At 70.3% G+C, this 57,671-nt stretch carries 49 protein-coding genes (1 of these 49 running past the window's edge); 31 read left to right on the top strand and 18 right to left on the bottom strand.

The window, feature by feature from the left end:
- The 3 genes from ACWC1K_RS32445 to ACWC1K_RS32435 all read right to left on the bottom strand — a co-directional run.
- Positions 1-1,442, bottom strand: the 5' portion of a protein-coding gene (locus tag ACWC1K_RS32445; RefSeq protein ID WP_450836507.1) for a glutamate synthase subunit beta. It extends 46 nt beyond the left edge of the window; only the first 1,442 of its 1,488 coding nucleotides appear in the window; it begins with the start codon at positions 1,440-1,442; its stop codon lies beyond the left edge, outside the window.
- 124 nt (positions 1,443-1,566) lie between these two features.
- Positions 1,567-2,046 (bottom strand): anthrone oxygenase family protein, encoded by a 480-nt coding sequence (locus ACWC1K_RS32440; protein ID WP_450836506.1) that lies wholly within the window; start codon positions 2,044-2,046, stop codon positions 1,567-1,569.
- A gap of 175 nt (positions 2,047-2,221) precedes the next feature.
- A complete protein-coding gene (locus tag ACWC1K_RS32435; RefSeq protein ID WP_450836505.1) occupies positions 2,222-2,917 on the bottom strand; it encodes a DUF2293 domain-containing protein in 696 nt (231 codons plus the stop codon).
- Between the two features lie 102 nt (positions 2,918-3,019).
- Between ACWC1K_RS32435 and ACWC1K_RS32430 the strand changes: the two genes are divergently transcribed.
- The 3 genes from ACWC1K_RS32430 (at position 3,020) to ACWC1K_RS32420 (ending at position 4,694) form a co-directional block, all read left to right on the top strand.
- A complete protein-coding gene (locus tag ACWC1K_RS32430; RefSeq protein WP_450836504.1) occupies positions 3,020-3,661 on the top strand; it encodes a uridine kinase in 642 nt (213 codons plus the stop codon).
- 47 nt (positions 3,662-3,708) lie between these two features.
- Positions 3,709-4,122 (top strand): PPOX class F420-dependent oxidoreductase, encoded by a 414-nt coding sequence (locus ACWC1K_RS32425; RefSeq protein WP_450836503.1) that lies wholly within the window; start codon positions 3,709-3,711, stop codon positions 4,120-4,122.
- 143 nt (positions 4,123-4,265) lie between these two features.
- Positions 4,266-4,694: a CBS domain-containing protein gene (locus tag ACWC1K_RS32420; RefSeq protein WP_450836502.1), complete on the top strand. Its 429-nt coding sequence runs from the start codon at positions 4,266-4,268 to the stop codon at positions 4,692-4,694.
- A gap of 18 nt (positions 4,695-4,712) precedes the next feature.
- Here ACWC1K_RS32420 and ACWC1K_RS32415 read toward each other — a convergent pair whose 3' ends face one another.
- Positions 4,713-5,840 (bottom strand): magnesium and cobalt transport protein CorA, encoded by a 1,128-nt coding sequence (locus tag ACWC1K_RS32415; protein WP_450836501.1) that lies wholly within the window; start codon positions 5,838-5,840, stop codon positions 4,713-4,715.
- 251 nt (positions 5,841-6,091) lie between these two features.
- On the opposite strand from ACWC1K_RS32415, the gene ACWC1K_RS32410 reads away from it, so the two are divergent.
- Together ACWC1K_RS32410 and ACWC1K_RS32405 are read left to right on the top strand one after the other, a co-directional pair.
- Positions 6,092-6,886: a methyltransferase gene (locus ACWC1K_RS32410; protein ID WP_450836500.1), complete on the top strand. Its 795-nt coding sequence runs from the start codon at positions 6,092-6,094 to the stop codon at positions 6,884-6,886.
- Between the two features lie 66 nt (positions 6,887-6,952).
- On the top strand, positions 6,953-7,381 hold the full coding sequence (locus tag ACWC1K_RS32405) for a VOC family protein (RefSeq protein WP_450836499.1): 429 nt from the start codon (positions 6,953-6,955) through the stop codon (positions 7,379-7,381).
- A gap of 65 nt (positions 7,382-7,446) precedes the next feature.
- Here ACWC1K_RS32405 and ACWC1K_RS32400 read toward each other — a convergent pair whose 3' ends face one another.
- Positions 7,447-8,001, bottom strand: coding sequence for a methylated-DNA--[protein]-cysteine S-methyltransferase (locus ACWC1K_RS32400; protein ID WP_450836498.1), 555 nt, complete (start codon positions 7,999-8,001; stop codon positions 7,447-7,449).
- Positions 8,002-8,047: 46 nt separating this feature from the next.
- A complete protein-coding gene (locus tag ACWC1K_RS32395) occupies positions 8,048-8,923 on the bottom strand; it encodes a glycerophosphodiester phosphodiesterase (protein WP_450836497.1) in 876 nt (291 codons plus the stop codon).
- Positions 8,924-9,203: 280 nt separating this feature from the next.
- Between ACWC1K_RS32395 and ACWC1K_RS32390 the strand changes: the two genes are divergently transcribed.
- The 7 genes from ACWC1K_RS32390 (at position 9,204) to ACWC1K_RS32360 (ending at position 17,901) form a co-directional block, all read left to right on the top strand.
- Positions 9,204-10,070: an MHYT domain-containing protein gene (locus tag ACWC1K_RS32390; RefSeq protein WP_450836496.1), complete on the top strand. Its 867-nt coding sequence runs from the start codon at positions 9,204-9,206 to the stop codon at positions 10,068-10,070.
- 40 nt (positions 10,071-10,110) lie between these two features.
- On the top strand, positions 10,111-12,249 hold the full coding sequence (uvrB, locus tag ACWC1K_RS32385; RefSeq protein ID WP_450836495.1) for an excinuclease ABC subunit UvrB: 2,139 nt from the start codon (positions 10,111-10,113) through the stop codon (positions 12,247-12,249).
- A 160-nt stretch (positions 12,250-12,409) separates the two neighbouring features.
- On the top strand, positions 12,410-12,988 hold the full coding sequence (locus ACWC1K_RS32380) for a TerD family protein (protein WP_115908810.1): 579 nt from the start codon (positions 12,410-12,412) through the stop codon (positions 12,986-12,988).
- A gap of 84 nt (positions 12,989-13,072) precedes the next feature.
- Complete coding sequence (locus ACWC1K_RS32375) at positions 13,073-15,070, top strand: TerD family protein (RefSeq protein WP_450836494.1); 1,998 nt, start codon at positions 13,073-13,075, stop codon at positions 15,068-15,070.
- A gap of 227 nt (positions 15,071-15,297) precedes the next feature.
- Positions 15,298-16,299 carry a TerC/Alx family metal homeostasis membrane protein gene (locus ACWC1K_RS32370; RefSeq protein ID WP_450836493.1) on the top strand — a complete coding sequence of 334 codons (1,002 nt, stop codon included), beginning with the start codon at positions 15,298-15,300 and terminating at the stop codon, positions 16,297-16,299.
- 126 nt (positions 16,300-16,425) lie between these two features.
- Positions 16,426-16,740: a hypothetical protein gene (locus tag ACWC1K_RS32365; protein ID WP_450836492.1), complete on the top strand. Its 315-nt coding sequence runs from the start codon at positions 16,426-16,428 to the stop codon at positions 16,738-16,740.
- A 60-nt stretch (positions 16,741-16,800) separates the two neighbouring features.
- A complete protein-coding gene (locus ACWC1K_RS32360) occupies positions 16,801-17,901 on the top strand; it encodes a calcium:proton antiporter (protein ID WP_450836491.1) in 1,101 nt (366 codons plus the stop codon).
- Here ACWC1K_RS32360 and ACWC1K_RS32355 read toward each other — a convergent pair.
- On the bottom strand, positions 17,891-19,162 hold the full coding sequence (locus ACWC1K_RS32355) for an MFS transporter (protein WP_450836490.1): 1,272 nt from the start codon (positions 19,160-19,162) through the stop codon (positions 17,891-17,893). The genes ACWC1K_RS32360 and ACWC1K_RS32355 overlap by 11 nt on opposite strands.
- A 157-nt stretch (positions 19,163-19,319) precedes the next feature.
- Between ACWC1K_RS32355 and aroQ the strand changes: the two genes are divergently transcribed.
- Positions 19,320-19,793, top strand: a complete 474-nt coding sequence (gene aroQ / locus ACWC1K_RS32350; protein WP_450836489.1) for a type II 3-dehydroquinate dehydratase — start codon at positions 19,320-19,322, stop codon at positions 19,791-19,793.
- 25 nt (positions 19,794-19,818) lie between these two features.
- On the opposite strand, the gene ACWC1K_RS32345 is transcribed toward aroQ, so the two are convergent.
- From ACWC1K_RS32345 to ACWC1K_RS32325, 5 genes are all read right to left on the bottom strand, one after another.
- The gene (locus ACWC1K_RS32345; RefSeq protein WP_450836488.1) at positions 19,819-20,571 is read right to left on the bottom strand and encodes an amino acid ABC transporter ATP-binding protein; all 753 of its coding nucleotides are present in this window, start codon (positions 20,569-20,571) and stop codon (positions 19,819-19,821) included.
- On the bottom strand, positions 20,568-21,470 hold the full coding sequence (locus tag ACWC1K_RS32340) for an amino acid ABC transporter permease (protein ID WP_450836487.1): 903 nt from the start codon (positions 21,468-21,470) through the stop codon (positions 20,568-20,570). Before ACWC1K_RS32340 ends, ACWC1K_RS32345 begins: the two co-directional genes overlap by 4 nt.
- Entirely contained in the window at positions 21,467-22,351 is an 885-nt protein-coding gene (locus ACWC1K_RS32335; RefSeq protein ID WP_450836486.1) for an ABC transporter substrate-binding protein, read from the bottom strand. The genes ACWC1K_RS32340 and ACWC1K_RS32335 overlap by 4 nt, the downstream gene beginning before the upstream one ends.
- A gap of 505 nt (positions 22,352-22,856) precedes the next feature.
- A complete protein-coding gene (locus ACWC1K_RS32330; protein ID WP_450836485.1) occupies positions 22,857-23,513 on the bottom strand; it encodes an MBL fold metallo-hydrolase in 657 nt (218 codons plus the stop codon).
- Between the two features lie 54 nt (positions 23,514-23,567).
- Positions 23,568-24,254, bottom strand: coding sequence for a maleylpyruvate isomerase family mycothiol-dependent enzyme (locus ACWC1K_RS32325; protein WP_450836484.1), 687 nt, complete (start codon positions 24,252-24,254; stop codon positions 23,568-23,570).
- A gap of 229 nt (positions 24,255-24,483) precedes the next feature.
- On the opposite strand from ACWC1K_RS32325, the gene uvrA reads away from it, so the two are divergent.
- Positions 24,484-27,513: an excinuclease ABC subunit UvrA gene (gene uvrA / locus ACWC1K_RS32320; RefSeq protein ID WP_450836483.1), complete on the top strand. Its 3,030-nt coding sequence runs from the start codon at positions 24,484-24,486 to the stop codon at positions 27,511-27,513.
- Positions 27,514-27,610: 97 nt separating this feature from the next.
- On the opposite strand, the gene ACWC1K_RS32315 is transcribed toward uvrA, so the two are convergent.
- The 3 genes from ACWC1K_RS32315 to ACWC1K_RS32305 all read right to left on the bottom strand — a co-directional run bounded on the left by ACWC1K_RS32315 (position 27,611) and on the right by ACWC1K_RS32305 (position 30,733).
- A complete protein-coding gene (locus tag ACWC1K_RS32315; protein ID WP_450836482.1) occupies positions 27,611-28,522 on the bottom strand; it encodes a carbohydrate kinase family protein in 912 nt (303 codons plus the stop codon).
- The gene (locus tag ACWC1K_RS32310; protein WP_450836481.1) at positions 28,519-29,622 is read right to left on the bottom strand and encodes a LacI family DNA-binding transcriptional regulator; all 1,104 of its coding nucleotides are present in this window, start codon (positions 29,620-29,622) and stop codon (positions 28,519-28,521) included. Before ACWC1K_RS32310 ends, ACWC1K_RS32315 begins: the two co-directional genes overlap by 4 nt.
- A 154-nt stretch (positions 29,623-29,776) precedes the next feature.
- Complete coding sequence (locus ACWC1K_RS32305; protein WP_450836480.1) at positions 29,777-30,733, bottom strand: hypothetical protein; 957 nt, start codon at positions 30,731-30,733, stop codon at positions 29,777-29,779.
- Positions 30,734-30,981: 248 nt separating this feature from the next.
- On the opposite strand from ACWC1K_RS32305, the gene uvrC reads away from it, so the two are divergent.
- The 12 genes from uvrC (at position 30,982) to pgi (ending at position 46,527) form a co-directional block, all read left to right on the top strand.
- A complete protein-coding gene (gene uvrC / locus ACWC1K_RS32300; RefSeq protein WP_450836479.1) occupies positions 30,982-33,039 on the top strand; it encodes an excinuclease ABC subunit UvrC in 2,058 nt (685 codons plus the stop codon).
- Entirely contained in the window at positions 33,036-33,992 is a 957-nt protein-coding gene (gene rapZ, locus ACWC1K_RS32295; RefSeq protein ID WP_450836478.1) for an RNase adapter RapZ, read from the top strand. Before uvrC ends, rapZ begins: the two co-directional genes overlap by 4 nt.
- Entirely contained in the window at positions 33,989-35,056 is a 1,068-nt protein-coding gene (locus tag ACWC1K_RS32290) for a gluconeogenesis factor YvcK family protein (protein WP_351469328.1), read from the top strand. The genes rapZ and ACWC1K_RS32290 overlap by 4 nt, the downstream gene beginning before the upstream one ends.
- Positions 35,047-36,036, top strand: a complete 990-nt coding sequence (gene whiA / locus ACWC1K_RS32285; RefSeq protein ID WP_351469325.1) for a DNA-binding protein WhiA — start codon at positions 35,047-35,049, stop codon at positions 36,034-36,036. The genes ACWC1K_RS32290 and whiA overlap by 10 nt, the downstream gene beginning before the upstream one ends.
- A 166-nt stretch (positions 36,037-36,202) precedes the next feature.
- A complete protein-coding gene (locus ACWC1K_RS32280) occupies positions 36,203-39,157 on the top strand; it encodes a M14 family zinc carboxypeptidase (protein ID WP_450836477.1) in 2,955 nt (984 codons plus the stop codon).
- 228 nt (positions 39,158-39,385) lie between these two features.
- Positions 39,386-40,396, top strand: a complete 1,011-nt coding sequence (gene gap, locus ACWC1K_RS32275; RefSeq protein ID WP_351469319.1) for a type I glyceraldehyde-3-phosphate dehydrogenase — start codon at positions 39,386-39,388, stop codon at positions 40,394-40,396.
- A gap of 131 nt (positions 40,397-40,527) precedes the next feature.
- Positions 40,528-41,739: a phosphoglycerate kinase gene (locus tag ACWC1K_RS32270; RefSeq protein WP_450836476.1), complete on the top strand. Its 1,212-nt coding sequence runs from the start codon at positions 40,528-40,530 to the stop codon at positions 41,737-41,739.
- 5 nt (positions 41,740-41,744) lie between these two features.
- Positions 41,745-42,521 carry a triose-phosphate isomerase gene (gene tpiA, locus ACWC1K_RS32265; RefSeq protein WP_450836475.1) on the top strand — a complete coding sequence of 259 codons (777 nt, stop codon included), beginning with the start codon at positions 41,745-41,747 and terminating at the stop codon, positions 42,519-42,521.
- A 114-nt stretch (positions 42,522-42,635) separates the two neighbouring features.
- Positions 42,636-42,866 (top strand): preprotein translocase subunit SecG, encoded by a 231-nt coding sequence (secG, locus tag ACWC1K_RS32260; RefSeq protein WP_450750579.1) that lies wholly within the window; start codon positions 42,636-42,638, stop codon positions 42,864-42,866.
- A gap of 211 nt (positions 42,867-43,077) precedes the next feature.
- Positions 43,078-43,413: an RNA polymerase-binding protein RbpA gene (locus ACWC1K_RS32255; RefSeq protein ID WP_003976875.1), complete on the top strand. Its 336-nt coding sequence runs from the start codon at positions 43,078-43,080 to the stop codon at positions 43,411-43,413.
- A 133-nt stretch (positions 43,414-43,546) separates the two neighbouring features.
- Positions 43,547-44,815 (top strand): MFS transporter, encoded by a 1,269-nt coding sequence (locus ACWC1K_RS32250; protein ID WP_450836474.1) that lies wholly within the window; start codon positions 43,547-43,549, stop codon positions 44,813-44,815.
- A 56-nt stretch (positions 44,816-44,871) separates the two neighbouring features.
- Positions 44,872-46,527 (top strand): glucose-6-phosphate isomerase, encoded by a 1,656-nt coding sequence (pgi, locus tag ACWC1K_RS32245; protein WP_450836473.1) that lies wholly within the window; start codon positions 44,872-44,874, stop codon positions 46,525-46,527.
- Positions 46,528-46,633: 106 nt separating this feature from the next.
- Here the strand turns inward: pgi and ACWC1K_RS32240 are convergent, their stop codons facing one another.
- From ACWC1K_RS32240 to ACWC1K_RS32230, 3 genes are read right to left on the bottom strand one after another with little or no spacing between them, the layout of a single operon-like run.
- A complete protein-coding gene (locus ACWC1K_RS32240; RefSeq protein ID WP_450836472.1) occupies positions 46,634-49,465 on the bottom strand; it encodes an FtsX-like permease family protein in 2,832 nt (943 codons plus the stop codon).
- A gap of 39 nt (positions 49,466-49,504) precedes the next feature.
- Positions 49,505-50,257, bottom strand: coding sequence for an ABC transporter ATP-binding protein (locus ACWC1K_RS32235; protein WP_389083182.1), 753 nt, complete (start codon positions 50,255-50,257; stop codon positions 49,505-49,507).
- The gene (locus ACWC1K_RS32230; RefSeq protein ID WP_450836471.1) at positions 50,254-50,769 is read right to left on the bottom strand and encodes a PadR family transcriptional regulator; all 516 of its coding nucleotides are present in this window, start codon (positions 50,767-50,769) and stop codon (positions 50,254-50,256) included. The genes ACWC1K_RS32235 and ACWC1K_RS32230 overlap by 4 nt, the downstream gene beginning before the upstream one ends.
- Positions 50,770-50,890: 121 nt before the next feature.
- Here ACWC1K_RS32230 and ACWC1K_RS32225 point away from each other — a divergent pair, with 121 nt between their 5' ends.
- From ACWC1K_RS32225 to ACWC1K_RS32205, 5 genes are all read left to right on the top strand, one after another.
- Positions 50,891-52,162, top strand: a complete 1,272-nt coding sequence (locus ACWC1K_RS32225; RefSeq protein WP_450836470.1) for an ABC transporter substrate-binding protein — start codon at positions 50,891-50,893, stop codon at positions 52,160-52,162.
- A 135-nt stretch (positions 52,163-52,297) separates the two neighbouring features.
- The gene (locus ACWC1K_RS32220) at positions 52,298-53,923 is read left to right on the top strand and encodes a glycoside hydrolase family 13 protein (protein ID WP_450836469.1); all 1,626 of its coding nucleotides are present in this window, start codon (positions 52,298-52,300) and stop codon (positions 53,921-53,923) included.
- Between the two features lie 62 nt (positions 53,924-53,985).
- A complete protein-coding gene (locus ACWC1K_RS32215; RefSeq protein WP_450836468.1) occupies positions 53,986-55,314 on the top strand; it encodes an ABC transporter substrate-binding protein in 1,329 nt (442 codons plus the stop codon).
- A 6-nt stretch (positions 55,315-55,320) separates the two neighbouring features.
- Entirely contained in the window at positions 55,321-56,682 is a 1,362-nt protein-coding gene (locus ACWC1K_RS32210; protein ID WP_450836467.1) for a carbohydrate ABC transporter permease, read from the top strand.
- An 8-nt stretch (positions 56,683-56,690) separates the two neighbouring features.
- Positions 56,691-57,530 (top strand): carbohydrate ABC transporter permease, encoded by an 840-nt coding sequence (locus tag ACWC1K_RS32205; RefSeq protein ID WP_344403882.1) that lies wholly within the window; start codon positions 56,691-56,693, stop codon positions 57,528-57,530.
- Positions 57,531-57,671: the final 141 nt, after the last annotated feature.

The raw sequence follows: 57,671 nt of genomic DNA, 5'->3' as shown, positions 1-57,671 counted from the left end.
CGCGAACTCCCCGTCAGATAGCGGTCGACGGCCGCCGCCACCGCCCGCCCCTCCGCGATCGCCCACACGATCAGCGACTGCCCCCGTGCGGCGTCCCCGGCCGCGAACACACCGGACACGTTCGTCGCGAACCCCGCGTCCCGGGTGATCGTCCCGCGGGGCTCCATCGCCAGCCCGAGCTGGTCGACGAGCCCGTCCTCCCGGTCGGGTCCCGAGAAACCGAGCGCGAGCAGCACGAGGTCGGCGGGGAGCGTCCGCCCGGTGCCGGGCCGTGGACGCCGGGCTGCGTCCACCTCGACCAGGTGCAGCGACCGCACATGCCCGCTCTCGTCGCCGGTGAAGCGGAGCGTGGACGCCGCGAACAGCCGCGCGTCCGCGTCCGCCGCCGGCGCCGTCTCCAGGTCCCGGGCCTCCTCGTGGGCGGCCGACAGCCGGTAGAGCTTCGGGTACGTCGGCCAGGGCTCGGTGTCCTCGTCGCGCGCGGCGCCGGGCTGGGCGTAGATGTCCAACTGCGTGACGGACGCGGCCCTTTCACGCACCGCGGTCCCCAGACAGTCCGCGCCGGTGTCACCGCCGCCGACGATGACCACGTGCTTCCCGGCGGCGGACATCGGGGAGTTCTCCAGGTCCCCTGCGCACACCCGGTTGGCCAGCGGCAGGTACTCCATCGCCTGCTGTATCCCGGCCAACTCCCGCCCGGGAATGGGCAGTTCACGCCAGGCGGTAGCCCCCGTCGCGATCACCACGGCGTCGTACCGGGCCCGCAGCTCCGCCGCTGCGACGTCCCGCCCGACCGCCGTCGACGTACGGAACTTGGTTCCCTCGGCGCGCATCTGCTCCAGCCGCCGGTCCAGATGGTGCTTCTCCATCTTGAACTCGGGAATGCCGTACCGCATCAGCCCGCCGAGCCGGTCGTCCTTCTCGTACACGGCGACCGTGTGCCCGGCCCGGGTCAGCTGCTGGGCCGCGGCCAGCCCGGTCGGCCCGGACCCGATCACCGCGACGGTCCGCCCGGACAGCCGGTCCGGCGGCCGCGGCGGCGCGAACCCCAGCTCCCAGGCCCGGTCCGCGATGGCGACCTCGACGTTCTTGATCGTGACCGCGGGCTGGTTGATGGCCAGCACACACCCCGCCTCGCACGGCGCGGGACACAACCGCCCGGTGAACTCGGGGAAGTTGTTGGTGGCATGCAGCCGGTCGGCCGCCTGCCGCCAGTCGTCCCGGCTGACCAGGTCGTTCCACTCCGGTATCAGATTCCCGAGCGGACAGGCGTCGTGGCAGAACGGTATGCCGCAGTCCATGCACCGGTCGGCCTGTTTGTTGATGATGGGCAGCAGCGCCCCGGGGACATAGACCTCGTCCCAGTCCTGGACCCGTTCCGCGACCGGGCGGCGGGGCCAGTCCTGGCGGGGCGTGGTCATGAATCCCTTGGGATCGGCCATGGCCGTCTTCCTTGCCTACGCGTACGACGAGCCGTGCGTCATCGGGCGGCACTCTTTCGGCCACGATACGACTCCCGGGCCCCGTGCGCAGAGGGGAGGGACAGCGCTTTCCGCCTCGCCTCTCTCAGGTCAGCGCCAGCACATACGCCACCGCCGAACCGGCCGAGGCGACCATCCGCACGTGATTCCAGAACGTCCACTCGCGTATGTACGACGGCCAGTACGCGGCGGCTTCCGGGGTGCCCGGGTCCAGCCTGGCCAGCGTGTCGTTGCGCGGCACGTTCGCGACCATGGTCACCCCGAACGAGCCGAACAGATACAGCGCGCTGCCCACCAGCAACTCCACCCTCCCGTCGTCCGGCCACAGCACGAACGTCACCACGGCGAGCACCGCGCACAGCACCGCCGACCCCACGAACACCAGCATGAACGCCGGCATCACCGCGGTCACGTTGATCGCGTTCATCGCGGCCACACCCTGCGCGGGCGGCAGCGCGGCGAGCCCCCTCATCACGAATGTCGAGAAGCCGCAGAAAACCCCGGCCACCAGACCGGTCCCGAGCACCCCCAGCACCGTCAGCCAGAGATACGGTCCATCGATCATGTCGTCAACTCCCGCGTAGAGCCGAGATCTTCCCCGGCACCCCCCGTCACCACAAGTGAATTCCCGTACGAGCACAGTGACCATGGCCGAAGAGCGCGGTCGCATACGCATGCGTCCAGCGCCCCGCGCTCTCGCCGACCGATCCCGCCCCTCGCCGGCGGCACCCGCCCGGACGTCAACCGGCCGCCGCCTCTTCCGAGCGCCACCCCCGCAGCACCGTCTCCACCGCCGCCCTGATCCGCCGCCGAGCCTCGTGCCGCGGTACTCCGCTCATCAGCAGCTGGTCGTACGGCGTGTCCATGTGCCGTACGGACGCCGCGACCGCCGAGACCACCGCCTCCTCGGACAGCGCCCGCCCGGCCGCGCTGCGGCCCACCCGCCCGCTGCCCCGCACCGAGGCATGCGCCGCGATCGCCCGGGCCCGCTCCGCGGGGCACCCGGGAAACAGCCGTCGTATCTCCGCCGCGAACGCCTCCGTGAAGCGCAGGTCCTCCGCGATCCGCCGCCGGGCGTCCCGCACCCGGCGGCGGCGCCGCGCCTCCGCGTCCGCCAGGCACCGCTCCTCGGCCCGGGCGAGCCCCGCCTCCTCGACCAGGACGCCCTGCCGCTCGTACCGCGACTTGCGCCGGTTGAAGCGCACCACGACCGCCGACAGCGCACTCTCCTCCCGCGACCGCCGGGTCAGCGCGGTGTCGCCGCGCGGCAGGAACACCAGATGCCCGAGGTCGGCACAGTCGAGGCAGCGAGGTGCCCCCTCCTCCAGCACGAGCAGCGGCAACGGCCCCGCATGGCACTCCCCGCAGTGCCGTCTCTTGACCGGCTGGAAGACGACAATCCCGGTGCGGGGCGCAGGGGTTGCAAGACGTGCCATACGTGTTTCCTTCCCCCGAGGGCACTGCGGACTACCGCGAAATCGCGCCCCCTGCCCCCTCCCGCCGGCGCGAGACGCATCCCGGCCGACGGCTGACGCATCATGGGCCGTGTGCGACTCGAAGCGATCACCTGGGACCGGCTCGGCGACCTCCTGGCCGAGCGCCTGCTCGACCTCAAGCCCGCGGACGGCAGCCCCCGGCCCCGTATCGCCTTCGACGGAGCCCCGGCAGCCCGCCCGGGAGACCTCGCCGAACGTGTCGCCGAGGCCCTGCGGGTACGCGGCCGCCCCTCGCTGACCGTCGGCGCGGAGGGCTTTCTGCGGCCCGCCTCCGTCCGCCTCGAGTACGGCCACCACGACGTCGACGCCTATTACGACGGCTGGCTGGACACCGGCGCCCTGTGGCGCGAGGTGTTCGGCCCCCTCGAACCCGGCGGCGACGGCCGCGTCCTGCCCGACCTGTGGGACCCGGTCACCGACCGCGCCACCCGCACTCCCTACGCCCAACTCCCGCCCGGCGGCTTCCTGTTGCTGCACGGCCCCCTCTTGCTGCGCCACTGGTTCCCCTTCGACCTCACCGTCCATGTCCTCCTCTCACCCGGCGCCCTCCGTCGCCGCACCCCCGAGGCCGACCACTGGACCCTCCCGGCTTTCGAGCGCTATGCGCACGAGACCGACCCGGCCGGCACGGCCGACGTCCTGGTGCGGGCCGACGACCCGCGCCATCCCGCGTGGCGGGGCTGATCGGCACACCCCTTTTATATGCACGCGCATATAGTTACTGTGGTCCCATGACGACCTCCTCGAACGATCCCGTCCCCTTCGCCGACTCCGTCCGCACCCTGCTCGACGGCAAGAACTTCGCCAGCGTCGCCACCCTCGGCCCCGACGGCGCCCCGCAGAACTCGGTGGTCTGGATCAAGCGCGAGGGCGACACCGTGCTCTTCTCCTCCACCGACGGACGCCAGAAGGTGCGCAACCTCCGCCGCGACCCCCGCATCAGCCTCTCGGTCTTCGACCTCGCCGACCCCTACACCTCGGTCGAGATCCGCGGCACCGCCGAGATCCTCCCCGACGAGGGCAAGCAGCTCCCGTACGAGCTCTCGCACAAGTACCTCGGCATCGACCCGCCCGGTGAGAAGGACGACGAGGTCCGCGTGATCATCCGTATCGTCCCGCGGAAGATCGTGGGCTTCTCGGCCTGAGGTCCCCGGGACGGCGCTGCACGGCCCTCCGCCACCCCGGAGTTCCGGGTGCAGGTGCCGGGCCGCGCGGCGAGAATGTAGGGCGCCGGGACTAGCGGTGCGTCCCCGCACCGCGCCGGCCGTCCGGCACCGGGAGGTACTCCATGACCACCGCCGGAGACATCATGCACCGTGGCGCCCAGTGGATCCCCGCCCACGAGACACTGGACCGCGCGGCCCAGCTGATGCGCGAACTGAACGTCGGCGCCCTGCCCATCAGCGACCAGAACGAGCGGCTCTGCGGCATCCTCACCGACCGCGACATCGTCGTCGGCTGCGTGGCCATGGGCCACGACCCGGCCAAGGTCACCGCCGGCGAGATGGCCCACGGCACCCCCCGCTGGATCGACGCGAACGCCGACGTGGGTGACGTGCTCCGCGAGATGCAGGACCACCAGATCCGCCGGCTCCCCGTCATCGAGAACAAGCGGCTGGTCGGCATGATCAGCGAGGCCGACGTGGCCCGGCACCTGACGGAGGAGCAGATCGCCGACTTCGCCCACGGCGTGTACGCGCGGAGCACCACACGCTGACCCGCCCGGCGGAGCGCCTCACAGCCAGCCGCTGCGCCTGAACCCGCGGTACAACGCCAGGCACGCGACCGCCATCACACCTATGACCAGGGGGTATCCGAACCTCCAGTGCAGCTCCGGCATGTGATCGAAGTTCATGCCGTACACACCGCAGACCATCGTCGGTACGGCGATCACCGCGGCCCAGGCCGTGATCTTCCGCATGTCCTCGTTCTGCGCGACCGTGACCTGCGCGAGATGGGCCTGCAGGATCGAGTTGAGCAGTTCGTCGAAGGAGGCGATCTGCTCCTTCGCCCGCATGAGATGGTCGAGGACGTCCCTGAAGTAGGCCTGTATCTCCGGGTCGACCACCCGGATCGGCCGGGTCGCCAGGTCCTCGACGGGGCGGCCGAGAGGTACCACCGCCCGCTTCAGCTCGAGGAGTTCACGCTTGAGCTGGTAGATCCGGCCGGGGTCGGCCCGCGCGCCGTTCTCCGCGAAGACATCCATCTCCACCTGGTCGATGTCCGCCTGCACCGAATCGGTGACGAGCAGATAGTCGTCGACCACATGGTCCGCGATCGCATGCAGCACCGCGGCCGGCCCCTTCGCGAGCTGCTGCGGGTCGGCCTCCAGCTCCTCGCGCAGCGGGCCCAGCGAACCATGCATCCCGTGCCGGACCGTGATCACGAAGTCCCCGCCGACGAACACCATGATCTCGCCGGTGTTCACCACCTCGCTGGTCGCCGTCAACTCCTCGTGCTCGACGTAGCAGACCGTCTTGAACACTGCGAAGAGCGTCTCGCCGTACCGCTCCAGCTTCGGGCGCTGATGGGCCTCGACGGCGTCCTCGACCGCCAGCGGATGCAGATCGAAGAGCTCGGCGATGCCCGCGAACTCCTGGTCCGTCGGTTCGTGCAGCCCCAGCCACACGAACCCGTCGCCGTGTTTCCGCACCCGCTCCACCGCGTCGACCAGATCACTGCCCCCGGGCACCCGAGCACCGTCGCGGTACGTCACGCAGTTCACCACTGAAGAACCGAGCGGGGACCGGGCCGGGTGACTCAGGTCGACGCGTGGCCGCCGCCTGGCCAGCCGTGCCACCTTGCGCAGGCCGCCGACCCCACTGAGGTGGGTGACCTTGCGCAGATTCCCTGCCATGGACATCTGGATCTCCTCGCGTGGATCCCCGGGCTCGCTGTGCGGTTCGCGGTCCGCCCCCGTGGTGAGCCGCCTGTCAGTGCCTTGGCGCGCCAGTGTGCCAGGTCTGCGTAAGGGGTGGGTGAGCCTGTGGGAACGGGGCATTCCGGTTGGTTCCCGCCTGTGGACGAAGTGCTTGCCGACAGAACGTCTGCCCAGCTCGCCGCGGGTGACTCGTCAACAGCTTGCGGCAAGGGGGCACCTGGGAGGATCGCCTCATGAAGCGATCCGACGGCTATCTCCTCGACAACCGGCAGACCGAGGCGGCAGAGCGCTTCGACGCCTTCGCCGGCCTCTTCGACCCCACCACCTTCCGGCACCTCGGAAGGCTCGGCATCGGCTCCGGATGGCGCTGCTGGGAGGTCGGGGCGGGCGGCACCTCCGTGGTGTCCTGGCTGGCAGAGAAGGTCGGCCCTGCCGGACAGGTCGTCGCCACCGACATCGACACCTCGCTGCTCGCCTCGGTTGCCCGCCCGCCGGTGGACGTGCGCGTCCACGACGTGGGCGCCGAGGAACCGCCCGGCGAGGGCTTCGACCTGGTGCACGCCCGGCTCGTCCTCGTCCATGTGCCGGACCGCGAACGGGCGTTGCGTTCGATGATCAAGGCCCTGCGGCCCGGCGGCCGGCTCCTGATCGAGGATGCGGACCCCGCCCTGCAGCCCCTGGTCTGCCCCGACGAGCACGGCCCTGAGCAGCAACTCGCCAACCGTCTGCGGCACGGATTCCGCCGGCTGCTCGCCGAGCGTGGCGCCGACCTCTCCTACGGCCGCCGCCTGCCGCGCCTGCTCCGCGAGGCCGGACTGCACGGCGTCGAGGCCGATGCGTACTTCCCGCTCGCCTCCCCGGCCTGCGCCGCCCTCGAATCGGCCACGATCCGCCAGATCCGCGACAGCCTCGTCGCCGCGGACCTCGCCACGAACGAGGACATCGACCGCCATCTGGCGAACATCGAGGCCGGCGGCATGGACCTGGCCACGGCCCCGATGATCTCGGCGTGGGGGAGCAAGGCGTAGTCCCGCGACGATGGGCTCCGGTCACACCCTTGCGGCTCCGGGGGAGGCGGTACCAGCCTGAGGAACATGACGGACAACACGGCACGTCTCGACCATGTCGTCCTGTGGGTACACGACCCTGTCGCCGCGGCCGACTTCTACGAGAAGGCGGTCGGGCTGCGCGCCCTGAGGATCACCGAGTTCTCCGCGGGGAAGGCGTCGTTCCCCTCAGTACGGCTCAACGACGAGACCATCCTCGACCTCATGCCCCACTCCATGGCGGAGCACATGAAGATGCTCCCCGGCGCCGCCGACAGCGCGGGCCATCCCGTCAACCACGTCTGCCTGGCCCTGCCCGGCGACGACTTCGACGCCCTGCACAGCCGCCTCGAGGAACACGCCGTCCCCGTCTCGGAGTTCTCCTACGACGCCTACGGCGCCCGCGGACAGGCCAGGCGCAGCTTCTACTTCCGCGACCCGGACGGAAACGTCTTCGAGGCCCGGCACTACGACTAGCCGGGCGACCGGGCGACCGGGCGACCGGGCGGACCGGCTGCGGCTGGGCGCAGGGGGCCCGGGTCTCAGAACAGGGGCTCGGGCAGTACCCCCTCCAGTGCGAGCAGCTTGCGCTTGGTCTCAAGGCCGCCCCCGAACCCGCCGATGCCCCCGTCGCTCTCCACCACCCGGTGACAGGGCACGACGACCGGCAGCGGATTGGACCCCATCGCCACCCCCACCGCCTGGGCCGCGCCCGGCTGCCCCACCCGCCCGGCCAGGTCGCCGTAGCCCACGACCGCGCCGTACGGCACCCCTGAGGCCAGCTCGCGCAGGACCTGCCGGTTGAAGCCCGAGATCAGCGACCAGTCCAGCGGCAGCTCGAAGTCGCGCCGCTCGCCCGCGAAGTACGCCTCGACCTGCCGTATCGCCTCGGCCAGCAGGGGCGAGTCGGGTGCCTCGACGGGCTCGCTGCTCAGCCGGGACGCCAGCCGCTCGAGCGCCCTGTCGCGCACCGCGTCCGTGGCGTGGAACACGACGTTGACCAGGCCCTCGCGGGTCGCGGCCAGCAGGAGCGGACCGATCCCGGTACCGACCACCGCCCACACGACCTGCTGTTCGTACTGCCCATCGCTGTCCATGCGCCCACCGTACGACCCGCCACTGACAACGCCCGGGGAACGGGGCTCAGGGCGCCTGCAGCGCGGCCCGGACCACGTCGGGCTCGTTGGTGATGATGCCGTCCACGCCGTACCGGGTGACCTGCCGGGCGGTGTCCGCGTCGTTCACCGTCCATGTGAAGACGTCGAGCGGCTTGCCGTGCGGCCCCGTGAACGCGTGCACGGCGGCGACGTAAGCCATCGAGATGGAGCCGAACGAGGGATTGATCCCGTCGGTGAAGCGCGCGTAGGCGGGCAGGTCCGAGACGTGCGGGGTACCGAGGAAGCTCGTCCTGACCGCCGGTTTCAGGTCGTGGACGATCCGCAGGCTGTCCACGCTGAAGCTCTGTACGACGAGCCGGTCGGCCAGGTGCTGCCGGTCGAGCCAGCCGTCGTTGCCGAGCACCTTGAGGGTCTGCTGTTCGATGCCCGGATACAGCTCGGGATTCTTGATCTCCAGCAGCAGCTTCTGGTGGTTGTGCTCGACCCGGCGCATGTACTCGTCCAGCGTCGGCACGCGCGCCCCCGCATACCGGCGGCCGAACCAGCTCCCCGCATCGAGGCGTGCGATCTCGGCCGCGGTGAAGTCCTTCACCTCCCAGGACGTGCGGCAGGGGAAGACCTCCTCGACGTCGGTCGTGCGCTGCAGGCTGTCGTCGTGGATGACGACGAGCTCGCCGTCCTTGGTGCGCTGGACATCGTTCTCCACCCAGGGGATGCCCAGCCGGGCCGCCTTGTCGATGGAGGCCAGGGTGTTCTCGGGCGCGTAGGCGGACGCCCCCCGGTGCCCGATGACCAGCGGTCGTTCGTCGACGTCGCCGGCCCGCGCGGCGGAGCCGGGCAGCAGGAGGCCGGCGGTCCCCAGGAGCGCGGTGGCGAAGGCGGCGACTGCGCGCGCGTACATGCGTACTCCTCGTGTCGTATGAACACGGACAGCTCAACTGTGACAGCAGAGCGTCAACGACGGTGGGGTACAGAACGACCACACATTGAACGCAGTCGCCCAAGTCCGCTCACTGCGGCCGCACAACTGGGGCAACGACGTGTTTCTTTGCCGGAAAATCGTTCGACCATTCTGGTGGGAGTCATACTCTCTGCCTCAACCCTGACCGCTCGGGCGGTCCTGGGAGGGGGCGCATTTCAGGGAATTCCGGGACGTAAGAGGGCGGGAAGGGCAGCCGCGCATGCAAGGCACGGTCGACGGATTCAGCTACGGACTCGTCACACCGGTGGTGGCCTATCTCATGGCCTCCCTCGGTGGCGCCCTGGGGCTGCGCTGCACGACCAGATCCATGCTCGTCACCCGCTCCTGGCGGCCCGGCTGGCTGGCCCTCGGGGCGGCGGCCATCGGCTCCGGCATATGGACCATGCACTTCGTCGCGATGATGGGGTTCACGGTCAAACAGGCGCCGATCCACTACGACAAGGCGACCACGTTCGCCAGCCTCGGCGTCGCCATTGTCATGGTCGGTATCGGGATCTTCATCGTCGGTTACAAGGGTGCGAAGGGAACGGCCCTGTTCACCGGGGGCACGATCACCGGCCTGGGAATCGCCTCGATGCACTATCTGGGCATGGCGGGAATGCGCCTGAGCGGAAAGCTGGAATACGACACGGCGACGGTCTCCGCCTCCGTCGTCATCGCGATGGTGGCCGCGACCGCCGCCCTGTGGGCGGCCGGACAGGTCAGGGGCTTCCTGTGGAGCGTGGGCGCGAGCCTCGTCATGGGACTCGCCGTCAGCGGCATGCACTACACGGGCATGGCGGCCCTCAGCGTCCACCTCCACGACACGGCCGCCCCGGCCTCCGGGGACTCGCCCGCCGCACTGCTGTGGCCCATGCTGATCGGCCCGCTCGCCTTTCTCCTGCTGGCCGCCGTGGTCGTGATGTTCGACCCGCTGATGGTCATGGGCAAGCCCGCCCACACCCCCGTCGAGAGCAAGCCGGGCGTCCCGGCCCACCCGGCCGTCCACCACCCGGCCCACCGCCCCCCGCCCCGCCCGGCCACGCAGCCCGGCCGACGCACCTCCCGCACCCCGCAGAACCGCTGATCGGCCCGCGTTGTCAGTGCCGGGTCGTACGGTTGATTCCATGCGGCCCGTTTCCAACATCGAACGCACGGTGGCGCCCTTCGAGGTCGTCAGCCCCTACCAGCCCAGCGGCGACCAGCCGCAGGCCATCGCCGAGCTCGCCCGGCGCATCGAGGCAGGCGAGAAGGACGTCGTCCTGCTCGGCGCGACCGGCACCGGCAAGTCCGCCACCACGGCGTGGATGATCGAGAAGCTCCAGCGCCCCACCCTGGTGATGGCGCCGAACAAGACCCTGGCCGCCCAGCTGGCGAACGAGTTCCGCGAGCTGCTGCCGAACAACGCGGTCGAGTACTTCGTCTCGTACTACGACTACTACCAGCCCGAGGCCTACGTCCCGCAGTCGGACACCTACATCGAGAAGGACTCCTCGATCAACGAGGAGGTCGAGCGCCTGCGTCACTCGGCGACGAACTCGCTGCTCACCCGCCGAGACGTCGTCGTGGTCGCCTCGGTGTCCTGCATCTACGGCCTCGGCACGCCGCAGGAGTACGTGGACCGCATGGTCCCCCTCAGGGTCGGCGACGAGATCGACCGCGACCAGCTGCTGCGCCGCTTCGTCGACATCCAGTACACGCGCAACGACCTGGCCTTCACCCGGGGCACCTTCCGCGTCCGCGGCGACACCATCGAGATCTTCCCGGTCTACGAGGAACTCGCCGTCCGCATCGAGATGTTCGGTGACGAGATCGAGGCGCTCTCCACGCTCCACCCGATCACCGGCGAGATCATCAGCGACGACCAGCAGCTGTACGTCTTCCCGGCGTCCCACTACGTGGCAGGGCCCGAGCGCATGGAGCGGGCCGTCAACGACATCGAGAAGGAGCTCGGCGAGCGCCTGGCCGAACTGGAGAAGGCGGGCAAGCTCCTGGAGGCCCAGCGCCTGCGGATGCGGACGACGTACGACCTCGAGATGCTCCGCCAGATCGGCTCCTGCTCCGGCGTGGAGAACTACTCGATGCACTTCGACGGCCGACAGCCCGGCTCCCCGCCCAACACCCTGCTGGACTACTTCCCGGACGACTTCCTGCTGGTCATCGACGAGTCCCACAACACCGTCCCGCAGATCGGCGCCATGTACGAGGGCGACGCCTCCCGCAAGCGCACCCTCGTCGACCACGGCTTCCGCCTGCCCTCCGCCCTCGACAACCGGCCGCTGAAGTGGGAGGAGTTCCAGGAGCGCATCGGGCAGACGGTCTATCTGTCGGCGACCCCGGGCAAGTACGAGCTCTCGCGCGCGGACGGCGCGGTGGAACAGATCATCCGCCCCACCGGTCTGATCGACCCGGAGGTCGTGGTCAAGCCCACCGAGGGCCAGATCGACGACCTGGTGCACGAGATCCGCACCCGCACCGAGAAGGACGAGCGCGTCCTGGTCACCACCCTCACCAAGAAGATGGCCGAGGACCTCACGGACTACTTCCTGGAGCTCGGCATCCAGGTCCGTTATCTGCACAGCGACGTCGACACCCTGCGCCGCATCGAGCTGCTGCGCGAACTGCGCTCCGGCGAGTTCGACGTTCTGGTGGGCATCAACCTGCTGCGCGAGGGCCTCGACCTGCCCGAGGTGTCCCTGGTGGCCATCCTCGACGCCGACAAGGAAGGCTTCCTGCGCTCCGGTACGTCGCTGATCCAGACCATCGGCCGCGCCGCGCGCAACGTCTCCGGACAGGTCCACATGTACGCCGACAAGATCACGCCGGCGATGGAGAAAGCCATCGAGGAGACCAACCGCCGCCGGGAGAAGCAGGTCGCGTACAACACGGCCAACGGCATCGACCCCCAGCCGCTCCGCAAGAAGATCAACGACATCGTCGCCCAGATCGCCCGCGAGGACGTCGACACGGAGCAGCTGCTCGGCTCGGGCTACCGCAAGCTGAAGGACGGCAAGGGCGCCAAGGCACCCGTGCCCGCCCTCGGCTCCAAGGCCGCCGGAGGGGCCAAGGCCACCAAGGGCAAGTCGAAGGAGACGGTCCCGACCGACCGTCCCGCCGCCGAACTCGCCGAGCAGATCGAGGAGATGACGGCGCGCATGCGCGCTGCCGCCGCAGACCTCCAGTTCGAGATCGCGGCCCGGCTGCGTGACGAGGTCTCCGAGATGAAGAAGGAACTGCGCCAGATGAGGGAGGCGGGCCTGGCCTGATCACCCGCTGCCGCTGCCGGACCTCGGCCCGTGCGCTCTGTGTTGCAAGACCGACACAAAGTACGGGTCGGGGTGCGGCAGTCCCGGCGGCCCTGCGTAGGGTTTTGGGCAACCGCGGACTTTGCGGCAACAGGGGACAGCTCGAGAGGGGAATCAGCGCGTGACCGTCAACATGACCAAGGGTCAGGCCATCAGTCTGCAGAAGAACGACGGAGGCAGCCTGACCGCGGTCCGCATGGGTCTCGGCTGGCAGGCGGCTCCCCGGCGCGGCCTGTTCGGCTCGCGCACCCGGGAGATCGACCTGGACGCCTCCGCCGTTCTGTTCGCCGACAAGCAGCCGGTCGACGTCGTCTTCTTCCGCCACCTGGTGAGCGACGACGGCTCGGTGCGCCACACCGGTGACAACCTGGTCGGCGGCGTGGGCCAGGGCGGCGACGACGAGGCGATCCTCGTGGACCTGGCACGCGTCCCGGTCCACATCGACCAGATCGTCTTCACCGTGAACTCGTTCACCGGCCAGACGTTCCAGGAGGTGCAGAACGCGTTCTGCCGCCTGGTCGACGAGACCAACGGCCAGGAGCTCGCCCGCTACACGCTGGCGGGCGGCGGCGCCTACACGGCCCAGATCATGGCGAAGGTGCACCGCTCGGGCCCCGGCTGGACGATGACGGCCCTCGGCACCCCGGCCAACGGCCGCACCTTCCAGGACCTGATGCCGGCGATCCTGCCGCACCTGTAGAGCCCACCCCGTCAGGGCCTGCCGCGAAGACAGGCCCTGACGGCACACCACACGACACACCAGCGACACAGGGGGACGAGGGCGATGACGGCCGAGCTGGTGCGGGGGCAGAACCACCCGCTCTCCCAGTCCCGTCTGGAGATCCGGGTCGCGGCCGGCACACCGATCGTGGCCTCGGCCACGCTCAGCGACGAGAACGGCAGGGCACGCGGCGCCGAGTGGGTGGCCCACCCGGGCGCCCCCACCCTGCCCGGACTCGAGGTCCCCAAGCAGGCGGCCGCCGACCACCGTCTCGCGGTGGATCTGGACGCCATGCCGGAGGCCGTGCACCGGGTGAGTGTGCTGCTCGCCCTGCCCCCGTCGGGAGGGCAGGGCCCGGTCCGCTTCGGTACGGTCGCCGCCCCCTTCGTCGCGGTCACGGGCCTGGACGGCACCGAGGTCGCCAGCTACACGATCACCGGTCTGGACGCCGAGTGCGCCGTCGTCGCCCTTGAGCTCTACCGCCGGCAGGGTGCCTGGAAGGTGCGTGCCGTCGGCCAGGGGTACGCGGGCGGCCTGGCCGAGCTCTTCACCGATCAAGGCCTGCCCGAGGCGCACCGCCTGGCGGGCGCCATCAACGAGGCCGTGGCCCAGGGCCTGGCCCGCTCGGTTCCGGCGCCCCCGCAGCGCACCGCGGAGGGGGATCGCACCCGCCAGGCCGCCGCGCCGGCGCTCGGACCCGACCAGGGCGGTCCCGCGGCACCCCAGGGCGCCCCCGGTCCCGTACCTCCGCAGCCCACTTCTCCGTACGGACCGGGCGCCCAGCCCGGATACCCGGCGGATCCTTCCGCGGTCACACAGCCGTCCGCGCCCGCCGCAGGCGGCCCGGTCGACTACAGCCACCCGGGCCGACAGGCCGCGGCTCCGCCACCGCCCCCGCCGACCGCGCCCCCGGCCCCGCCCGGGCAGCCGGCGCCGCCGGTCGCGGGCGACGCGACCGGCTGGTCCATGGACGAGCGGCTGTACAACCAGGTCTGGGGCATGTTCGAGGACCTGGCCCGCACCACGGCCGCCTACCGCAGCGCCGTGGACTTCGCCGATTCACGTATGGAGAAGGAGCTCGACCAGGCGCTGTCCGACCCGCGCAGCAGAATCGGCGGACAGGGCGACGCCGCGCGCGAGGCGGCCCGCGCCAAGCACGCACAGCTCGTCGACCAGGCCAGGGCGGTGCTCGACCGGGACCTCGCCCAGCTCGCCGCCGAGGCCGAGGTCGTCGAGCCCGCGCTGCCGCCCGCGTACGCGCGCTGGGACAACCCGGTCTGGCACGGCTACCGGGTGCCGATGGAGATCCCCATGGCCGTGCGCCTGGGCGACCTCTCGCTGCCCGAGAGCGAGCTGCTGCGCATCCCGATGCTGGTCCGCCTGCCGCTCGAACGCGGCCTGTGGATCGACAGCGGACGCCCCGCATCGGTTGACGACCCGTCCGTGAGCGCCCATGAGGTGGGGCGCCTTGCGATGGACACCGCGGTGGCGCTCGCGGCCCGTCTGCTCGCGGTCTATCCGGCGGGCGAGTTCACCGTGCACGTCATCGACCCGGCCGGCTCAGCGGCGCAGGCGCTCGCCCCCCTGGTGCACACCGGAGTGCTCGCGGCCCCGCCCGCCCTGGGCGCGGCGGGCGTGGCGGACGCCCTGACCCGGCTCACCCAGCGTGTCGACCTGGTGCAGATGGCGGTGCGCGGCGGTGCGGCCGACTCGCTCCCGCCCGGCCTGGACACGGCCGAACAGCTCCTGATCGTCAACGACTTCCCGCACGGCTTCGACGACCGGGCAGTGACCCAACTGCGCTACCTCGCGGACGAGGGACCGGCTGTGGGCGTCCATCTGCTGATGGTCGCGGACCGCGAGGAGGCTGCCGGCTACGGGCCTCTGCTCGACCCCCTGTGGCGTTCGCTGCTGCGCCTCACCCCGCTGCCCGACGACCATCTCGCCGACCCGTGGGTCGGCCACGCCTGGACCTACGAGCCGGCCCTCGTTCCGCCGGGCAGCCAGGTGCTCCAGCAGGTGCTCACCCAGGTGGCCACAGCGCGCACCAAGTATCGGTAAAGGCGCCCTGAACTGGCTATTTGGTCTTCCCTTTACTAATTGCTTTACCTTTCCTTGGTGATTGGGGTACTGTAGTCCGCACGGAGGGGAGTACTCCCTGTCGACTGCGGCGTACCCGTCAATACGGATCAGAGCTGATCCCGGGGCGTCGGCCCACCCTGGGTGGAAGAGACCTCCGGCAGCGCGACGACGCTGGTCATCTGCCGTTACGTATCGCCGGAGGCGCAGTGGATGTTTCCCCGACCCTGTGGGTCCTGACCATCGTGGGCCTCGCCGCCCTGATCGCGGTCGACTTCTTCATCGGCCGCAAGCCGCACGACGTCTCGATCAAGGAAGCCGGGATCTGGACGGTCGTCTGGATCGCCCTGGCCGGGCTCTTCGGGCTCGGTCTGCTCCTCTTCGGCGGCGGCCGGGCCGGCGGCGAGTTCTTCGCGGGCTTCATCACCGAGAAGTCCCTGAGCGTCGACAACCTCTTCGTCTTCGTCCTGATCATGGCGAAGTTCGCGGTGCCCTCCCAGTACCAGCAGCGGGTGCTGCTCGTCGGCGTCCTCATAGCCCTGGTGCTGCGGGCGATCTTCATCGCTGCCGGTGCGGCGATCCTCGCCAGCTTCGCGTGGGTCTTCTACCTCTTCGGTGCCTTCCTCATCTGGACCGCCTGGAAGCTCATCCAGGAGGCCCGCGCCGATGAGGAGGACGAGGAGTTCGAGGAGAACAAGCTGCTCAAGGCAGCCGAGCGCCGCTTCGGCGTCGCCGACCGCTACCACGGCACCAAGCTGTGGATCCAGCAGAACGGCAAGCGGGTCATGACGCCGATGCTGGTCGTGATGCTGGCGATCGGCACCACCGACGTCCTGTTCGCGCTCGACTCGATCCCCGCGATCTTCGGCCTGACCCAGGACCCGTACATCGTCTTCACCGCCAACGCCTTCGCGCTGATGGGTCTGAGGCAGCTGTACTTCCTCATCGGCGGACTGCTGAAGAAGCTGGTCCACCTCAGCTACGGCCTGTCGATCATCCTCGGCTTCATCGGGGTCAAGCTGGTGCTGCACGCCCTGCACGAGTCCGGCGTCCACGTCCCGGAGATCTCCATCCCGGTCTCCCTCGGCGTGATCTGCTCGGTCCTCGTCGTCACCACCATCACCAGCCTGCGGGCGTCGAAGAAGCAGGCGGCGGCCCAGGCGGCGCACGGCGAGAGTGAAGGCGCTGCGAAGGACACCATCCAGGCCTGACTGAGACGGACGTAGAAACAACCACCCCCGGGAGGGGTGCGCGGCGAATTGCCGACCACCCCTCCCGGTGCTTCCTTGAGTGCTGAGCGCTTCCGCCCGGGAGCGCCGCTGCCGGGTGGAGGCATCGTGGAAGCACCGATGAAGTTCGCGCAGATCATCGACTTCGAAACCGAGCGCATCGAGGAGATGCGTGCGCTGGTCCAGGAAGCGGACAAGCGTGGGTCGAGCCGCAGCGGCGGCCCGACGCACCGCCTGGTCCTCCAGGACCGCAACCAGCCGGGCCGCTACCTCGTCGTGCTCGAGTTCGACTCGTACGACGAGGCCATGCGCAACAGCAGCGACCCGGAGACGAGCAGGATGGCGGAGCAGATGGCCGCACTGTGCAGCCGGCCACCGTCCTTCACCGACTGTGACGTAAGGGAGATGACCGAGCTGAAGTGACCGGTCCGGGCCCCGCACCGCCGTAGTGCGGGGCCCGTATGCCTCTGCCACGATCGCTGCATGATCGCTCGGCTCAGGTCGCTCACGACGCGGTGGACGTCCGTCGTGCCGGTGCTCGCGATCGTCCTGCTCGCTTTCACCTGGGGGCGTGATCTGCCCGCCGCGGTCGTCGCCGTGGTCAGCCTCGTCCTCGCCGGTGCGGTCCTCGCCGCCGTGCACCATGCCGAGGTGGTCGCGCACCGGGTCGGCGAACCCTTCGGTTCGCTCGTCCTCGCCGTCGCCGTCACGGTCATCGAGGTCGCCCTGATCGTCACCCTGATGGCAGACGGCGGCGGCAAGAGCTCGACCCTGGCCAGGGACACGGTCTTCGCGGCCGTGATGATCACCTGCAACGGCATCGTCGGCCTCTGTCTGCTGGTCGCCTCCGTGCGCCACGGCACCGCGGTCTTCAACCCCGAAGGGACCGGAGCCGCGCTCGCCACCGTCGCCACCCTGGCGACGCTCAGCCTGGTACTGCCGACGTTCACCACCAGCAAGCCGGGACCGGAGTTCTCCGGCGTACAGCTCACCTTCGCCGCGCTCTCCTCGCTGGTCCTCTACGGCCTGTTCGTCGCGACCCAGACCGTACGGCACCGCGACTACTTCCTGCCCATCAGCCGTCAGGGCGGGGTGATCACCGCGGACGACCATGCGGACACCCCGGCCGTCCGGACCGCGTGGACCAGCCTGGGCCTGCTCGGTCTCGCGCTGATCGGCGTGGTCGGACTGGCCAAGGGCGTGTCGCCCACGATCGAGTCGGCAGTGGAGGCCGCCGGACTGCACCACGCGGTCGTCGGCGTGATCATCGCTCTGCTGGTGCTGCTCCCTGAGACCATCGCGGCCCTGCGCTCCGCCCGTCGCGACCGGGTGCAGACCAGTCTGAACCTCGCCCTCGGCTCCGCCATGGCCAGCATCGGCCTGACCATCCCCGCGGTCGCCCTGGCGTCCGTCTGGCTCTCCGGCCCGCTCGTTCTCGGCCTCGGCTCCACCCATATGGTGCTGCTCGCCCTGACCGTGGTGGTGAGCTCGCTGACGGTGGTGCCGGGCCGAGCCACGCCACTGCAGGGCGGGGTCCATCTGGTGCTGTTCGCGGCGTACTTGGAGCTCGCGGTCAATCCATGACCGGCTCCGCGACGACCACCGCTCCCGGCCGGGTCTCCGGCAGCAGCGCGAAGCACCCCAGGCTCAGCAGCGCGATCCCCGTCAGATAGGCGCCCACACCCCACGGGACCCGGCCCCCGTGCCCGGCCAGCGCCGTCGCCGCGATCGGCGTGAGCGCGCCCCCGAGCACCCCGCCGAGGTTGTAGCCGACTGCTGCTCCCGTGCAGCGCACCCGGGGTTCGTACAGCTCGGGCAGATACGCGGCGATCACTCCGAACATCGTGACGAAGGCGAGCAGCGCCCCCAGGAAGCCGGCGAACATCAGCAGCGGTTCCCCGGTCGCCAGGAGGTAGACCGTCGGAAACATCCACGCGGCGGCGGCCGTGCACCCGGCCAGGCACATCGGCCGCCGCCCGTAGCGGTCCCCGAGCAGCGCGGCCAGCGGGGTGAGTGCGCCCTTCACCACCACCGCGGCCATGATGCAGGTCAACATGACGGTACGGCTGACTCCGAGCCGCTCCGTCGCGTAAGCGAGGGACCAGGTCGTCACGGTGTAGAAGATCGCGTACCCGATTGAGAGCGCCCCGGCCGTCAGCAGGACGAGCCGCCAGTGGCCGCGCACGACCTCCGCGAGCGGCACGCGCGCGTGGTCGTCGATCTCGAGGAAGCTGGGGCTCTCGGCGAGCGACGACCGCAGCCACAGCCCCACCGTGGCCAGCGCACCCGCCGCCCAGAACGGCACCCGCCATCCCCACTGGGCGAACTGCGCGTCGGACAGCGTCGCCGACAGCGCCAGCACCACACCATTGGCGAGCAGGAAGCCCAGGGCGGGTCCCACCTGCGGGAAGCTGGACCACAGGGCACGCCGTTCGGCAGGCGCGTGCTCGGCGGTGAGCAGAACCGCCCCGCCCCACTCCCCGCCGAGTCCCAGCCCCTGCAGAAAGCGCAGCACCAGGAGCAGCGCGGGGGCGGCCACACCGATCGAGTCGTACGTCGGCACACAGCCGACCGCGACCGTGGCGGCGCCGGTCAGCAGCAATGAGCCGACCAGGACCGGCCGGCGTCCGCGCCGGTCCCCGATGTGCCCGAACAGCACGGAGCCCAGCGGCCGCGCCACGAACCCCACGGCGAACGTGACGAAGGCGGCGAGTGTCCCCGCCACCGGTGAGAACGCCGGGAAGAACAGCGGGCCCAGGACCAGTGCCGCGGCGGTCCCGTAGACGAAGAAGTCGTAGAACTCGATGGCCGTCCCGGCGAGCGAGGCCGCCGCGAGCCGCAGCATGGAGGGCCTCATTACGGTGCGTACGTCGTGCATGCAGCGTCAACTACCCACCGTGACAGCGGGTTACGGGGGCGCACGGGCGTGAACGCACCGTGATAAACCGGGTGCGAACAGCGGTCCTCGACGGATCGCCGCACACCACCGGACCGGAGGAACCGTGCCCCGCACCCTGGCCAACGCCCCGATCATGATCCTCAACGGGCCCAACCTGAACCTGCTCGGCCAGCGCCAGCCGGAGATCTACGGCAAGGACACCCTCGCCGACGTCGAGGCACTGTGCGCCAAGGCGGCTGCCGCGCACGGCGGCACGGTGGACTTCCGGCAGTCCAACCACGAGGGCGAACTGGTCGACTGGATCCACGAGGCGCGGCTGAACAGCTGCGGGATCGTCATCAACCCCGGGGCCTACTCCCACACGTCGGTCGCGATTCTGGACGCACTCAACACCTGTGACGGACTGCCCGTGTTGGAGGTGCACATCTCCAACATCCACCGGCGCGAGTCGTTCCGGCACCACTCGTACGTCTCCCTGCGCGCCGACGGCGTCATCGCCGGGTGCGGAGTGCAGGGGTACGTGTTCGCGGTGGAGCGCGTCGCGGCGCTGGCGGGGGCCGCTCAGGCCGACACGTAAGCCCCGGTCACCAGGCGCGCGACTCCTACAGCCGGCCCGCCTCCACGATCCGCCGCAGGAACCGCCGCGTGCGTTCCTGCTGCGGGTCGCCGAAGACCTGCTCGGCGGTTCCGCGCTCCAGGACCACTCCCGAGTCCAGAAAACAAACCTGGTCGGCGACATCCCGGGCGAAGCCCATCTCGTGCGTGGCCAGCACCATGGTCATGCCGTCGCCCTTCAGGTCCCGCACAACGGTGAGGACCTCGCCGACGAGCTCGGGGTCGAGAGCGGCGGTGATCTCGTCGAGCAGCAGCAGCCGCGGCCGTACGGCCAGGGCGCGCACGATCGCCACACGCTGCTGCTGACCGCCGCTCAGCCGGTCCGGGTACTCGCCCGCCTTGCCGCCGAGCCCGAGCCGCTCCAGCAGCTCCCGGGCGCGCTCCTCGGCCTCCGCGCGGGAGGCGCCGTGCACCCGCCGCGGAGCAAGGGTGATGTTGTCCAGGACCGTCATGTGCGGGAACAGGTTGTAGGCCTGGAAGACCACGCCGATACGGCGGCGCACCGCGTCCTGGTCGGCGCGCGGATCGGTGATCTCCTCGCCGTCCAGCCAGATCGCCCCGTCGTCGATCTCCTCCAGGAGGTTCGCGCACCGCAACAGCGTCGACTTGCCCGAGCCGGAGGCGCCGATCAGCGCGGTCACCGTGTGCGGCGCGACCTCCAGGTCGACGTCGCGCAGGACGACCGAGTCGCCGAAGGTCTTGCGCACGGACTCCATGCGCAGCACGGGCGCGTCGCTCATATCGATCCTCCCTGGGCCCGCCGGCGGTCCATCCGCGCCGTCACCCAGTCCGTGAAGCGGGTCATCGGGATGGTCAGCGCCACGAAGACCAGGCCCGCCACGATGTACGGCGTGTAGTTCAGGCTGCGCTGGGCGATGATGTCGGATGCCCGGACGGCGTCGATCGCACCGCCGATCGACACCAGCCCGGTGTCCTTCTGGAGCGACACCAGGTCGTTCAGAAGGGGCGGCACCTGACGGCGTACCGCCTGGGGCAGCACCACGTGCCGCAGCGCCTGCCGGTTGGTCAGGCCCAGCGAGCGGGCCGCCGCGCGCTGCGACGGATGCACCGACTCGATGCCGGCGCGGAACACCTCGGCGACGTACGCCGAGTACGTCAGGGTCAGCGCCGTACCGCCCAGCCACACGGGATCAACGGTCACGCCCTGGAGACGCAGAGCGGGCACGCCGAAGACGACGATCATCAGGTTGATGATCAGCGGCAGACCGCGGAAGAAGTCCGTGTACGCGGCCGCGAGCGCCCGCAGGGGGAAGAACACCGGCCCCGGCAGGGTCCGTGCGACGGCGATCAGCATGCCCAGGACGAGCACCAGCACACCGCAGATCAGCAGCAGCCGGATGTTGAGCCAGAGCCCTTCGAGGACCTTGGGGAAGGCCTCGCGCGCGTAGCCCCCGTCGAAGAAGGTCTCCTTGGTGCGCTCCCAGCCGGGAGCGCTGACGACGACCAGGTAGAGAACGACGGCGGTGACGAGGGTCGAGACGGCGGCGATGGCCGTCGCGCGACGGGCACGCGCGCGCTTGTAGCGCTCGCGTTCCAGCCGCCGCTCGGACGGGGTGTACCCGTCGAGCATGTCACCCTTGCCCGCGTCCTCCCCGGACTCCTCCTGCGTGACCGTCACTTGAGTACCGGAGCGTCGACGGCGTCGGACAGCCACTGCTTCTCCACCTTCGCCAGCGTGCCGTCCTTGCGGAGGGCGTCCACGGCCGACGACACGCACGAGGTGAGGGCACTGCCCTTGTCGAGGACGAGCCCGAACTGCTCGGGCGTACCGCTCTGGTTCTCGAACTGCCCGACGATCTTGGCGTCGGGCACCTGGGCGGCGGTGACGTAGAAGGCAGTCGGCAGGTCGGTGACGATCGCGTCCACCTGGCCGTTCTTGAGCGCGGAGATGGCCTGGTCGTTCTTGGAGTACGCGGCCGCCTCCTGCGAGGGCTTCACCACGTCGCTGATGTAGTTCAGGCTGGTGGTGCCCACCTGGGCGCCCAGGTGGAGGCCCTTGAGATCAGCGATGCTGGTCGCCTTCGCGGCCTTCGAGCCCTTCAGCGCGATGACGGCCTGGCGCACGTCGTAGTAGCCGGAGGAGAAGTCCACGGCCTTCTTGCGCTCGTCGCTGATGGACACCTGGTTGATGTCGAAGTCGAAGGTCTTCACGCCGGGCGCGAAGGCCTTGTTGAAGGGCACCTGCTGCCAGACGACAGCACTCTTGCCATACCCGAGCTGCTGCGCCACCGCATAGGCGACGGCCGACTCGAAGCCCTTGCCGTTGGCGGGCTTGTCGTCCTTGAACCACGGCTCGTAGGCCGGCTCGTCCGTGGCGATGGTCAGCTTGCCGGAGGTCTTGGTGGCCAGTTTGCCCTTGGCGCAGGTCTTCGAGGCCGAACCGGACGGTGTGGCCGCGGCCTTGTCCTCCGGCTGCGGAGCGCAGCCGACAGCGGTGGCGAGCAGGCCTATGGTTGCCGCGGCGACGGCGCGGCGCAGTGCGCGAGGGGCAAGATGCATGGCGGGAGAGTGACAGTCCCGCGTCCTGTTTGTCGAGGTCACGACGGCAATTGTCCGCATAGTGGGAACGCGTGTTGCAACCTTGTGAACACTGCCTGAGAGAACGCCGGGGCCGCCGGTCGAGGGCGGGGATCGAAAGACCGGCGGCCCATACCGCGCAGGAGCCGTCATCCTGTGCGGGGCTGCTTCCAGTTGACTGCGCAACAAGGTGCGCGGGGAGCGCGCGCGGGACGTCGGCTCGTGTGAATGCTTCACACGGGGCACGTGCGTCAAGTCAGCGCGGGCGTAGGGGGAGTTCACGCCGGAGCGAAGGCCGAGGGCGCGGGGCGCGGACCCTGCACTTCACGCCGTGTGCGCCGCCGGGATGTGACACAACTGGCGCCCGGCGCGCTGTAGGGCATGACTCCCATGGGTCAGGGCCCGTCCTCTCGAGGCGGCAAGCGGGCCGAGGCGTACAGGGGCGGTCAGGTCTGGCACCTGACCGCCCCTGTGCCGTTCGGCGTTCTCACCACCCGCGCGCGTGCCACTCCGGCAGATGCGGACGCTCCGCGCCCAGCGTCGTGTCGTTGCCGTGCCCGGGGTAGACCCAGGTCTCGTCCGGCAGCACGTCGAAGATCTTCGTCTCGACGTCGTGGATGAGACTGGCGAAGGCCTTGGGATCCTTACGGGTGTTGCCGACACCCCCGGGGAAGAGGCAGTCCCCGGTGAAGACATGGGGATGTCCGTGCGGGTCGTCGTAGACGAGGGCGATCGAGCCCGGCGTGTGCCCGACGAGATGGCGCGCGGTGAGCTCCACACGCCCCACCCGGATGGTGTCGCCGTCGTCGACGAGGACGTCGGTCGGCACCGGGATCCCGACGGCGTCTTCCCGGCCCGCGTGTGTGCGGGCGCCGGTGGCCGCGACGACCTGGGCGAGGGCCTGCCAGTGGTCGCCGTGCTGATGGGTGGTGACGACGGAGGCGATGCCGTCGTCACCGATCATGCCGAGCAGTGTGTCCGCGTCGTTGGCCGCGTCGATCAGCAACTGCTCATCGGTGGCCCGGCAGCGCAGCAGATAGGCGTTGTTGTCCATCGGGCCGACCGCGATCTTGGTGATCATCAGGTCCTTCAGCTCGTGCACATCCGCCGGGCCGCCGACCGTCACCTGTCCGCTGTACGTCATGGCGGCAGCCTATAGCGGGGGAGCGCGGCGGGAGCCCCGCCATGGGCCGCGCGGTCACAACGGGGGGAGCGCCGGCAGCGGGCCGCCCTGCGCGGTGAGTCCGGAGCCGTCGCGGCGCCCGGCCAGCCAGCCGAGCAGGTCCGGCGTCGGGCCCGAGACGGTGACCTCCGGCTCCGTCTCCTCCCGGCCCGTCCGCCACGCGCGCGTGCCGTCCGTCAGCCGCACAGGGGGCACATCGGAATGCCCGGAGAAGCGTTCGGCCAGGAAATCGATCTCCCGTTCCGAGAACTCGGCCGGCAGATCCTCCAGCTCGTAACCGATGCCGAGGTCCACATGGTGCAGCTCCACCTCGGCCCACCGGCGGAACGGCACCCTGGACGCCGAGTCGGTGACCCCGTTGCGCAGCTCCACCGTGCGTGACCAGTCCGCCGGCACCGCTCCCGTCTCCTGGAAGCGGGCCGCGCTGTCGCGCAGGTCGGTGAGCTGGACGTGGAGGGGGCGCGGGGCGTCCCGCTCGATGTCGGCGTCGCGGGCCTCCCCGGTCGGATACATGGGACGGCCCTCGAGGACGTTCACGAGGGCGTCCGCGTTGCGGGCGAGGTGGGCGAGGACATGGCCGCGGCTCCAGCCGGGGAGCCGTGACGGCTCGGCCACCGATGCGTTGTCCAGCTTGGCGGCTGCGGTGAGCAGCCGGTCCGTTGCGTCACGTACAGACGCCAGGTCATGACCGTGATCAATCATGCTGCTGACCCTAACCCCGCCACACCTTTGGGTGAAGGTGGTGAAGCCGTGCCGTAAATCGAATGCGCGTGCTATATGGTCGAGCGTGGCGTCGGGCATGCTGGAGAGCCGGGGATTGTTATGCAACCCGGGAATCCGACCGGCGTTGTCAGTGGCTCCCCCTAGTCTGAGAAAGCACGGGGGCCTCGCCCCTGTCACTCCTCTCAAGCCAAGAAAGGTGCGGACCGGCGTGGCCGACCGTCTCATCGTCCGTGGCGCGCGCGAGCACAACCTCAAGAATGTCTCGCTCGACCTGCCGCGCGACTCGCTCATCGTCTTCACGGGCCTGTCGGGGTCGGGCAAGTCCTCGCTGGCCTTCGACACCATCTTCGCCGAGGGGCAGCGGCGCTACGTGGAGTCGCTCTCCTCGTACGCCCGCCAGTTCCTCGGCCAGATGGACAAGCCGGACGTCGACTTCATCGAGGGGCTGTCCCCGGCCGTCTCCATCGACCAGAAGTCGACCTCGCGCAACCCGCGCTCGACGGTCGGCACCATCACCGAGGTCTACGACTACCTGCGTCTGCTCTTCGCACGCATCGGCAAGCCGCACTGCCCCGAGTGCGGCCGCCCGATCTCGCGCCAGTCGCCGCAGGCCATCGTCGACAAGGTCCTGGAGCTGCCGGAGGGGAGCCGCTTCCAGGTGCTGTCGCCGCTGGTGCGCGAGCGCAAGGGAGAGTTCGTCGATCTCTTCGCCGATCTCCAGACCAAGGGCTACTCCCGCGCGCGTGTGGACGGCGAGACCATCCAGCTCTCCAGCCCGCCCACGCTGAAGAAGCAGGAGAAGCACACCATCGAGGTGGTCGTCGACCGCCTCACGGTGAAGGACTCCGCCAAGCGCCGCCTCACCGACTCCGTGGAGACCGCCCTCGGCCTGTCCGGCGGCATGGTCGTGCTCGACTTCGTCGACCTCCCCGAGGACGACCCCGAGCGCGAGCGCATGTACTCGGAGCACCTGTACTGCGCGTACGACGACCTGTCCTTCGAGGAGCTGGAGCCGCGCTCCTTCTCCTTCAACTCGCCCTTCGGCGCCTGCCCCGAGTGCACCGGCATCGGTACGCGCATGGAGGTCGACCCCGAGCTGATCGTCCCGGACGAGGACAAGTCCCTCGACGAGGGCGCCATCCACCCCTGGTCGCACGGCCACACCAAGGACTACTTCGGCCGCCTGATCGGCGCCCTGGCGGACGCCCTGGGATTTAGGACCGACATCCCCTTCGCGGGGCTGCCGCAGCGCGCCAAGAAGGCCCTGCTGTACGGCCACAAGACGCAGATCGAGGTCCGCTACCGCAACCGGTACGGGCGCGAGCGCGTCTACACCACGCCCTTCGAAGGCGCCGTTCCCTTCGTCAAGCGCCGGCACAGCGAGTCCGAGAGCGACGCCAGCCGTGAGCGCTTCGAGGGCTATATGCGCGAGGTGCCCTGCCCCACCTGTCAGGGCACCCGCCTCAAGCCGATCGTCCTCGCGGTCACGATCATGGGGAAGTCGATCGCCGAGGTCTCCGGCATGTCCATCAGCGACTGCGCCGACTTCCTGGGCGAGCTGAAGCTCAACGCCCGCGACAAGAAGATCGCCGAGCGCGTGCTGAAGGAGGTCAACGAGCGGCTGCGGTTCCTGGTCGACGTCGGCCTGGACTACCTCTCGCTGAACCGTGCGGCCGGCACCCTCTCCGGCGGCGAGGCCCAGCGCATCCGCCTGGCCACCCAGATCGGCTCCGGCCTCGTCGGCGTCCTGTACGTCCTGGACGAGCCGTCCATCGGCCTCCACCAGCGCGACAACCACCGGCTGATCGAGACCCTGGTCAGACTGCGCGACATGGGCAACACGCTCATCGTCGTCGAGCACGACGAGGACACCATCAAGGTCGCCGACTGGGTCGTCGACATCGGCCCCGGCGCGGGCGAGCACGGCGGCAAGGTCGTGCACAGCGGCTCCCTGAAGGAGCTGCTCACCAACGCCGAGTCCCTGACCGGCCAGTACCTGGCCGGCAAGAAGGCGATCCCGCTGCCCGACGTCCGCCGCCCGCAGGACCCCTCCCGCAGGCTCACGGTGCACGGCGCCCGCGAGAACAACCTCCAGGACATCGACGTCTCGTTCCCGCTGGGCGTGTTCACCGCGGTCACGGGCGTGTCCGGATCCGGCAAGTCGACGCTGGTCAACGACATCCTGTACACGCACCTGGCCCGTGAGCTGAACGGCGCGAGGAGCGTTCCCGGTCGGCACACGCGCGTGGACGGCGACGACCTCGTCGACAAGGTCGTGCACGTCGACCAGTCGCCCATCGGCCGCACCCCGCGCTCCAACCCGGCCACATACACCGGCGTCTTCGACCACATCCGCAAGCTGTTCGCCGAGACCACCGAGGCGAAGGTCCGCGGCTACATGCCCGGCCGCTTCTCCTTCAACGTCAAGGGCGGCCGCTGCGAGAACTGCGCGGGCGACGGCACCATCAAGATCGAGATGAACTTCCTCCCGGACGTGTACGTCCCGTGCGAGGTCTGCCACGGTGCCCGCTACAACCGGGAGACCCTGGAGGTCCACTACAAGGGCAAGTCCATCGCCGAGGTCCTGAACATGCCCATCGAGGAAGCCATGAACTTCTTCGAGGCGGTCCCGGCGATCAACCGCCACCTCAAGACGCTGAACGACGTCGGTCTCGGCTACGTCCGGCTCGGCCAGTCCGCCACCACCCTGTCCGGCGGCGAGGCGCAGCGTGTGAAGCTCGCCAGCGAGCTGCAGAAGCGCTCCACCGGGCGTACGGTCTACGTCCTGGACGAGCCGACCACCGGTCTGCACTTCGAGGACATCAGCAAGCTGCTGACGGTGCTGGCCGGCCTGGTCGACAAGGGCAACACGGTCATCGTCATCGAGCACAACCTCGACGTGATCAAGACCGCCGACTGGATCGTCGACATGGGGCCCGAGGGCGGCGCCGGCGGCGGGCTCGTCGTCGCCGAAGGTACGCCCGAGGAGGTCGCCGGGATCCCGGCCAGCCACACCGGCAAGTTCCTGCGGGAGATCCTCGGCGCCGACCGGATCAGCGACGCCAGCTCGGTACCGGCCCCGCGCAAGACCGCGGCCAGGAAGACGGTCGCGGCGGGATCGACGGCGAAGAAGACAACGACGGCCAGGACCGCCAACAACACGGCCACGAAGAAGGCGGCCGGCGCCACCAAGAAGGCGACGCCCGCGAAGAAGACGACGCGGGCACGGAAGGCCTGACAGATCCGGAACAGTGCGGCGCCCCGCGGAGAACTCCCCGCGGGGCGCCGCCCGTTGAAGCCGGGCTGCGGGGCCCGCGCCGGATGGAGAAGGGGCCCTACACCTCGTTCACCTCGGACGCGTACGGCGGCTCCGCGCCCGCCCGGGAGCAGGTGATCGCGGCGGCCCGCGCCGCGAAGCGCAGCAGCCTGGTCCAGCCATCGGCACCCAGTCCCAGGAGCGCCTCGGGGGACAGGGCGTCCTGGGCGGCCAGACCGTGCAGCAGAGCCGCGTTCACCGTGTCGCCTGCGCCGATGGTGTCGACGACGTCGACCTTCTCGCCGGGCACGGGGTACACGGCGCCGTCCCGGGTGAAGGCGCTGAGCCCGTCACCGCCATGGGTGATCACGACGGCCGCGGGTCCGGCGGCCAGCCACTCCTTCGGGGAGCCGCCCAGCCACAGGGCGTCCTCCTCGGAGAGCTTGAGCAGCGACACCGAGGGCAGCCAGCTCCGGAAACGCGCCCGGTAGGCGTCGGCGTCGGCAATCAGGCCCGCCCGGATATTGGGGTCGAGCGCGGTGAACACGCCCTGCGCGGCCGCGGTCCGCAGCAGGGTCTCGTAGGCCGTCGCCCCGGGCTCCAGGACCAGCGAGCAGGTGCCGAAGGACACGGCCCGCGTCCCGGCGGGGAGCGCATCGGGCGCCACGAACAGCCGGTCGGCGGTGCCCTCGACGTAGAAGGAGTAGGCGGCGGATCCGTCCCCGTCGACCGCGGCGACCGCGAGGGTGGTCGGCTCCGCACCGCGCTGCACGGCCGAGACGTCCACGCCCGCTGCGCGCAGTCCGCCGAGCAGCGCCTCGCCGAAGGCGTCGCGCGAGGTGCGGGAGCAGAACGCCGTGGGGGAGCCGAGACGGCCGAGGGCCACGGCGGTGTTGTAGGGACCGCCGCCGAGCGCGGGCTTCAGGCCCGCGAGAGCACCCGTGCCCTGCGGTACCAGGTCGATCAGAGCCTCACCGGCTACGACGATCACGAGGTGGTTCCTTTCTCGCGCTTCCCGGACTTCTCGGGCTGCTCGAATCTCTCGGGCTGTTCGGGCTGTTCGGACCGCGGTGTTCCCTCCGGGCAGCCGCACGAGGTCCGGTGCACGAACGTGCAGGGAAGCCGAAGGGTGCGGGCGGGACGGTCCGGGGAGGCGAGGCGTTCCAGGAGCACCTGGACCGCCCGGGCGCCGATCTCCCGGCTGGGCTGGGCGACGGCGGTCAGCCGCGGCGAGAACAGGTCCGCCCAGGCGAAGTCGTCGAAGCAGCACAGGGCCATGTCCCCGGGCACGGACACGCCGCCGTCGCGCAGGGCGCGCAGAGCACCGATGGTCATCGCGTTGTTGGCGGTGACCAGTGCGGTGGGCGGCGCGGCAAGGGAGAGAAGAGCCGTGGTGGCGCGCTCGGCGTCGGCCGACTCGGAGTTGCCGTGCACCAGGAGACGTTCGTCGTGGGGGAGCCCGGAGGCGGCGAGGCCGTGGCGGTACCCGGCGACGCGTTCGCGGGTGGTGCTGAGCCCGGGCCGGCCGGCGACCAGGGCGATCCGGCGGTGGCCGAGCTCGGCGAGATGGGTGACCAGCCGGGTGGTCGGTTCGACGCTCTCGGCGCAGACCTGGTCGTGGACGGGTGCGCCGTCGGCCGGGCCGGCGACGACCCGGTCGAGGAAGACGGCCGGCACACCGTGGCGGCCGAGGTAGGCGAGGAGGCCGCCCGGGTTCGCCGAAGGGGCGACGATCATGCCGTCGACCCGGCGTTCGTGCAGCAGCTGGACGACCTTGAGCTCGTGCTCCGGGTCGTCGTGCGGATCGGCGATGAGCAGGCTGTAACCGTGTTCCAGGGCTCCGGCCTCCACACCCTGGAGGATCTCCGTGAAGTACGGGTTGCTGATCGCCGACACCGCGAGCCCGATGGAGCGGGTGCGCGAGGTCACCAGGGAGCGGGCGAGGGTGTTCGGGGTGTAGCCGAGCCGGTCGACGGCGTCCAGGACGGCCTGGCGGGTGTGGGGGAGGACCGGCCGGGTGTCGTTCAGGACATGCGAGACGGTCGCGACGGAGACCCCGGCGCTTCGAGCGACGTCGGCCATGGTCGCCATCGCGTCCCCCTTCTGGGCCCGGCCTTTCGACGGCACGGTGTGCCTTCCGGCGGGGACGGTATCCCATCCGGCGGCCCACGTAAACGTTTGCGTAAACGTTTACGTCCCGTGAGCGGGGAGAAGTGCGCCGATCCGGTCGCCCGTAAGGCGGGGCTCACTCCCAGTCCCACCCGATGCCCACGACCCCCGTCCGCACCCGGGGCTCGACGAGGTGGACCGAGTGGTGGCGGCCGCTGAGGGGCAGTTCCTGGCGGCCGCTGCGCGGCGCGGCGGGCGAGTGCTGGGCGAAGCGGTGGCAGCGGGAGGGCAGGGCCTGCTCGTGGAAGCGCACCTGGAGCGCGTACTGCCCGCCGGCCGGCCCGAAGCCGCGGATGTACTCGCGGGACACGCCGGCGGTGCCGTCCTCGATGCCGTAGCGGAAGAGGAAGGTGTCCCCGGCCCGCAGGCGGGTGTCGAAGAGGAACTCGGCCACGAGCACGCCGGTGTCGTGGTGCACGCGCACGCGTCCCGTGCGGCAGTTCTCCAGTGCGTGCACCCGCATGCGTTCCGGCGCGCATCCCGGGTCGCCGTGGTGGACGGCCACGAAGCGGTCGACCCCGTCCTTGTGGGCGCGCACTATGTGCTGGGACTCGCGCCCCGCCAGTTCGCGGTGGGCGCCGATGCGTACCCGCTCGTGGTGGCCCAGGGTGTGCAGACCGCCGTCCAGGGGCGAGCCCAGCTCGGCCAGCAGCCGCTCCAGGACGCCGGACGCCTCCACCAGGGAGCGGTAGGAGCGGCCCGCGGGGCGCTCCGCGCACGAGGGTTCGTCGGTCTCGGCGAGCAGCCGGATCAGGGACTCCTCCGGCAGCTGGAGGATCTCCTCCAGTGCGCGTACGGCCCGCAGGGACTCGGGGCGCTGCGGGCGCCGGGCACCCTGCTGCCAGTAACTCAGGCTCGTCACACCGACCTTGACCCCGTAGCGCGACAGATGGTGCTGCACGCGCTGCAGCGGCAGTCCGCGGGCGGCGATCGCGGCACGCAGTGCGACGTGGAAGGGGCCGCCCCGCAGGGCCGAGTCCAGTTCCGCGGTCGCGACAGCGGCGACGTCCGCGTGCTGTGTGGCGTGCGGCATGCAGGGGCCTTTCTGTGAATGCTCGCTACGGCTGGTCGGGCCGGGTTCGTGCGTGTTTCGGGGCCACCCCGTCGGCGCCGTGGAGTCTTCACATCCGTACGCCGTCGTTCCCGGTCCCGAGTTCCCCCGCATTGAAGCGTGTTGACCTAGTCCCGACAACACCTGAGACCCAACAGCGATGGACTCCTGGCCGAGACCCGATCCACAGGCCCGCCGCGCTGTCAGCCCTCGCCAGTAGGGTGTGAGACATGGCCGATCCCTCCAGCTACCGCCCCAAGCCGGGACAGATCCCGGACTCGCCAGGGGTGTACAGGTTCCGTGACGAGCACCGCCGGGTGATCTACGTCGGAAAGGCGAAGAGCCTGCGCCAGCGCCTGGCGAACTACTTCCAGGACCTGGCCGGACTCCACCCCCGCACCCGCACCATGGTCACCACGGCCGCGTCCGTGGAGTGGACCGTGGTGTCCACCGAGGTCGAGGCCCTGCAGCTGGAGTACTCCTGGATCAAGGAGTTCGACCCCCGGTTCAACGTCAAGTACCGCGACGACAAGAGCTACCCGTACCTCGCGGTGACGATGAACGAGGAGTTCCCCCGCGTCCAGGTGATGCGCGGCCACAAGCGCAAGGGCGTGCGCTACTTCGGGCCGTACGGGCACGCGTGGGCGATCCGCGACACCGTGGACCTCCTGCTGCGCGTCTTCCCGGTGCGCACCTGCTCGGCGGGTGTCTTCAAGAACGCCGCCCGCACCGGCCGCCCCTGTCTGCTCGGCTACATCGGCAAGTGCTCCGCCCCCTGTGTCGAGCGGGTCTCCGCCGAGGAACACCGCGAACTGGCCGAGGAGTTCTGCGACTTCATGGCCGGCCGCACGGGGACGTACCTGCGCCGCCTCGAGAAGCAGATGACCCAGGCGGCCGAGGAGATGGAGTACGAGCGGGCGGCCCGGCTGCGCGACGACATCGAGGCCCTGAAGAAGGCCATGGAGAAGAACGCGGTCGTGCTCGCCGACGCGACCGACGCCGACCTGATCGCGGTCGCCGAGGACGAGCTGGAGGCAGCGGTCCAGATCTTCCACGTCCGCGGCGGACGCGTGCGCGGCCAGCGCGGCTGGGTCACCGACAAGGTCGAGGAGATCACCACGGGTGCCCTCGTCGAGCACGCCCTGCAGCAGCTGTACGGCGAGGAGACGGGCGACTCCGTCCCCAAGGAGGTCCTCGTCCCCGCCCTGCCCGACCCGGTGGAGCCCGTCCAGGAGTGGCTCACCGAGCGCCGCGGCTCCGCGGTCTCGCTGCGCATCCCGCAGCGCGGGGACAAGAAGGCCCTGATGGAGACGGTGGAGCGCAACGCCCAGCAGGCGCTCGTGCTGCACAAGACCAAGCGCGCCTCCGACCTGACCACGCGCTCGCGTGCCCTGGAGGAGATCGCCGAGGCCCTCGACCTGGACAGCGCCCCCCTGCGCATCGAGTGCTACGACATCTCGCACCTCCAGGGCGACGACGTCGTGGCCTCCATGGTCGTCTTCGAGGACGGCCTGCAGCGCAAGAGCGAGTACCGCCGCTTCCAGATCAAGGGTCGTGTCGGAGACACGCAGATCTGGCACGGCGAGGGGCAGGACGACGTCCGATCCATGCACGAGGTGATCAGTCGCCGCTTCCGGCGCTATCTCGTGGAGAAGGAGAAGACGGGGGAGTGGGCCGACGGCGAGAACACGCTCACCGAGGAGGACGGCCGCCCCAAGAAGTTCGCCTACCCGCCCCAGCTCGTCGTCGTGGACGGTGGGCAGCCCCAGGTCGCCGCGGCCAAGAAGGCCCTCGACGAGCTCGGCATCGACGACGTCGCCGTGTGCGGCCTCGCCAAGCGCCTGGAGGAGGTCTGGCTGCCGGACGAGGACGACCCGGTCGTCCTGCCCCGCACCAGCGAAGGCCTCTACCTGCTGCAGCGCGTCCGAGACGAGGCCCACCGCTTCGCGATCACCTACCAGCGCACCAAGCGGGCCAAGCGCTTCAGGTCGAGCCCCCTGGACGACGTGCCGGGACTCGGCGACACACGCAAGCAGGCACTCCTGAAACATTTCGGTTCGCTGAAGAAACTACGATCCGCCACCATCGACCAGATCTGCGAGGTCCCCGGCATAGGCCGCAAGACGGCCGAGACGATCGCCGTGGCCCTCGCCCAGGCGGCTCCGGCCGCGCCCGCCGTGAACACGGCCACTGGAGAGATCATGGAGGAGGAACCCTCCACCATGGGTTCCAGCGGGCAGCCCGTGGCCACGGGCGCGCCGGACGAACGACGGGGGCAGGAGACATGAATGTGAACGAGCACGACGGGCAAGAAAGCCAGACCGGAGACGGAGCACAGGTGAGTACGGGCAGCGACACCACCGGAGCGGTCCCCGAGGCGGCCATTCCGGAGCTGGTGATCATCTCGGGCATGTCCGGAGCGGGCAGGTCGACCGCCGCCAAGTGTCTGGAGGACCTCGGCTGGTTCGTCGTCGACAACCTGCCGCCCGCGCTGATCCCCACCATGGTGGAGCTCGGCGCCCGCTCGCAGGGCAACGTCGCCAGGATCGCGGTCGTCGTCGACGTCCGCGGCCGCCGCTTCTTCGACAACCTCCGCGAGTCCCTCGCCGACCTGGAGGCCAAGCACGTCACCCGGCGGATCGTGTTCCTGGAGTCCTCCGACGACGCCCTGGTGCGCCGCTTCGAGTCGGTGCGCCGCCCGCACCCCCTCCAGGGCGACGGCCGGATCGTCGACGGCATCGCCGCCGAGCGCGAGCTGCTGCGCGAGCTGCGCGGCGACGCCGACCTGGTGATCGACACCTCCAGCCTGAACGTGCACGAGCTGCGCGCCAAGATGGACGCCCAGTTCGCCGGCGAGGAGGAGCCCGAGCTGCGGGCCACCGTCATGTCCTTCGGCTTCAAGTACGGCCTCCCGGTCGACGCCGACCTGGTCGCGGACATGCGCTTTCTGCCCAACCCGCACTGGGTCCCCGAGCTGCGCCCCTTCACCGGCCTGAACGAAGAGGTCGCCGCCTACGTCTTCAACCAGCCCGGCGCCAAGGAGTTCCTCGACCGCTACGCCGAGCTGCTCCGGCTCATCGCGGCCGGCTACCGCCGCGAGGGCAAGCGGTACGTGACCATCGCCATCGGCTGCACGGGCGGCAAGCACCGCTCGGTGGCCATGTCGGAGAAGCTCGCCGCACGTCTTGCGGCCGAGGGCGTGGAGACGGTGGTCGTGCACCGGGACATGGGACGCGAATGACGGAACGTTCTCCGCGGCTGAGCAGGCTGCGCCGGGTCGTGCCCGAGTCCCGCTCGGGCCGGCCCGTCGAGGCCCGTGGCGCCCGGCCGCGCCGCCGGGGCGCGCAGCCCAAGGTGGTCGCCCTCGGCGGCGGCATGGGCCTGTCCGCCTCGCTCGCTGCCCTGCGCCGGATCACCGGCGACCTCACCGCCGTCGTCACCGTGGCCGACGACGGAGGCTCCAGCGGGCGCCTGCGCGACGAGCTGGGCGTGCTCCCGCCCGGCGACCTGCGCAAGGCGCTGGCCGCGCTGTGCGGCGACGACGACTGGGGACAGACCTGGGCCCGCGTCATCCAGCACCGCTTCCAGTCCAAGGGCGACCTGCACGAACACGCGGTCGGCAATCTCCTGATCGTCGCCCTGTGGGAACAGCTGGGCGACCACGTCCAGGCCCTCGACCTGGTCGGCAAGCTGCTCGGCGCGCACGGGCGGGTGCTGCCCATGTCCGCCGTACCCCTGGAGCTGCAGGCGCTGGTCAAGGGGCACGACCCGGAGCGGCCCGAGGACGTCGACACCGTGCGGGGACAGGCGACCGTGGCCCTGACGCCGGGCGAGGTGCAGTCCGTGCACCTCGTGCCGCACGACCCGCCCGCCGTCCCCGAGGCCGTCGAGGCGGTCCTGGACGCCGACTGGGTCGTCCTCGGCCCCGGCTCCTGGTTCTCCTCGGTCATCCCGCACCTGCTCGTTCCCGAACTCCTGGACGCCCTCACCGAGACCAAGGCCCGCCGGGTACTCTCGCTGAACCTCGCCCCGCAGCCCGGAGAAACCGAAGGCTTCTCCCCGCAGCGTCATTTGGAGGTTTTGGGACGACACGCCCCTAAACTCGCCCTGGACGTGGTGCTGGCCGACGAGGCCGCCGTGCCCGACCGTGACGTGCTCACCGAGGCCGCCAAGCGGCTCGGTGCCGCGGTCGAGCTGGCGCCGGTGGCCCGGAGGGACGGAACTCCGCGGCACGACCCGGAGCTGCTGGCCGCCGCGTACGACCGTATTTTTCGGATGCATGGAAGGATCGGCCCATGGCGATGACGGCAGCGGTGAAGGATGAGATCTCCCGGCTCCCCGTCACCCGGACCTGCTGCAGAAAGGCGGAGGTCTCCGCCATTCTGCGGTTCGCCGGCGGCCTCCACCTGGTCAGCGGGCGCATCGTGATCGAAGCGGAGCTGGACACCGCGATGGCGGCGCGGCGCCTGAAGCGGGACATCCTGGAGATCTTCGGTCACAGCTCCGAGCTGATCGTGATGGCGCCGGGCGGACTGCGCCGCGGTTCGCGCTATGTCGTACGGGTCGTCGCCGGCGGCGACCAGCTGGCCCGGCAGACCGGACTGGTCGACGGCCGCGGCCGCCCGATCCGCGGTCTGCCCCCGCAGGTGGTCTCGGGGGCCACCTGCGATGCGGAGGCCGCCTGGCGCGGCGCCTTCCTGGCGCACGGCTCGCTGACCGAGCCCGGCCGCTCCTCCTCCCTCGAGGTGACCTGCCCCGGCCCGGAGGCCGCGCTCGCCCTGGTCGGCGCCGCCCGCAGGCTGTCGATCGCCGCGAAGGCGCGCGAGGTGCGCGGCGTGGACCGCGTGGTCGTCCGCGACGGCGACGCGATCGGCGCCCTGCTCACCCGCCTCGGCGCGCACGAGTCGGTGCTGGCCTGGGAGGAGCGCCGGATGCGCCGCGAGGTGCGGGCCACGGCGAACCGTCTCGCCAACTTCGACGACGCCAACCTGCGCCGCTCCGCACGCGCGGCCGTCGCCGCCGGCGCCCGCGTGCAGCGCGCGCTGGAGATCCTCGGCGAGGAGGTACCCGAGCACCTCGCGGCCGCCGGGCGTCTGCGCATGGAGCACAAGCAGGCCTCGCTGGAGGAGCTGGGCGCGCTCGCCGATCCGCCGCTGACCAAGGACGCCGTCGCCGGCCGTATCCGCCGGCTTCTTGCGATGGCCGACAAGCGCGCCTCCGACCTCGGCATTCCGGGCACGGAGTCCAGCATCACCGAGGAGATGGCCGACAACCTGGTCGGCTGACCTCGTAGAAGGACACCTGAAGATCACTCAACATGCCGGTGCCGATGCCCACTTGGGGCGTCGGCACCGGCATTTGTCTGTCCATGAGGCGCCCTTGACTCGATCATGAAGTGTCATGAGCCTGGCAACAGTTCGCTGCTGTGGCGGACCATTGCTAGGGGGGTTCATGAGACACAGAGCGAGATCGATCCTCGCTGTCGGCGCGCTCCTGCTCGGCGGAGCGAGCCTCGCACCCATCGCCCAGGCGCAGAACGGAAGTTCGCAGGGATCCGACCCCAACGAGGTCAGGGTCTACCGCGCCGACGTCACCGCCAAGCAGGTACCCCTGCTGCTGGCGGCCGGACAGGACGGCCAGGAACTCGGCGAACAGGTCCCGGAGAAGGGCACCGCCTCGGTTGAGGTCTACCTCACCGGCCGACAGGCCCGGAAGCTGGGGAAGCAGGGCGTCGCCCTGACCGAGCACACGCTTTCGGCCAGGGCCGTCAAGCGCGTGGACGCCGCCGCCCAGGGCGTGTTCCGCCCGTACAGCGGAAGCGGCGGCCTCAAGGAGGAGATCGTCCGGACCGGGCAGGAGAACCCCGGCCTCACCAAGGTCGTCTCCATCGGCAAGACCGTCAACGGACAGGACATCCTCGCCCTCAAACTGACCAAGGGCGCGAAGAAGTCCAAGGACGGCTCGAAGCCGTCCGTCCTCTACATGTCCAACCAGCACGCGCGCGAGTGGATCACGCCGGAGATGACCCGCCGGCTGATGCACTACTACCTGGACCACTACAAGACCGACCAGCGCATCAAGAAGATCGTGGACTCCACCGAGCTGTGGTTCGTGATCTCCGCCAACCCCGACGGCTACGACTACACCTTCAAGAACTCCGACACCCGCCTGTGGCGCAAGAACCTGCGGGACGTCAACGGCGACGGCGTCATATCCACCGGTGACGGTGTCGACCTCAACCGCAACTTCGCCTACAAGTGGGGCTACGACGACGAGGGTTCGTCCCCCAACCCCACCAGCGAGACCTACCGGGGCGCGAGCCCCGCCTCCGAGCCCGAGACCAGGGCGCTGGACGCCTTCGAGAAGCGCATCGGCTTCAGTTACGCCATCAACTACCACTCCGCCGCCGAACTCCTCCTCTACGGCGTCGGCTGGCAGGTGGCCACCCCCACGCCCGACGACGTGGTCTACAAGGCTCTCGCCGGGTCGCCGGACCACTCCGCGATCCCCGGCTACCGCCCGCAGGTCTCCTCCGAGCTGTACACCACCAACGGCGAGGCGGACGGCCACGCGGGGAACGTCAACGGCATGTCGATGTTCACCCCCGAGATGTCGACGTGCCAGACGGCGTCGAACATCGACCCGGGCGACCAGTGGAAGGCGGCCGACTGCCAGTCCGTCTTCAACTTCCCGGACGACGAGAAGCTGATCCAGCAGGAGTTCGAGAAGAACATCCCCTTCGCGCTCTCGGTCGCCGAGACCGCCCCGCACCCCGACACACCGTCCTCCTCGCTCGGCCTGACCGCCGCCGACTTCACCCCGGCCACCTTCGCCACGTCCTACTCGCGCGGTGCGGACCAGGAGGTCTCCGTCGTCGTACGCAAGGCCGTGCGCCACAAGGAGCTCAAGTACCGCGTCAACGGCGGCCGTACGCAGGACGAGGGGCTCAAGGCCTGGAAGGGCGGCGAGACCTACGGCGGCGACGACAACCTGCACTTCGACGAGTACCGGGCCAAGGTCAGGGACGGTGAGCCGGGCGACAAGGTCGAGGTGTGGTTCACCGGAAAGTCCAGGAGCGGCAAGAAGGTCTCCAGCGAGCACTTCACCTACACCGTCGCCCAGCGGCCCAAGGCCGACACCCTCGTCGTCGCCGAGGAGGGCGCGACCGCCACGCAGGCGCAGACCTATGTGGACGCGCTGAAGGCGAACGGCCGCAAGGCGCTCGTGTGGGACGTCGCCACCCAGGGCGCACCCGACGCGCTCGGCGTGCTGAAGCACTTCAGGACCGTCGTCCACTACACCGGTGCGAGCGTCCCCGGCAACGCCACCCAGCTCCAGCTGCGCGCCTACCTCAACGAGGGCGGCAAGCTGATCGAGGCGGGCGAGCAGGCCGGCGGCAGCGTCGACCTCGGCGGCGGCACCCTGTCGAACGACTTCAGCCAGTACTACCTGGGCGCCTACTCCCGTACGTCGACGCCCGGGGCCACCGGCTTCACCGGCACCGGCAAGCTGGACGGCTTCAGCGGGGCGCTCGGTGCCGCCACCGGCAACCCGCTCGACAAGGCGGGTACCTACGGCGTCACCTCCGACTCGCTGCCCGCCGACAAGTACCCGCAGTTCGCCAGCGCGGGCGCGGGCCAGTTCGCCGGGACCGTCAACCCGTACGGGCCGTACGCCGGCTCCTTCATGGCGGCCGCCGTCCACACCGACGATGCCTACAAGCGCCTCACCCGCACCATCGACCTCACCGGTGTCACCGCGGCCCAGCAGCCCACCCTGCGCAGCCAATTGCTCTGGGACACCGAGCCCGGCTACGACCATGTGATCGTCGAGGCCCACACCACCGGCGCCGACGACTGGACCACCCTCCCCGAGAAGGGCGGCGCGACCAGGCAGACCGTGCCGAGCGAGTGCGGGGCCGGCTTCCTGGTGAACGAGCACCCGTGGCTCAAGCACTACCTGACCCTCGCCAACAACGACTGCACCGCGACGGGCACGAGCGGTGCCTGGAACAGCCTCACCGGCGCCTCCAACGGCTGGGAGCAGGTCAACTTCGACCTGAGTGCGTACGCCGGCAAGTCCGTCGAGGTCTCCGTCACCTACGTCACCGACCCGGGCACCGGCGGCCACGGGGTCCTCGCCGACGACGCCTCGCTCGTCGTGAGCGGCACGCCGACCCAGACCGAGGGTTTCGAGACATCGCTCGGCGCCTGGAGCGTGTCCGGACCGCCCGCGGGCAGCCCGGCCGTGCTCAAGGACTGGACGCGCACCGGAGCCCTGTTCAGGACATACGGAGCGATCACCACCGACCGGACCGTGCTGCTGGGCTTCGGCCTGGAACACGTCGGCGCGGCGGCCGACCGCAACACCCTCATCAAGAAGGCCCTCGCGGCCCTGGAAGGGTGAACACCCTGGTCAACGATGACTAGCTCCCCGTAGTCAAAAAGAGTGACCAGATCTTTCGTCCCGGGCGGTCCGTACCCCTACTGGCGGGTACGGACCGCCTGCCCATGTATGGGGCGTCTCGATGTCACTACGGCGCCCTCAGGGAGGTAGGGTCGGGGGTGGTCGGGGACATCCCAAACAGAGCTCGCCGGCACCGCATGGCCGGCGTACCAACGAGGAGATCGGTTCGTGACGATCCGCGTAGGCATCAACGGCTTCGGTCGTATCGGTCGCAACTACTTCCGCGCGCTGCTGGAGCAGGGTGCAGACATCGAGATCGTGGCTGTCAACGACCTGGGTGACACCGCGACCACCGCCCACCTGCTGAAGTACGACACCATCCTGGGTCGCCTCAAGGCCGAGGTGTCGCACACCGCCGACACGATCACCGTCGACGGGCACACCATCAAGGTCCTTTCCGAGCGCAACCCCGCCGACATCCCGTGGGGCGAGCTGGGCGTCGACATCGTCATCGAGTCGACGGGCATCTTCACGAAGAAGGCCGACGCCGAGAAGCACCTCGCCGGCGGCGCCAAGAAGGTCCTCATCTCGGCCCCGGCCAAGGACGAGGACATCACCATCGTGATGGGCGTCAACCAGGACAAGTACGACGCGGCCAACCACCACGTCATCTCCAACGCCTCCTGCACCACCAACTGTGTGGCGCCGATGGCGAAGGTCCTCGACGAGAACTTCGGCATCGTCAAGGGCCTGATGACGACGGTCCACGCGTACACCAACGACCAGCGCATCCTTGACTTCCCGCACTCGGACCTGCGCCGCGCCCGCGCCGCCGCCGAGAACATCATCCCGACCACCACCGGTGCCGCCAAGGCCACCGCCCTGGTCCTGCCGCAGCTCAAGGGCAAGCTGGACGGCATCGCCATGCGCGTCCCGGTCCCCACCGGCTCGGCCACCGACCTGGTCGTGACGCTGCAGCGCGAGGTCACCAAGGACGAGGTCAACGCCGCGTTCAAGAAGGCCTCCGAGGACGGCGACCTCAAGGGCTACCTGTCCTACACCGAGGACCCGATCGTCTCCTCGGACATCGTCAGCGACCCGGCCTCCTGCACCTTCGACTCCTCCCTGACCATGGTCCAGGAGGGCAACTCGGTGAAGATCCTCGGCTGGTACGACAACGAGTGGGGCTACTCCAACCGCCTCGTCGACCTCACGGTCTTCGTCGGCAACCAGCTCTGATCTGATCCACGGAGCAGGCACCTCGATGTGAACGCAGGGCTCGGGCAGCGCAGGGACGCGCCGCCCGGGCCCTGACTCGCGTACGGATCAGCCCTCGTAGGATCAGGGCAGCCCTCACCAGGAGTCCTCACATGAAGACGATCGACGAACTTCTCGCCGACGGCGTGGACGGCAAGCGGGTCTTCGTCCGCGCCGACCTCAACGTGCCGCTCGCCGACGGCCTCATCACCGACGACGGCCGTATCCGCGCCGTCCTGCCCACCGTCAAGGCCCTCGCGGACGCGGGCGCCAAGGTGGTCGTGGCCTCGCACCTCGGCCGCCCCAAGGGCGCGCCGGACCCGGCCTTCTCCCTCCTTCCGGCCGCCGAGCGGCTCGGCGAACTCCTGGGCACCCCCGTGGCCTTCGCCCAGGACACCGTCGGCCCCGCCGCCCACGCGGCCGTCGACGGCCTCGAGCCGGGCCAGGTCGCGGTCATCGAGAACCTGCGCTTCAACGCCGGCGAGACCTCCAAGGACGACGCCGAGCGCGGCGAGTTCGCGGATCAGCTGGCCGCCCTCGCGGACGTCTACGTCGGCGACGGCTTCGGCGCGGTGCACCGCAAGCACGCCTCGGTCTTCGACCTCCCGGCGCGCCTGCCGCACGCCGCCGGCTACCTCATCGCGAACGAGGTCGCCGTACTGAAGAAGCTCACCGAGAACGTGCAGCGGCCGTATGTCGTCGCCCTCGGCGGCGCCAAGGTCTCCGACAAGCTCGCCGTCATCGACCAGCTGCTCGGCAAGGCCGACCGCCTGCTCATCGGCGGCGGCATGGCGTACACCTTCCTCAAGGCCAAGGGCTACGAGATCGGCAAGTCGCTCCTCCAGGAGGACCAGATCCCGGTGGTCCTCGAGTACATCGAGCGGGCGGAGAAGACCGGCGTCGAGCTGGTGCTGCCCGTCGACACCCTGGTCTCCACGGACTTCCCGGACCTGAAGACCAAGGCCCCGGCCAACCCCACCACCGTCGCCGCGGACGCCATCCCGGCCGACCAGGAGGGCCTGGACATCGGTCCGGAGACCCGCAAGCTGTACGCCTCGAAGATCGCCGACGCCGCCACCGTCTTCTGGAACGGCCCGATGGGCGTCTTCGAGCACCCCGATTTCGCCGAGGGCACCAAGGCGGTCGCCCAGGCCCTCCTCGACTCCCCGGCCTTCACGGTCGTCGGCGGCGGCGACTCCGCCGCGGCCGTGCGCCTCCTGGGCTTCGACGAGAACGCATTCGGCCACATTTCGACCGGCGGCGGCGCCTCCCTCGAATACCTCGAGGGCAAGACGCTCCCCGGCCTCGCCGCACTGGAGGACTGACCCACATGACCGCGCGCACGCCGCTGATGGCGGGCAACTGGAAGATGAACCTCAACCACCTCGAGGCCATCGCCCACGTCCAGAAGCTCGCCTTCGCCCTCGCGGACAAGGACTACGAGGCCGTGGAGGTCGCCGTCCTGCCGCCCTTCACCGACCTGCGCTCCGTGCAGACCCTGGTCGACGGCGACAAGCTCAAGATCAAGTACGGCGCCCAGGACCTCTCGGCGCACGACTCCGGGGCCTACACCGGCGAGATCTCCGGCTCGATGCTGGCCAAGCTGAAGTGCACCTACGTGGCGATCGGCCACTCCGAGCGCCGCCAGTACCACCACGAGACCGACGAGCTGGTCAACGCCAAGGTCAAGGCCGCCTACAAGCACGGCCTCACCCCGATCCTGTGCGTCGGCGAGGAGCTGGAGGTCCGCGAGGCGGGCAACCACGTCACGCACACGCTCGCCCAGGTCGAGGGCGGTCTGAAGGGTCTCCCGGCCGAGCAGGCCGAGTCGATCGTGATCGCCTACGAGCCCGTCTGGGCCATCGGTACCGGCAAGGTCTGCGGCGCCGAGGACGCCCAGGAGGTCTGCGCCGCCATCCGCGGCAAGATCGCCGAGCTGTACACCCAGGAGCTGGCCGACCAGGTCCGCATCCAGTACGGCGGCTCCGTCAAGGCCGGCAACGTCGCCGAGATCATGGCGCAGGCCGACATCGACGGCGCACTGGTCGGCGGCGCCTCGCTGGACGCGGACGAGTTCGTCAAGATCGTGCGCTTCCGCGACCAGTGACACGAGCTGGGAGTATGCGCTAGCGGCGATACGTCGTACCCTTGCGGGGGCGCAGCCTGGTTGCTGTGCCCCCGTCGTTCATCCGAATCCGAGGAAGTTGGTCCAGCCGTGGTTTTGGGGTTCTCGATCGCCCTGATCATCTTCAGCCTGCTGCTGATGCTGCTGGTGCTGATGCACAAGGGGAAGGGCGGCGGCCTCTCCGACATGTTCGGTGGCGGCATGCAGTCGTCCGTCGGCGGCTCCTCGGTCGCCGAGCGCAACCTCGACCGCATCACCGTGGTGGTCGGTCTGCTCTGGTTCGCGTGCATTGTCGTACTCGGCATCATCATGAAGACGAACAGCTGAGCAGCGACGCACACAGCACGCACATTCCGCACGTAAGGCCCCATGTTCGGTACGCGCAGCTGAGCGCGGCCTATCATGGGGCTTGCGTCTAGGTGTGGGGGGTGTAACTCCAATCACTGGACGCGCGTTGGGCCTTACGTAGACTGAGGCGCTCGCAACGAAGCGAAACGCCGACTCGCTTCGCGGCACCATCACGCAGGGAGTTACGACCGTGGCAAGTGGCAACGCGATCCGAGGAAGCCGGGTCGGGGCGGGGCCGATGGGCGAGGCCGAGCGCGGCGAGTCCGCGCCGCGTCTGCGCATCTCCTTCTGGTGCTCGAACGGGCACGAGACGCAGCCCAGCTTCGCAAGCGACGCGCAGGTTCCCGAGACCTGGGACTGCCCGCGCTGCGGCTTCCCCGCCGGACAGGACCGGGACAACCCGCCGGACCCGCCGCGCACCGAGCCCTACAAGACGCACCTCGCGTACGTACGGGAACGGCGCAGTGACGCGGACGGCGAGGCGATCCTCGCCGAGGCGCTCGCCAAACTGCGGGGCGAGATCTAGGAGTTGAGAGCCGGCCGGGCACCGAGGGGTGTCTGGCCGGAGCTGTTTCGTACCCCGGCCCCCGGCCGCCCCAGGACCGATTGTCAGTGGCGCCCTCTACGGTTTGTGCATCGGCAGATCGTGAGGGGGAGTTGTGGCGACGGTCGAGGAGGCGGGCAGTCCTGCGCCCACATGGCGTGGGGGGTTCGGGCGGCTGTGGACGGCCGCGGTGGTGTCCCGCTTCGGAGACGCCCTGAGAGGCGCGGCGCTGCCCCTGCTCGCCGTTTCCCTGACCGACCGCCCCCTGCTCATCGCGTCCGTGACCGCCTGCGGGTATCTGCCCTGGATCGTCTTCGGTCTGCTCGGCGGCGCGATCGCGGACCGGGTGGACCAGCGGCGCGCCATGTGGACGGTGGATGCGGTACGAGGCCTGCTCGTCGCCGCCTTCGCCGCGGCCGTCGCGTTCGGCCACGCATCGATCGCGCTGCTCATCGCGCTCGCCTTCGTGCTGACCACCCTCCAGACGCTCTTCGACAACGCGTCCACGGCCCTGCTGCCCGTCCTCGTGGACCAGGAGGCGCTCGGCAGTGCCAACGCCCGGCTGATGACGGGACAGCAGATCGCCGGCGGCCTGCTAGGGGCACCGGCGGTGCCGCTGCTGCTCGCCGCCGGGGCCGCGGTCCCCTTCGTGGCCGACGCGGGGACCTTCCTGGTGGCCGCCGCGCTGGTCGCCTCGCTGCGCACCGCCGCACCGGAGCGCGGGCCGAAGCCGACGGGCAGCACCCTGCGCCGGGAGATCGCGGAAGGACTGCGCACGCTGTGGCGCGACCGGGCCCTGCGCGGACTGTGCGCCGCGACCGCCCTGTGCAACATCGGCATGGGCGCTCTCATCGCCACCCTGGTCGTCCTGGTGACCGGCTGGCTGGACGCGGGCACCGCCGGATACGCGGTGGCGACCACCGCCTACACGGTCGGCGGCCTGGCCGGGGGAGCCGTGAACCGGCGGCTCACCACCCCCCTCGGCCCCATGCGGGCCGTACTGCTCGCCGGCCTCGTGCAGACGGGCGCTCTCGTCGTCATGGGCAGCGTGCGCAGCCTGACCGCGACGGCGGCGGCACTCGCCGTGTTCGGCTTCATGGGAATGGTGTGGAACGTCAACACGACCACGCTGATGCAGCAGCGCACCCCCGCCGACCTGCTCGGCCGGATCAGCTCCGCCTTCCGTACCCTGGCCGTCGCCGGGGCTCCGCTGGGCGCCCTGCTCGGCGGCGCGGTCGCCACCGCCTGGGGCCTGAACACACCGGCCCTGCTCGCCGCCGCCTTCTTCGTCCTGTCGGTCCTCGCCCTGATACCTGCCCGCAAGCCGGACGTACCTGTGGTTGCGCCGCACGGCGACGCCACGACCGCTCATGTCACGCGCTGATCAACTACTTTGGGACCGGCAGCGGGGCACGGCAGGAAAGAAGGCTGAAGTCCGAAATGAACGCAGACGTCCGTAACAGGCTCAACCAGACGCCCGAGTGGACCGCGCTGGCCAAGCACCGTGAGGAGCTCGGCGAAGTGCGGCTGCGGGACCTGTTCGCCGCCGACCCGGGACGCGGCGCCGGGTACACGCTCCAGGTCGGCGACCTGTACATCGACTACTCCAAGCACCTCGTCACCGACGAGACCCTGCGGCTGCTGCGCGAGCTGGCCGCCGCCACCGACGTCTTCGGCCTGCGGGACGCCATGTTCCGCGGCGAGAAGATCAACACGACCGAGAACCGCGCCGTCCTGCACACCGCGCTGCGCGCCCCGCGTGACGCGGTGATCGAGGTCGACGGGGAGAACGTCGTCCCGGGTGTGCACGCGGTGCTCGACAGGATGGCCGAGTTCGCCGAGCGGGTCCGCTCCGGCGCCTGGACGGGCCACACCGGCAAGCGCATCAAGAACGTCGTCAACATCGGTATCGGCGGCTCCGACCTGGGCCCGGCGATGGCGTACGAGGTGCTGCGCAGCTACACCGACCGCGACCTCACGGTCCGCTTCGTGTCGAACGTGGACGGCGCCGACCTGCACGAGGCGACCCGTGACCTGGACGCGGCGGAGACGCTGTTCGTCATCGCCTCCAAGACCTTCACCACCATCGAGACGATCACGAACGCGACCTCGGCGCGCGAGTGGCTGCTCGGCGAACTGAAGGCGGGTCAGGAGGCCGTCGCCCGGCACTTCGTGGCGCTGTCGACGAACGCCGGGAAGGTGTCGGAGTTCGGCATCGACACGGCCAACATGTTCGAGTTCTGGGACTGGGTCGGCGGCCGGTACTCGTACGACTCGGCGATCGGGCTGGCGCTGATGATCGCCATCGGGCCGGATCGTTTCCGGGAGATGCTCGACGGGTTCCGGCTGGTGGACGAGCACTTCAGGTCGGCGCCCGCCGAGTCCAACGTGCCGTTGCTGCTGGGCCTGTTGGGCATCTGGTACGGCAACTTCCATGACGCACAGTCGCATGCGGTGCTGCCGTACAGCCACTACCTCTCCAAGTTCACCGCCTACCTGCAGCAGCTGGACATGGAGTCCAACGGCAAGTACGTGGGCCGGGACGGGCAGGAGGTGGACTGGCAGACCGGGCCGGTGGTGTGGGGCACGCCGGGCACCAACGGGCAGCACGCGTACTACCAGCTCATCCATCAGGGCACGAAGCTGATCCCGGCGGACTTCATCGGGTTCGCCGAGCCGGTGGCCGAGCTGAGCGAGGGGCTCAAGGCGCAGCACGACCTCCTGATGGCGAACTTCTTCGCCCAGACGCAGGCCCTCGCCTTCGGCAAGACGCCGGACGAGGTGCGAGCCGAGGGGGTGCCGGAGGAGCTGGTGGCGCACAAGACGTTCAAGGGCAATCACCCGACGACGACGATCCTGGCGCGCGAGCTGACGCCGTCCGTGCTGGGCCAGTTGGTTGCGCTGTACGAGCACAAGGTGTTCGTGCAGGGGGCGGTGTGGAACATCGACTCCTTCGACCAGTGGGGCGTCGAGCTCGGCAAGGTGCTGGCCAAGCGGGTCGAGCCCGCACTGACCGAGGGGGCCGAGGTGGCGGGCCTGGACGAGTCCAGCAAGGCGCTGGTCGCCAAGTACCGGGAGCTGCGGGGCAGGGCGTAGCACCGCCGATGCGGCCGGGGGAAGCGAGCGGTGCGTGACCGTCCGCTTCCCGTCGCCGTACAACTGGCAGGGCTTCTACAGCAGTTGACGCGCCCGGTCTGCCCCGTCAGGCCACCGCGCTGAGGGTGTCCGCGAGCCGTCGTCTTGCCGCGCGGGCCGCCGGCAGAGCGGCGAGTGCGGCAGCGCCGAGCACCGCGGCGGCACCGAAGAGCAGGAGCAGGAGCGGCGACGGGCTCTGGGCGATCCCCGCGCCGATGCCGCTGGATCTGCCCTGGGAGTTGATCAGCCAGTGCGCGAGCGGGGTGCCCACGGCCGTGCCGGCGAGGACGGCGGCCAGGGCGGTGCAGCCGGTGGCCGTGACGGTGATCGCGGTGATCTGGCGCGGGGACAGGCCGATGGCCTTGAGGGCGAGCAGATCGCGTTCGCCCTCGCGGACGGTGCCGCCGATCGCGGTGAGCAGTTCGACGAGCCCGATGAGGGCCAGGACGGCGATCAGGCCGACGACGACCGAGCGCAGGGGTGAGAGGCCGTCGGCCGGGTTGGTCACGGCGTGCACGTCGAGCCGGCCGTGCCCGGCGGCGGCCAGCCGGCCGGCAACTGTGTCCGGGTCGGCGCCGGCCCGCAGACGGAGCTGGTAGAGGGTGGGGGTGAGGCGTGGGTCGTTCTCGCGGAGGGTGTCGAGGGAGGTGGAGATGACCCGGCCGGCGTTCTCCGGTTCGATGCTGCGGCCCACGATGTGCAGGATCTGCGGTTGGTCGCCGACCGTCATCCGCACCCAGTCGCCGACACGGACGTCCAGCAGGTCCAGGAGGCCCTGCCCGGCCACCGCCTCGTCGCTGCCGCGGGCGGGGCGGCCCTCGGCCAGGGTGTACGGGTAGGGGTTCTGGCTGGTGCCCAGGCCGCGCAGCGCGATCGTGGCCGTCTGGCCCGGTACCAGGGCGGCCACCTCGACCCCCGGGTAGACGTCGGCGACCTGCCGGTCGTGCCGCAGCAGGGCGCGGGCGGCCCGGTCGCCCAGACCCGCGTCGGTGTGGACGGTGAGTGCGGCCGGCAGTCCGATCTGTTCGGGCCTGCTGTGGAAACGGTCGATGGTGGTCCAGGCACTCATCGCCACGACGATCAGCAGCAGGGGCAGGGCGAGCCGGGCCACGGTGGCCAGGGACCGCATCCGACGGAACGAGGCCGTGTGCCAGCCCAGCACCAGCGCGGGCGGCACCCCGAGGCCGAGCGCCCGCCGGGCCATACCGGAGAGGTGCCCGCCGGAGGGGGCGGTGGGAGCCAGGCCCGTGCTGTAGTGGGCGGAGTCGCAGGGGACCCCGCCCGCCGGAACCGCGGGCCGAATACTGGACGTCCCCTCCGCCCGGCCCGGTGGAGTGTGTTCTGCCGGCGCGCTGGGCTGTGCCGTCGTCAGCCTCAGCCGTTGTTTCGCCATCTCCAGTAGCCCCCTGCTTCCCGTGGTCGCAGGCTGGGGGGCGGTGGGGTGCGGGCCTGTGGTGTGGTGGATGGCGTCGTCGGGTTGCCCGGTCGCCGGAGTCGTGGGTCCGGTGCTGGACGTCCCCTCCGCCGGGCCCGGTGGAGTGTGTTCTGCCGGCGCGCTGGGCTGTGCCGTCGTCAGCCTCAGCCGTTGTTTCGCCATCTCCAGTAGCCCCCTGCTTCCCGTGGTCGCAGGCTGGGGGGCCGGGGATTGGGGTGCCGGGGTTGTGGAGCGTCCGTCGGGCGGGGGGCCGGGCGTTCGTGCAGCTCGGTCCGGCAGCTGAGGGGCGGCTTCCAGTCCGAGTGCCCGTCGAGCCAGACCCAGCCCTCCACCCCCCGCACCGGCGGGCCGGGCCACCGGGACCGGTGGTATGCGGCCCGCTCGCCAGGCTGCGAGGGCCGTTGTGGCGCCGATGAAGAGGACGGCGCCCGCAGGGACGGCGAACAGGGTCGGGGTGTGGCCGGGCAGGCCCTGCCATACGCCGAGGGCGTCTCCGAGGCGGCCGGGGAAGTGGCTGCCCAGGGCCTCGGTGAGCGTTGCCGCGGCTGCGGCGCCGAGGACGGCGTAGGCGATGTGCTGGAAGAGGAAGACGCGGACCACCTGGGCCGGGGTGAAGCCGATTGCCTTCAGGACCGAGATGTCCCGGAGGTGGCCGCGGATGCGGGTGGCTATCGCGCCGTGCACCGCGAGCCCGGCCGCGATCAGCGCGCCCAGACCGAACAGGCCCAGGACCTGGCCCAGCAGCCGGTTGTCGCCCTGTGCCTCGGCGCGGGCCTGCTGCCAGGTGGAGACCTCGCCGATGGCGCCCGCGCCGAGGACGGTGACGGCGCGCTGGACGGCGTAGTCCGTGTCCTCGGGATCGGTCAGGCGCAGGCCGATGACCTGGCCGGTGGGGTGGGGCACCGCGGAGGGGAGGGCCCAGACCAGGCCCGGCTGCTCGTTGGCGCGGTAGCGGGGCTCCGCGCTGTCGGCCACGCCCACGACGGTCACCGACCGCCCCGTGCCCGGCAGGGTGAGTGTGTCGCCCGGTTCGGCGAGCAGGGCGCGGGCGAGGCGGCTCTCCAGGATCACGCCGTCAGGGGCGTCGGCCTTCAGCCAGTGGCCGGCGGTCAGCAGCGGGCGGCCGACCCCGGGGCGCTCGGGCGGCGTCGCGCGCAGTTCGACCGAGGCGCGGGCGCCGCGTGAGGCGAGGGTGGCGACGGCGGTGGGGTAGGGGCCGGCGACGGACTCCACGCCGTCCAGTCCGGCCAGCTTCCCCACCTGGGCGGACCTGTCCGTGTGGATCCAGACGTGCGCGCCCCGCTCCTGGGTGAAGATCCGCTGCCAGGGGTTGGTCGCGTACCCGAACAGGGCCGTGGCCAGCAGCAGCGACACGACGATCCCGGCCGTGGCGAGGACCAGGAACAGTGCCTCGCCGCGGTGCGTGCGCAGATCGGAGTGCGCCCAGCGCAGAGTTGCTCGCATATGGCTCAGGCCTTCCGGGGGTCGTCGTACGCCCGCATGTCAGTCCCTGAGCTCCAGAACTCCGGATATACCGCCCCTGCGGGACGCCCCGGTGCCGTCCAGCTCCGCGTCGTCGGCGATCCGGCCGTCGAAGAAGCTGATCACACGGTCGGCGGCGCTCGCCAGCCGGGCGTCATGGGTGACCAGCACGATCGTCTGGCCGCGCTGGTGGAAGCGGGACAGCAGCCGCATCACCTCACGGGTGCCCTTGCTGTCCAGGCTGCCCGCGGGCTCGTCGGCCAGCAGGAGCGGCGGGTGGTTGACCAGGGCGCGGGCCAGCGCGACCCGCTGCTGTTCGCCGCCGGACAGCTCGCCCGGCATGCTCCGCTCCTTGCCGCCCAGCCCCAGTTCGCCGAGCAGCTGCTCCCGCTCGGCCCGCGCCTGCTTCGGCGTGACACCCGCGAGCAGCGCGGGCAGCTCCACGTTGTCGGCGACCGACAGATTGGAGACGAGGTTGAAGAACTGGAAGACGATCCCGATCCGCTTTCTGCGCTCCACCGCCCAGCGCGCCTCGCTCCACGCGTCCGTGCGCTCACCGTCCAGCCGGATGCTGCCGCCGTCCGGCCGCTGCAGCCCGCCCAGCAGATGCAGCAGTGTCGACTTGCCCGCCCCGGAGGGACCGGTGACGGCCACGAACTCGCCCTGCCGGACGCACAGGTCGACCCCGCGCACGGCATGCGCCGGTGCGCCCTCGCCGTAGTGCGTCTTGACCAGGCCTTCTGCGTGCAGCACAGGAGCGGGACTGTCGCTCACTCCAGCTCCTCCAGCTCTTCCTGGCACCGTTCCAGCCAGTCGAGGTCGGCCTGCAGGTGCAGCATCGCGCCCTCGATCAGCAGATGGGCGATGCGGTTGTCGCGGTCTTCGGCGGCGGCCAGCTTCGACAGGTCGCGCATGGTGTTGAGGTACTGGCGCCGCTGCTTGTTGATCAGGGCGATCTGCTCGGCGAGACCCGTCTGCGGGGCGAGCGCCAGCTTCATGAAGAACTCGTCCCGCACCCGCGGCTCGTCCTCGGGCTCCTCGAACCAGGCGCGCAGCGCCTCCCGCCCGGTGTCCGTGAGGTGGTAGACCTTTTTGTTGGGCCGGCTCGCCTGCTCGACGTCCTCGCCCTCGATCAGCCCTTGCTTCTCGAGGCGACCGAGGGTTACGTAGATCTGGCCGACGTTCGGCTGAGGGTACGCGGAGCCCAGCAGTTGCTCAAGGCCCTGCTTGAGCTCGTAGCCGTGGGCCGGACCGCGTGCCAGGAGTGCCAGGAGGGGCAGGCGCACTCGTGCTGTCCTCCTGTCCTCGGAATGTGCTCCAGGCCCTAGTATCGCGCATACCTAACAGGTATACATGGCCTCTGACTCCGGGCGAAGATGCCCGTCGCCGGTGTACAGGGAGGAACCTATGCGGTGGATCCATGCCGCCGGTAGGGGCCTCCTTGTTCTCGTCGTGGTCATGACCGGATACGCGGCCTCGGGTGCGCACGCCGAGGAGGGCGCGGCCGGCGGCCGCGGGCCGTTGATGCTCGCCACCGCCGGAGACCTCACCAACTACCTCGACCCTCTCCTCCAGGGCTGGAACCGCACCCACCCCGGCGAGAAGGTCACCCTCGTCGAGCTTCCGGACTCCGCCGACGAGACCCATGCGCAGATGGTCACCGACCTGCGCGGCGGGGACCGCAGCCGGTTCGACGTGCTCAACATCGACGTCAGTTGGACCTCGGAGTTCGCGGCGGCGGGCTGGATACGGCCGCTGCCCCCCGACCGCTTCCCGATGAAGGGCTTCCTGAAGCCGGTCGTCGACACGGCGACCTACGACAACCATCTGTACGCCGTCCCGTACGTCACCAACGCCGGACTGCTCCTGTACCGCAAGGACATCCTCGCCAAGGAGGGCGTCCCGCCGCCGCGCACCTGGGCCGAGCTGGAGTACGAGGCGAAGACCATCGCGCCGAAGTACGGACTCGACGGCTACGCGGGGCAGTTCCTGCCGTACGAAGGCCTCACCGTCAACGCCGCCGAGGCCGTCTACTCCGCGGGCGGCAGCATCCTCGGCGACGAGGGCGCACGCGTCACCGTGGACTCGGCCGCCGCCCGCGAGGGCATCGGCTTCCTGGCCCGGGGCGTACGCGAGGGCTGGATCCCGAAGAAGGCGCTCACCTACAAGGAAGAAGAGTCCAAACAGGCCTTCCAGGACGGCCGTCTGCTCTTCCTGCGCAACTGGCCCTACGCCTACGTCGGCGCCTCGGCCAAGGGCTCCCCGGTCGCCGGCAAAATCGGAGCCGTACCGCTGCCCGGCCCGGACGGGCCCGGCAGGAGCGTCCTCGGCGGCTCCAACCTGGCCGTCAACACGCATACACAGCACCCCGACTCCGCCGCGCGCCTGCTCGCGTATCTCACCAGCGAGCCCGTCCAGCGCCAGGTGCTCACCCGCGGCGCGCTGCCGCCCGTACGGGCCGCGCTGTACGAGGACCCCGAGCTGATACGGCGGTTCCCGTATCTGCCGACCCTGCGCACGAGCGTCCTGCACGCCGCGCCGCGCCCCAAGAGCCCGCGCTACGACCAGGTCAGCCTGGTGGTGCAAGCGGTCGTGCACGACGCGATGACCGGGCACGAGACGCCCGCCGCGGCAGTGCAGAGGCTGGCGCGGGAGCTGGCGGCCGTCTCCAGCCGCTAGTTACTTGTTAGGTAACGCGGAAGTCTCATCTGGGTTCAGAATGCCCCTTTAGGTCCGCTTTTGCCATGCCAACTCACCAGTAGCTTCTGTTTCTTTCATTGACACCCTCGCGACACGCATACCTAACATGCATGCATGTTGAGTAAGTACCGCTGGTGGCGTGACGCGGTGATCTACCAGGTGTACGTCCGCAGCTTCCTGGACAGCACCGGAGACGGCATCGGCGATCTGGCCGGGGTCCGCGCCGGACTGCCGTACCTGAAGAAGCTGGGCGTCGACGGGATCTGGCTGAGCCCCTTCTATCCGTCACCGCAGCACGACCACGGCTACGACGTGGCCGACTACTGCGACGTCGACCCGCTCTTCGGCGACCTCGCCGAGTTCGACCTGCTGATGGCGGCCGCCCGGAAGCTGGGCGTCAAAGTGCTGCTGGACATCGTGCCCAACCACTGCTCCAGCGAGCACCCGTGGTTCCAGGAGGCCCTTGCCTCGCAGCCCGGCAGCGCGGCCCGCGCCCGCTTCCACTTCGCGGACGGCCGCGGCGCCGACGGCTCGCAGCCGCCCAACAACTGGCACTCCATGTTCGGCGGCCCGGCCTGGACCCGGGTGACCGAGCCGGACGGCCGCCTGGGCCAGTGGTACCTGCACATGTTCGCGCCCGAGCAGCCCGACTGGAACTGGTGCAACCCCGAGACCGGCGCCGAGTTCGACCGGGTGCTGCGCTTCTGGCTCGACCGGGGCATCGACGGCTTCCGCATCGACGTCGCCGCCGGCCTCTACAAGCACCCCGAACTGCCCGACTCCGACGACCCCGAGGCCGACGCCCGCACCCGCGACTCCGTCAACCCGCTCGCCTGGAACCAGCCCGAGGTGCACGACGTGTGGCGGCACTGGCGGGCGGTGTGCGAGGAGTACACGGCACGCGACGGCCGCGAGCGGCTGCTGGTCGGCGAGGTGTCGGTGCCGACCGCACGCGAACACGCGCAGTACGTCCGCTCCGACGAACTCCACCAGGCCTTCTTCTTCGACCTGCTCAGCGCCCCCTGGAACGCCGACGCCTTCCGCAAGGTCATCACCGAGGCCATGCAGGACATAGCCGGCACGGGCTCGACGGTCACCTGGGTGCTCAACAACCACGACCAGGTCCGCACCGTCACCCGCTACGGCGAACCCGCCCCGGAGGGCAGCGGCCTGGGCACCGCCCGCGCCCGCGCCGCCGCGCTGCTGATGCTGGCGCTGCCCGGAGCCGCGTACATCTACCAGGGCGAGGAACTGGGCCTGCCCGAGGTCGTCGACCTGCCCGACGACGTGCTCACCGACCCGATCTTCCGCCGTACCGGAAGCCGCGCCCGCATCCGCGACGGCTGCCGGGTGCCGCTGCCGTGGTCCGGACAGGCCTCCCCCTTCGGCTTCACCTCCGGCGCCGAAAGCGCGCGGCCGTGGCTGCCGCAGCCCTCCTACTTCGCCGAGTACGCCACCGACCGCGCCCTCGCCGACACCCGCTCCTTCTGGCACCTGTACCGCGACGGCCTCCAACTGCGTTCCGCGCTGCCCCAGTTGGGCGAGGGAACGCTCGACTGGCTGGAGACCCCGCCGGGCGTCCTCGCCTTCACCCGCGGCGACGGCCTCGTCTGCGCCGTCAACTTCGGTACGGCGCCCATGCCCGCGCCGGTCTCCGGCACCCCGCTGCTCTCCAGCGGCCCCTGCACGGCCGGGGTGCTGCCCGGTTCGACGGCGGCCTGGTGGATCAACGACCTCTGACCACCACGGCCCGTCACCCCTGATTGTTCGTCAGTTTCCCACCCCTTGAAGGGACATCAACGATGATGCGACGACGCACGACCCTGCTCGCGAGCTGCACCGCCCTCGCCCTCTCTCTCGGCGCGACCGCCTGCGGAGGCGGCGGACCGGTCTCCGCCGGCGGCGGCGACAAGGCGCTCAGCGGGCAGACGGTCACCGTGGCCGGCGTCTGGACCGGCAGCGAGCAGAAGAACTTCCAGAAGGTGCTGGACGCCTTCAGCGCGAAGACCGGCGCCAAGACGCAGTTCATCTCCACCGGGGACAACGTCTCCACCGTTGTCGGCAGCAAGATCGAAGGCGGCAACGCGCCCGACGTGGTGATGGTCCCGCAGGTCGGAGTGTTGCAGCAGTTCGCCAAGAAGGGCTGGCTCACGCCGCTGTCCGCCACCACCGAGAAGACCGTGGACGCGGACTACGCCCCCGTGTGGAAGAAGTACGGCAGCGTCGACGGCCGCCTCTACGGCCTCTACTTCAAGGCCGCCCACAAGTCGACGGTCTGGTACAGCCCCGAGGCCCTCACCCAGGCAGGAGTCAAGCCGCCGAAGACGTACGACGAGATGCTGAAGGCCGGACACACCGTCTCCGACTCGGGCCTTGCCGCCTTCTCGGTCGCCGGACAGGACGGCTGGACCCTCACCGACTGGTTCGAGAACATCTACCTCTCGCAGGCGGGCCCCGAGAAGTACGACGCCCTGGCCGCCCACCAGCTCAAGTGGACCGACGCCTCGGTGGTGAAGGCGCTCGGCACCCTCGGCAAGCTGTTCAAGGACAAGCAGCTGATAGCCGGCGGCCGGAAGGAGGCCCTCAACACCGACTTCCCGGGCTCGGTGGAGAAGGTGTTCGGGCCCAAGCCCGAGGCCGGCATGGTCTACGAGGGCGACTTCGTCGCCGGGGTCGCCCACGACCAGTTCGGCAAGACCGTCGGCACGGACGCGAACTTCTTCCCCTTCCCCGCGGTCGACGGCGGCAAGGCCCCGGTGGTCAGCGGCGGCGACGCGGCCGTCGTCCTCAAGGACGGCAAGAACGCCAAGGCCGGCATGAAGCTCCTGGAGTACCTGGCGACCCCGGAGGCCGCCGCCGTATGGGCGAAGGCCGGCGGCTTCCTGTCCCCGAACAAGAAGCTGTCTCTCGACTCCTACGGCGACGACGTCACCCGCGCCACCGCCAAGTCCCTTGTCTCGGCCGGGGGTTCGGTCCGCTTCGACATGTCCGACCAGGCCCCGGCGGCGTTCGGCGGCACCAAGGGCGCGGGCGAGTGGAAGCTGCTCCAGGACTTCCTGAGCGACCCGTCGAACCCGAAGGGCACCGCGGCGCAGCTGGAGGCCGCGGCGGCCAAGGCCTACAAGGGCTGACGCGCCATGACCGCGACTTTGGTGAAAGAGACAAGTCCGCCCCCGGTCGCGGGCGCCGAGCGGGCCCGGCGCTCCCGCCGCCGGGCCCGGATCATCGCCCTGCTCTTCGTCTTCCCGGCGCTGCTCCTGCTGGGTGCGCTCGTCGTGTACCCCGTGCTGTTCTCGATCGGCCGCAGCTTCTTCGACGCCTCCGGGACGCGCTTCGTGGGCGGCGAGAACTACACCGAGATGTTCCGCGACCCGGCGACCCTCAACGCCGTACGGAACACGGCCATCTGGGTCGTCGTGGCGCCCGCGCTGCTGACCGGCCTCGGCCTGATCCTTGCCGTACTGGTGGAGAAGGTCCGCTGGGCGACGGCCTTCAAGCTCCTGCTGTTCATGCCGATGGCGGTGTCCTTCCTGGCGGCGGGCATCATCTTCCGGCTCGCCTACGACGAGGACCCGGACAAGGGTGTGCTGAACGCCGCCGTGGTCTCGGTGCACGACGCCTTCAAGGGCACCGCGGAGTATCCGACCGCGCGGGCCCGCGTGGGCCAGGGGCTGAAGGCGGGGCCGGACGGCTCGTACCGGACGAGCGGGAGCGTGTCGCCGGGGCAGTCGGTGGCGCTCGGGCTGGTGGGCGTCGCGCCGAAGGACCTGCCCGGCGATGCCGAGCCCGCGTACGGCGCCGCGCACCGCAAGGCCGCGGCCGACGAGGTGCGTGGGGTCGTCTACCTGGACTTCACCCCCGGCGGGGGCGGGAAGCAGGGCCGGGTCGACCGGCGGGAGAGCGGACTGCCGCAGATGAAGGTCGAGGCGGTGGCCGACGACGGGACGACGGCCGGGAGTACGACGACGGCGGCCGACGGCTCCTTCCGCTTCGCGGGGCTGAAGTCCGGCTCGTACGCGGTGAAGCTGCCGGCGTCGAACTTCGCGCAGCCGTACCAGGGCGTCTCGTGGCTCGGGCCGATGCTCGTCACGCCGGCCATCATCGGGGCGTATCTGTGGATCTGGACCGGGTTCGCGATGGTGCTGATCGGGGCCGGTCTCGCGACGCTGCCGCGTGATGCGCTGGAGGCGGCGCGGATGGACGGTGCGAACGAGTGGCAGATCTTCCGGCGGATCACGGTGCCGCTGCTGGCCCCGGTGCTCACGGTCGTCTTCGTGACCCTCGTGATCAACGTGATGAAGGTCTTCGACCTCGTCTACATCATCGCGCCCGGGCCGGTGCAGGAGGACGCGACCGTGCTCGCCACCCAGATGTGGCTGGTGTCCTTCGGCGGCGGCAACAACCAGGGGCTCGGCAGTGCGCTGGGCGTGCTGCTCCTGCTGCTCGTGGTCCCCGCCATGGTCCTCAACGTCCGTCGTTTCCGGAGGAGTCAGCGATGAACTCAGCGATGAACGCGGTCAGGCGTGGCCTGGGGAACGGGCTGGTGCAGGCCTTCCTGGTGGTGATCGGTCTGGTGTGGCTGACGCCGCTCGCGGGGTTGTTCCTGTCCTCGTTGCGCTCCTCGCAGGACTCGGCGAGCAGCGGCTGGTGGACGGTGTTCAGCAGCCCGGGGCAGCTGTCCTTCGACAACTACTCGGCGCTGCTGAAGAACTCCGGGATGACGCAGGCCTTCTGGAACACGGTGCTGATCTCCGTGCCGGCGACCGTGCTGGTCGTGGTGCTGGCCGCGCTCGCCGGATACGCCTTCGCCTGGCTGGACTTCCCCGGCCGGGAGGCCGTCTTCCTGGTCGTGGTGGCCCTGTTGGTGGTGCCGGTGCAGATCGGTCTGCTGCCGGTGGCCAAACTCTTCGGTCAGCTGGGGCTGTTCGGGACGATCCCGGGGGTGGTGCTCTTCCACGTGGCGTACGGCCTGCCGTTCGCGGTGTTCCTTCTGCGGAACTACTTCGCCGAGATGCCGAAGGAGATGCTGGAGGCGGCCCGTATGGACGGCGGGAGCGAGTGGCGGATCTTCACGCGGCTGGTGCTGCCGGTGGGGCGGCCGGCGATCGCCTCGCTGGCGATCTTCCAGTTTCTGTGGGTGTGGAACGACATGCTGGTGGCGCTGCTGTTCGCGGACAGTTCCTCGCAGCCGTTGACTGTGCAACTTCAGTCACAGATACGGCAGTTCGGGAGCAACATCGATGTGCTGGCGCCGGGGGCGTTTGTGTCGCTGGTGGTGCCGGTGGTGGTGTTCTTCGCGTTCCAGAAGCACTTTGTGCAGGGGGTTATGGCGGGGTCGGTGAAGTGAGGCCCGCGGCGGAGCCGCTGATGGATGCAGCTCGCCCCGCCGCCCCTACCCATTCCCGTCCCCTGGGGGCTCCGCCCCCAGACCCCCCCTTTCGGCCTGAACGGCCTCGTCCGCATACTCCGGTCCGGCTGTTAAGATCAA

The organism is Streptomyces sp. NPDC001492 (assembly GCF_053597275.1).
The sequence above is the reverse complement of the archived record's forward strand: the minus strand, read 5'-3'. Positions and strand labels throughout refer to the sequence as shown.

What these genes read in the sequence shown, in the direction of transcription:
- ACWC1K_RS32440 (WP_450836506.1), bottom strand. Translation starts at nt 2,046, where the DNA reads ATGATCGATGGACCGTATCTCTGGCTGACGGTGCTGGGGGTGCTCGGG.
- ACWC1K_RS32435 (WP_450836505.1), bottom strand. Translation starts at nt 2,917, where the DNA reads ATGGCACGTCTTGCAACCCCTGCGCCCCGCACCGGGATTGTCGTCTTC.
- ACWC1K_RS32430 (WP_450836504.1), top strand. Translation starts at nt 3,020, where the DNA reads ATGGGCCGTGTGCGACTCGAAGCGATCACCTGGGACCGGCTCGGCGAC.
- ACWC1K_RS32425 (WP_450836503.1), top strand. Translation starts at nt 3,709, where the DNA reads ATGACGACCTCCTCGAACGATCCCGTCCCCTTCGCCGACTCCGTCCGC.
- ACWC1K_RS32420 (WP_450836502.1), top strand. Translation starts at nt 4,266, where the DNA reads ATGACCACCGCCGGAGACATCATGCACCGTGGCGCCCAGTGGATCCCC.
- ACWC1K_RS32415 (WP_450836501.1), bottom strand. Translation starts at nt 5,840, where the DNA reads ATGTCCATGGCAGGGAATCTGCGCAAGGTCACCCACCTCAGTGGGGTC.
- ACWC1K_RS32410 (WP_450836500.1), top strand. Translation starts at nt 6,092, where the DNA reads ATGAAGCGATCCGACGGCTATCTCCTCGACAACCGGCAGACCGAGGCG.
- ACWC1K_RS32405 (WP_450836499.1), top strand. Translation starts at nt 6,953, where the DNA reads ATGACGGACAACACGGCACGTCTCGACCATGTCGTCCTGTGGGTACAC.
- ACWC1K_RS32400 (WP_450836498.1), bottom strand. Translation starts at nt 8,001, where the DNA reads ATGGACAGCGATGGGCAGTACGAACAGCAGGTCGTGTGGGCGGTGGTC.
- ACWC1K_RS32395 (WP_450836497.1), bottom strand. Translation starts at nt 8,923, where the DNA reads ATGTACGCGCGCGCAGTCGCCGCCTTCGCCACCGCGCTCCTGGGGACC.
- ACWC1K_RS32390 (WP_450836496.1), top strand. Translation starts at nt 9,204, where the DNA reads ATGCAAGGCACGGTCGACGGATTCAGCTACGGACTCGTCACACCGGTG.
- uvrB (WP_450836495.1), top strand. Translation starts at nt 10,111, where the DNA reads ATGCGGCCCGTTTCCAACATCGAACGCACGGTGGCGCCCTTCGAGGTC.
- ACWC1K_RS32375 (WP_450836494.1), top strand. Translation starts at nt 13,073, where the DNA reads ATGACGGCCGAGCTGGTGCGGGGGCAGAACCACCCGCTCTCCCAGTCC.
- ACWC1K_RS32360 (WP_450836491.1), top strand. Translation starts at nt 16,801, where the DNA reads ATGATCGCTCGGCTCAGGTCGCTCACGACGCGGTGGACGTCCGTCGTG.
- ACWC1K_RS32355 (WP_450836490.1), bottom strand. Translation starts at nt 19,162, where the DNA reads ATGCTGCGGCTCGCGGCGGCCTCGCTCGCCGGGACGGCCATCGAGTTC.
- ACWC1K_RS32345 (WP_450836488.1), bottom strand. Translation starts at nt 20,571, where the DNA reads ATGAGCGACGCGCCCGTGCTGCGCATGGAGTCCGTGCGCAAGACCTTC.
- ACWC1K_RS32335 (WP_450836486.1), bottom strand. Translation starts at nt 22,351, where the DNA reads ATGCATCTTGCCCCTCGCGCACTGCGCCGCGCCGTCGCCGCGGCAACC.
- ACWC1K_RS32330 (WP_450836485.1), bottom strand. Translation starts at nt 23,513, where the DNA reads ATGACGTACAGCGGACAGGTGACGGTCGGCGGCCCGGCGGATGTGCAC.
- ACWC1K_RS32325 (WP_450836484.1), bottom strand. Translation starts at nt 24,254, where the DNA reads ATGATTGATCACGGTCATGACCTGGCGTCTGTACGTGACGCAACGGAC.
- ACWC1K_RS32310 (WP_450836481.1), bottom strand. Translation starts at nt 29,622, where the DNA reads ATGGCGACCATGGCCGACGTCGCTCGAAGCGCCGGGGTCTCCGTCGCG.
- ACWC1K_RS32305 (WP_450836480.1), bottom strand. Translation starts at nt 30,733, where the DNA reads ATGCCGCACGCCACACAGCACGCGGACGTCGCCGCTGTCGCGACCGCG.
- uvrC (WP_450836479.1), top strand. Translation starts at nt 30,982, where the DNA reads ATGGCCGATCCCTCCAGCTACCGCCCCAAGCCGGGACAGATCCCGGAC.
- rapZ (WP_450836478.1), top strand. Translation starts at nt 33,036, where the DNA reads ATGAATGTGAACGAGCACGACGGGCAAGAAAGCCAGACCGGAGACGGA.
- ACWC1K_RS32290 (WP_351469328.1), top strand. Translation starts at nt 33,989, where the DNA reads ATGACGGAACGTTCTCCGCGGCTGAGCAGGCTGCGCCGGGTCGTGCCC.
- whiA (WP_351469325.1), top strand. Translation starts at nt 35,047, where the DNA reads ATGGCGATGACGGCAGCGGTGAAGGATGAGATCTCCCGGCTCCCCGTC.
- ACWC1K_RS32280 (WP_450836477.1), top strand. Translation starts at nt 36,203, where the DNA reads ATGAGACACAGAGCGAGATCGATCCTCGCTGTCGGCGCGCTCCTGCTC.
- ACWC1K_RS32270 (WP_450836476.1), top strand. Translation starts at nt 40,528, where the DNA reads ATGAAGACGATCGACGAACTTCTCGCCGACGGCGTGGACGGCAAGCGG.
- tpiA (WP_450836475.1), top strand. Translation starts at nt 41,745, where the DNA reads ATGACCGCGCGCACGCCGCTGATGGCGGGCAACTGGAAGATGAACCTC.
- pgi (WP_450836473.1), top strand. Translation starts at nt 44,872, where the DNA reads ATGAACGCAGACGTCCGTAACAGGCTCAACCAGACGCCCGAGTGGACC.
- ACWC1K_RS32240 (WP_450836472.1), bottom strand. Translation starts at nt 49,465, where the DNA reads ATGCGAGCAACTCTGCGCTGGGCGCACTCCGATCTGCGCACGCACCGC.
- ACWC1K_RS32225 (WP_450836470.1), top strand. Translation starts at nt 50,891, where the DNA reads ATGCGGTGGATCCATGCCGCCGGTAGGGGCCTCCTTGTTCTCGTCGTG.
- ACWC1K_RS32220 (WP_450836469.1), top strand. Translation starts at nt 52,298, where the DNA reads ATGTTGAGTAAGTACCGCTGGTGGCGTGACGCGGTGATCTACCAGGTG.
- ACWC1K_RS32215 (WP_450836468.1), top strand. Translation starts at nt 53,986, where the DNA reads ATGATGCGACGACGCACGACCCTGCTCGCGAGCTGCACCGCCCTCGCC.
- ACWC1K_RS32210 (WP_450836467.1), top strand. Translation starts at nt 55,321, where the DNA reads ATGACCGCGACTTTGGTGAAAGAGACAAGTCCGCCCCCGGTCGCGGGC.
- ACWC1K_RS32205 (WP_344403882.1), top strand. Translation starts at nt 56,691, where the DNA reads ATGAACGCGGTCAGGCGTGGCCTGGGGAACGGGCTGGTGCAGGCCTTC.